The sequence below is a fragment of the Lactobacillus mulieris genome (assembly GCF_007095465.1).
GTDB lineage: Bacteria > Bacillota > Bacilli > Lactobacillales > Lactobacillaceae > Lactobacillus > Lactobacillus mulieris.
The window spans coordinates 57672-115342 of the sequence record NZ_SDGL01000004.1 but is presented as its reverse complement, the minus strand read 5'-3'; the positions used below and the strand labels follow the sequence as shown (position 1 = coordinate 115342).

Below are 57671 nucleotides of genomic sequence, written 5' to 3'. Positions count from 1 at the left end.
AAAGTTGGGGCGGATTATTAGTTCAAGAATATGCAGTTAAATATGGTAAACACTTAAAAGGCGCTATTATTTCATCAATGGTTGATGAAATTGATGAATACGTTGAAGCTGTTAATCGCAGACGCGAAGAAGTATTAACCAAAGAAGAAATTGACTTCATGCATAAGTGTGAAGCTGAAGGTAATTTTGATAATCAACGATACCAGGATGATGTTCAAATCTTGAATATTAACTTTGTTGATCGTAAACAGCCTTCGAAGTTATACCACTTAAAAGATTTAGGAGGAAGCGCAGTTTACAATGCTTTTCAAGGAGATAATGAATTTGTCATCACTGGTAAGCTAAAAGATTGGCACTTTAGAGATCAACTTCCTAACATTAAAGTACCTACTTTATTAACCTTTGGGGAACATGAAACTATGCCTATTGAAACTGCTAGAACAATGGAGAAGCTTATTCCAAATTCTCGCTTAGTTACTACTCCAAACGGAGGACACCACCATATGGTAGATAATCCTGATGTATACTATCGTCATTTAGCGCAATTTATTCAAGAAGTCGAAACTGACACATTTAACAAATAAAGACCATTTAAAAAGCTATTAGAATATTTCTCCTAATAGCTTTTTATATATAAAGATTTTATGCACGTGACTTGTAAGTACCTTCTTGCGTATTAATAACTAATTCGTCACCTTCATTAATAAAATCTGGTACAGTTACAACCAAACCTGTTTCCATAGTAGCTGGCTTACCACCACCTGCTGCGGTAGCACCCTTAATTTCGGGTTGAGTTTCTGCTACTTTCATAGTTACAGTAGCTGGTAACTCAATACCTATCAATTCGCCATCATCAGTAAACTCAAGTTGTACTTCAATATTTGGCATTAAGTAAAGAGCATCATCACCTAATTGGTCTTTAGTGATTTCATATTGTTCATAAGTTGTAGTATCCATAAAGATGTAATTATCACCTTCAGCATAAAGGTATTGTGCACCTTTTTTAGCTACTTCAACTAATTCTACTTTTTCACTTGGTCTCATTGTCTTATGAATCACTGAACCGGCACGAACATCTCTCAAGTCCATTTGCATAACTGTATTTCCCTTGCCAGGTTTGTGGTGATTACTCTTTAATACTCTCATTAGCTTTCCGTCTTGGCTAAAAATCATACCTTTTTTTAGTTCAATTGCATTTACCATAATTAATAACTCCTCTTTAAATCAAATATTTTTATACTAACTTTTCAATTACTAATTGACGGGGGCAAAGCCAGAACTTTCATCAACATATAAATAATCCAATTCATACATCTAGTATACCAAATTTAGTAGCATCTTAAATATACTGAATCAATATGATGCCCTTTTGTTTTATGTAAAACAACATTTGCTCTTGCCTTCGTTGGGGCAATAAATTCTCTTAAGTTAACCAGATTAACAGATTGCCATACTTCTTTAGCAGCATTTATCGCTTTAGTACGATCGCTGTTGGCCCAATGATAGTAATAATTATCAGGATTATCTTTATTTTGTTCCATTAATTCTTTAAAGCGACTCAAAAACCAACTCTCAATTAACTCTTCATCTGCATCAAGATAAATTGACAAATCATAAAAATCTGAACTAACAATTGTTCCATTCGGTGGTAATTGTAATGTATTAATCCCTTCAATAATTAAAATATCTGGGCTTAGAACATGACCGAATTCGTCCGGTACAATATCAGATATACCTTGAGAATATAGAGGATAAACAATATCTTCTTTTCCCCTTACTACATCTGTTAAGAAGTCATTCAAGCGTTGCATATTATAACTTTCTGGGAATCCTTTTCGACTCATCAGATTTTTAGCCTTTAGTTCATTATTTGTATATAAAAAACCATCTGTAGTCATTCTCTGAATCTTTAACTCTGGATATGTCCTTTGTAAAAGCAGACGCAACAAACGAGAGGTAGTTGATTTACCAACAGAAACTGAACCTGAAATTCCTATAATAAATGGTCGTTTAGAAATCGGTCGCTTTAAAAAATCAGCTTTTTTCTTCTCTTTTTCTTTAGATTGTTTAAACACTACCCCTATATAAGCAACTAAAGATTCATATACTTGTCGAACATCTTTAATACTTAAAACGTCACCATGTGAATTGATTTTTTCTAATTCTTCATGACTTACATTGATATTTAAATTAGGATTTAAACTTGCCCATTCTTTTCTGCTAAAGTGTGTAAAAGACTTCATAATTCACCACTCCAAATTAAAGCACTTCAAATATAAAAATAGCATAAAAAGTAAAAGCAGGCGATAATTGCCTACTTTCTTAATTTCAAAATAACCGTTAAAACAACATTTTTTCCATCATAGCTAGCATTTATTTTTCCACCAAAAACCCTTACCAAGTCTTGGGCCATGGAAAGACCTATTCCAAAGCCTCCCTTTTGACTATTATGAGATTCATCTGATCGATAAAACCGCTCAAAAAACTTATTATAATTTATACTTTTACCATCTTTAAAGCTATTTTTCACTTGCAAAATAGCATTTCTTCCTAATGATCCTTTATTCAAGTTAACACTTACTCGACCAGCTTCATCACAATATTTGTTAGCATTATCAATTAAAATATTAACCAGTTCATATAAACTTTGTTTTTCTCCATTTACAAATAAATCAGGTTCAATTTCTATATCATAATTCTTACCATCTTTTTGAATCAGACTTTTAAAACTATTAGCAGCTCTTTTTACAGAGTCAGAAAAATTAACTCGTTCTAAAATTAATTCATCTTTTTCACTCATTCTTGCTAAACTGATTAATTGATTAATTAACATCGTTAACCGCTCTACTTGTTCTTTAGTACTTTCAGTCCATTCATCACTTTTGCCTATCATTTCTTCCATTTCAGTATTTGCGGAGATAATTGCAAGCGGTGTTTTTAATTCATGACCCGCATTAGTAATAAAGCGTCGCTGTTTCTCATATGCTTCCACAATTGGTTTAATTGCTTGATTAGAAAGTAAAAACAAAATTAAAGTAAAAAAGATTAGACCACTAATTCCTAAAAAAATTGCTACTCTAAATAAATGCTTATAACTAGCGGTTATTGGCGTAGTATCAAGAAATATTGCAATCGTTTGATTAGAACTTTTACTTTTTACTAAAATAAAACGATATGGATTCGAATTAATCATAATACTACCTTCACTAGTAGTATTTTTTATAGTTCTTTTAATTAAAGAACTATTGCTAGTAATATCACTAGCTGAAATCGTAGAAATATGGGTATTATCAACTAATTTTAGCTTACCTGTACTAGATAAACTAAGAGTAAAATAGCGATACTTAAATAAAGAATCCTTATTAGAATCCGGTCCCAAGGTCTTTCGAGCAGCTTTTTGATTTAACTGGCCATTGTTTTTAGCTAAAAGTTGTAAAACATTTGTTATTTCCTTATCTGTACGGTATTGAGTCGCTAAAACGACCCCACCAAATGAAGCGAAAAGGATAATTGCCAACGACAATACTGCAACTGCGATAAATTTACGCCGAAATTTTTTAATCATCAGACCTTATCCTTTCTTTACTTGAAGCATAAAACTCCCATCTTTTTCCCCAGATATTTCCACATCAGCCCCAATGGCTTTTAATTTTTCACGTAAATATGAAACATATATCCACACAATATCCTCATCTTCGTCCGAATCTTTCCACACATGTGTAAAAATAGCCTGTGTAGAAAGTTTTTTTTCTTTATTTAATAGTAAATATTGTAGTAGTTCTGTTTCTTTATTTGATAATCTTACCGAATTTCGACTAGAAGCCTCCTGGTTTTCCACATCTAAAAATAAGTTAGCCAACTGAACTTTTTTAGTAGTATAGCTATCTTCTCGCCGCTCTTTTGAACGCAAGCGAGCTAATAATTCTTTTAATGAAAAAGGTTTTGTTAAATAATCATCAGCTCCATCATCTAGTCCTCTAACCTTATCATCTATTTCACTTTTAGCTGTCAGCATTATAATATAAGTTTTATCCCCACTTGCTCTAATTTCTTTAACAGCAGTTAGCCCATCCTTAATAGGCATCATAATGTCAAAAATCATTACATCATATGCTTTTCTTTGGGCCATTTCAACTGCTTCTTGACCATTAAATGTACTATCAACATCATATCCTTGACTTGTCATCGCTACTGTTAGAACTCGGTTTAATTGTTTTTCATCTTCTGCAAGTAATATCCTCATGATTCATCTTCCTTAATTAACTGCCGAATAGTCTGCATACTTAAATCACAGCTTGCCAACTCATCGGCTACTCTTTTCAACTCTTTGCTAATTCTTTCTGGATTTTTGATATTATGTTTGTACTTCATTTCATGTTCCAAACTTGCCCATGTATCCATCGCAATAGTTCTTAATTGAATTTCAATAAAATAATGACCTGGTTTTTGTCCCTTTATATCTTCAAAAGGAACCTCTTTTTCGATAATTAAGTGATAAGAACGATATCCATTAGGTTTAGCATTTTTTATGTAATCTTTTTTCTTAACTATGTGGATATCTTTTTTCAATTCTAATAATTTAATTACTGTATATATATCGTCAACAAAGTTAGTCACAATTCGAACGCCGATTGAATCCCTATTTTTAATCAGAGCTGATTCTGGTGTCAATGGTAGTTGCTTGCGCTGGCACTTTTCAATCATACTTTTGTCTGATTTAACTCTACCTTCAAAATGTTCATATAACTTTTGTCCATGATTTTTTTGATATTCTTCATTCATCGCAGTAATTTCTTGCCGCATATCCTCTAAAATAAGGGGCAAGTAAGCTTGATATTTTCCATAAATACTCATAGCATAACCTTCCTTATTGTTATACTTTGCATTTTAGCAGAGCTTTAAGAAAAAAGTGTGAAGAAAAAGCCATCTAAACGATGGCTTAATAATTACTTATCAATATATAAATCTTTCTTAACTTGTAAAAGAGGACTTAACTTTTCACAATAAATTATATCCAATTTATACATAGCTCGTGAAGCAATTGTATACACTAACTGACTTTCATCAAAGTTATGATAGACTTTATCACTTGCATCCCACATAACAACAGCATCAAATTCAAGCCCTTTAGCAAGATATGATGGAACTACAATTGTCCCTGGAACTAATCGTTGATTAGCTGAGGCAATTAAAGTAGTTTTTACGCTCTTTTCTTTTAATGCGGTAAAAACAGCCTTACTACTTGCTAAATCTTTAGTTATGATAGCTGTTGTCAACTTTTGAGCATCATTTTCTTTAATCACAGACATCAAACTTTCTATTTCTGCCAAAAAGTCTGCTCTCTTATAGAATGTTGGTTTCGGACCCTGTCGATTAAAGGATTCAATTTTTTCTCCCTGAACTAATATTTCTTTTGTAAATTCAGTAATCTGCTTAGTTGAGCGATACGACTTGGTCAGTTGAACAACCTCTGTTTTTTCAGGATCAAATAATGTCGATATTTGATTTAATAGGTCATGACTAGAATCCTTAGTAAAAATAGCTTGGTTTAAATCACCGAGCATTGTAAATTTAGCTCTTGGGAAGTTAAACCGTAAATAAGCAATTTGAAATGGTGTATAATCTTGAATTTCATCAACAAAAGCATATCTCATTTCATAATTGGTTCTTCGCCCTGTAATCAAATCATATAAGTATAAATAAGCACTTACATCCGTCATTTTTATTTTCTTATTCTTAAAACCAGTTATAACTTCTGATATATGCTTATCCCATTCTTCTTGTGAAAATCCATATTTAGTGAAGTCTACACTTTTGCCCACTAATCGTAGAAAATTAATATATTGCCGGCGGATATTCAAAAACTGATTATGATTAATTTTCTTATTAACTTTTTGAAGTTCCTTTATTACTATTTTTCTAGCTAAAAAACGTTCTTCTTTTTCACTTGATTCAAATTCTTGATCTGGTCGATCATATAGTTGATTCAGTTGTTCCTGACTAAGATTTTCTATTATATCTGCAACCCAAGCTTTTTTACTTTCACTAGTAATCATATGGTTCAAACTATTAACCAAGCTTTCGCGGGTCGCATCAATTCTATTAGACAATTTATAATTAGGTGGGAATGAATAATATATATCCTTTATTTTTTCTTTGCTGAAAAATGGTTTGTCTTTATCTCGGAAATAAAGATCTTTGAACACCATTCCCTTCTCTTTTAAGAGCTGTGCATAACGTGTAACAAGTTTAAAGAAATAAATTGAATCTTTAAAGTCCTTTATTTTATTATTTTTTTCTGAATTTTCAAATTGTTCAAATAAGTTTTCTACAGCTATTCCTGGCAAACGACGACTAGCAAATTGCCAGTATGTCATTTGTACCATATTTTGTTCACCCATTTCTGGTAGAACATTTTCAATATAGTCATTAAAAAGCTGATTAGGACTAAACATAATTACATTTGAACTAGTCAAATTTCCTCGATAACGATATAGAAGATACGCTATTCTTTGCAAAATTGCACTAGTTTTACCACTACCAGCAGCTCCTTGAACAAAAAGCAAGTCCGCACTAGTATTACGGATTATTTTATTTTGTTCTTTTTGAATTGTAGTAACGATTGATTTCATTTGTGTTGAAGACTTTTCTCCCAACACTTCTAATAACATTTGATCACCAATTGATTCATTGGTATCAAACATATTTTCAATATGACCATTTTCAATCATAAATTGACGTTTCTTGGTCATATTAACTTCTTGTTCACCACTAGGTGCATGATAAGTAACTTTACCTAGCTTACCATCATAATAAATTGAAGAAATTGGAGCACGCCAATCATAAATTAAAAAGTGATCATCACGATCAGCAAAAGATCCTAAACCGATATAAATAGTTTCTGGCTTTTCACCTACTTCTTCAAAGTCTACTCTTGCAAAATATGGCTTTTTTTCTAATCTTTTAAGAGTAGACAATTGCTTACTTGAATGTTGCCAAGCATTTTGTCTTTCAGCTAACATTTGTTGTTGCTGGTGAATGGATAAAGCCGTATCCATCGAAGTTGAATAGCCATCATAATCCAATTTTAAATCATCGAAAAAATGAGCATTCAAATTACGCGCTTCTTTTTCAGCAGATTTAATCGATCCCGCTAATTTAGCTTCTTTTTTCTTAATTAGACCTAAAACTTCATCTAAGTGGGCTTGTTCATATCTTTTTTCATTCTCAAAATTATTCAAAACTTTCCCACCCTTTCTAAAAATCTTGCATACTATTGTAGCATATCTAATCTTTAAGTTATAATCTGATGCATTTTAGAGTTTCTTTAACAAGCTTTGATAATTTATTCACAGCTTTTTCAAAACTTCTAGATATATTTTTAGTCAAAAATGGATTATTGTATTAATGAGGAAATAAATAAGATGAAAATTATCAATAAATTATTAAAGTTGGGTATTTGGGTTGGATTAATCGCTTTTGCTGTCCACTTATATCAAAATGATACTTCTATACAAACTGCAGCTAAAGACTCAGTAGCTTTTTTACAAACTAAAGTTACACAGTTAGTATATCCAAACAGTAAATCAAGTGCTAATGACGATCATAATTCAACTAACAACTATACTTGGTCAAGCAATAATGCTACTGTATATATCGACTTAGATAATCAAATTTTATACAATGCTGCCGTTAATGCCATTAATAGTTGGAATAGTACTGGAGCTTTTACTTTTAAAATTGTCAATTCTAAAAAGAATGCTAATATCATAATAAAGGCAATGAATGATGATTCAACTAACGCAGCTGGATTAACAAACACTTCCTACAATCCTGTCTCTCATCACTTACTCAAGGCAGTTGTTAAACTTAATGAATATTATTTGCTAAATCAGTGGTTCGGCTATGATAATCAAAGAATTGTTAATACGGCTGAACATGAATTAGGACATGCGATTGGATTAAGTCATACTAAAGAAGTTAGTGTAATGTATCCTGAGGGTTCTTATTACACAATCCAACCTAGAGATATAAGTAATGTAAAGCAACTATATGGAGAAAATAATCAATCTTCATCTAGTTCAATTAATGCAGCATAAAAATGAGGAGTAAATATGAAAAAGGTTTATATTATTCGCCATGGTCGAACTTACATTAATCACTATAATAAAATGCAAGGTTGGTGTGATACACCATTAACTAATGAAGGAATTGATGGGGCGAAAAAGGTTGCCCAAGTTCTTAAAAATATTCCTTTTGATCTAGCTTTGTCTAGTGATACTAAAAGAGCAAGCGATACTTGCGAATTGATTATGAAAGAAAATATAAATCATAATCAATTACAGCATCTGACAAGTAAGTTCTTTAGAGAACAGTTTTATGGTTATTTCGAGGGTATGGACTCTGACATGGCTTGGCGCATGATTGCGGGACCGGTAGGTTTACGTAACTTACAAGACTTACTCGATAATTATTCAATCGATGAAATAAAAGATTTAATGAAAAAATCTGATCCATATCATGATGCAGAAAACGCCCAAGAATACTGGAGCCGATTAGAACAAGGCTTAGATTTAATTCGCCAATTAGATGGGTATGAAAATATTTTACTAGTTACACATGGTTTTACCATTAGATCTCTTGTCGCGAAATATGGCAAAGGAACGTTTGATATCAAAACAGGCCCACGAAATTCATCTATTACTATGATGGAATTAACTGATACTGATACTAAAATCACTAGTTATAATCAACTTACTTTATAAAAAATAGGATTCTCCTAATAATGGAGAGTCCTATTTTTAATTAATAGTTTTCTATTTTAGAAAAATCAAAATCAGAGAACCAAACCTTAGCTTCACGTTCAGCACTTTCTTGGCTATCGGAAGTATGAATCACATTGCGAATATTATCATCTGGCCATTCTCTACCAAAATCACCACGAATAGTGCCCATCTCTGCACTAGATGGATTAGTTGCCCCAGCCATTTTATGCAATACTTCAATCACATGGGTTCCTGAAACAATTATTCCAATCATGGGACCAGAAGTCATATAGTTCAATAAGTGGGGAAAATATGGCTTACCAACACTATCAATATAATGTTCATTGAGCTGATCTTCAGTTGCATTAATCACTTTTAGTGCTTCAATTTTATAGCCACGATTTTCAATTCTAGTAATAATATCACCAACATGACCTGCTTTAACACCGTCTGGTTTAACAAGAACCAAACTATATTCATTTTGAATCATCATTTTACTCCTTCTTACAGTATACCTATCTATTAAATTAGGATACCAAACTAAGAGAACTTTGGCGATTTTCTTTAATTACTTAACCTTTTTTAAAGCAATTGACTGATACAATTTAATAGTTGCAAAGTAATAAATTAAATAAAGAAGCAAGAAAATTGTAAATGGAATCCAAAAATCTTGGTATGGCTTAATAACGATTCTCTCAAAGAGTTTTAGACCAAATAAAACATGACATAGTCCCAAAACCGCTGGCAAGAAGAACAAAATCCCTACTTCTTGATTAATAGCACTTTTAATTTGCTTATCTCTAAAGCCTAATTTGGAAAGCATTTGATATCTTATCTGATCTTTTTTAGCTCCTGTTAATACTTTAAACATTAAAGTTGATGCAAGCATTGCCAAAAAAGCAACTCCCAAAAAGAATCCCATAAACTCAAAGCCGGATACTAAACCAATTACCATTTGGTAGGCCACTGGTCGCAAAGGAACTAAGCCCTGTGAACTATCAGTTTGCTCTTCATTTAATTCTTTTAAATTGGAATAGTTTGCTCGCATGTCTTTAGTTCTTATCAATTGAAATTGCTTAACTTTTCCAGTTAATTTTTGGTATTCACTGTTTGAAACAAATTGGATTTTTTTACCAGTTTGAAGAAATTCTTGAAGCAATTCTGTCATCTGTGCTATTTCATTCTTTTTAGCGGTTAACTTCACAGTTTTCATATGTTCAATAGCATCTGACTGACTAGAAACTGCTTTTTCATCAAAAACTAGATTTACCAGAGGTGTTTTCTTAAAAGAAGATTGATTAAAATAAATCACTTTGTTAGTTTCTTTGAAATTATACCTTGCTGTTGTCTTGCCTTTAATTTCTTTTAAAAGCCGAGTAGTTTTCGCTGTTTCTTTTTGTACAACTGCATCGTAATAAGTGGTTGAGGCATATTGATTCTTATAACTCTCAAATCTCATCCCTACAGTAATTGCTCCTAAAGCAAGAGCAAAGAAGATTGAAATCGCCGCTAAAATTTGAGTATATTCTTCTATTCTGAATTTTAATTGTCCTAAAGTAAAAGAATGTAATTTTTTATAAAGTATCTGATGTCGCAATCTTAAAAAGTCAATGGCCATTCCCAAACTAGCTTTAAAGAAGAAATAAGAGCCAAAAGTAATTGTAAAGAATGAAGCGACTATGATCTTTAAATCAATATCTTTTTTTAGTAATAAAGAATATCCTGTAGCAAGTAAGCCAATCCCCAAAATTGCAAAAATAATTCTAAGGAATTTCTTTTTGGTAATCGTTACTGGAGATTGTTCTTCTTTCAGCAATTTAATAACTGGCGTTTTAGTCAACTTAATTCGATTAAAGATTGCTGCTAAAAAGAAAATAGCAATATAAAACAATACAGTATACAAAACTGCATTAAATACAAAAGATGAATATGAACTGATTTTTATTTGAATCAAGTTCAATAACATATCAGTTACAACATGACTTACCAATATTCCTAATAAAATACCTACAATCGTTGATAAAAAACCTGTAATCAACGTTTCACTAAAAATCAAATTACCTATTTTTCTCGATTTAGCTCCTAACATTAAATAGGTACCATAATCTTTCTTTCTCATACTTAATAAGAAATTATTAGCAAAATTTACATAGGCAACTGTAATAATTCCTAATAAAATAGCCCCAAAAATAAAAATATATTGAGTAATACTAATGGAGAAAGACATATTTTTTCTTAAAAAAGCTGGATTCAAAGCAAGTGACAAAAACATATAAAATATCGTACTTGAAATTACTAATCCAGAAAAAAGAACTAAATAATCTTTAAAGCGCGACTTTATGCCCGTTAATGATAATTTCCAAATCATCTTTTTTCTCCTCATTAATTTTCTAATGTACCTAACTTATCAATTAATTCTTGATAAAAATCTTTTCTTTCCTTATTCCCCTTAGCTAACTCCGAATCGATTTTTCCATCTTTGATAAAAATAATTCTTTTACCAAAACTGGCAGAGAAGGGATCATGAGTAACCATTAAAGTAGTTACCCCTTGTTCATTAAGTTCTTCCATAGTAGTCAATAATTCTCTTGCACTTTTTGAATCAAGTGCTCCTGTTGGTTCATCAGCAAGTAATATTGCCGGTTCATGAACTAATGCTCTACTTGCTGCTACTCTTTGTTTTTGTCCTCCAGATAGCTGAGCAGGATACTTATCTAATAAATCAGCTATTTCTAAACGATTGGCTACTTTCTCAACTAACGGATTTATCTTTTTAACGGGATAGTTTTGCAATGAAAGTGGCAATGCAATATTTTCGCGAACACTTAAATTCTCTAGTAAATTAAAATCTTGGAAAATAAATCCAATCTCTTTTCCTCTAAAGTCAGCCATAGCATTCTTATTCAAATTGCTAATGTCTTTTCCATTAATTTCTACTCGACCTGTAGTTGGCTTATCTAATGTTGATAATATATTTAGTAAAGTTGTTTTTCCTGAACCTGAAGCCCCCATAATAACAATAAAATCACCCTTTTTAGCTTCAAATGATATTCCTTTGAGAGCTGTAAATTGTTTTTGACCTTTCTTTCCATAAGTTTTTGTAATTTCTTTTACATTGACTAAGTTTGACATATTCTTTCCTCCTTTTTGAAATACTGTTCTATTCAAATATTACACTACAATAATAAAACGACATTGTCAATCATTTCAACTTCATTTTCACCACAAATAATCTATTAATTTGCTTCCAGTTATGAATACCCCTTAAAATAAAAATGAACACAAAGAAAGAAAGGTATCTATAATGATTGATAATCAGCCTCAAAAAACTAAAGTAGTTGTTGCTGGTGTTAACTTAAGTGATCCTAATTTTGATTATTACATGACTGAGCTTGTAAATTTATCTGAAGCTAATAATATGCTAGTAGTAGGACAAGTTAGACAAAATCTTGAGCAAATATACGGTGGTACATATTTTGGATTGGGTAAGCTTAATGAGATAAAAAACTTAGCTCATGGTTTGCATGCAACTGCAGTTGTTTTAAATGACGAATTAACACCAATGCAAATTAGAAATATCGAAAAAATAACTAAATTAGAAGTAATTGATCGAACTGAATTGATTTTAGAAATTTTTGCAAATCGTGCAAAAACTCGTCAAGCTAAATTGCAGGTTCAACTTGCTAGACTTCAATATGAACTTCCTCGCCTCCATCCTAGTGAAAACACATTAGATCAACAACGTGGTGGTGGAAGTGTTAATCGTGGTTCTGGAGAAAGTAAATTAGAATTAAATCGTCGAACAATTGATAAACAAATTACTACTATCAAAAAAGAGCTACAAAATGTAGCTACACAAGAAGAAATAAAATCAAAGAGAAGAAATAATTCTAAACTACCACAAGTCGCTCTTGTTGGTTATACTAATGCTGGTAAATCGACCACTATGAATGGATTGCTAAAAGTTTTTGGCAGCGATACTGGTAAAGAGGTATTCGTAAAAAACATGCTTTTTGCTACACTCGACACTAGCGTACGCAGAATTAATTTTGATGGAACTAACGATTTCATTATTTCTGATACTGTAGGCTTTATTTCTAAATTGCCACATAATTTAATTGAGTCTTTTAAAGCCACATTAAAAGAAGCAAGTGATGCAGATCTGATTGTAAATGTTGTCGATAGTAGCGATTCAAACATGCTTCAAATGATTAAAACTACCCAAAAAGTTCTTCATGAAATTGGAATTACTAATGTTCCAATTGTAACAGCATATAATAAAGCTGATTTAACAACTAAAAAATTTCCAGAAATTGAGGGAAATGATATTTTATATAGTGCCAAAGATAGTGAGTCAATTAAGGTTTTAGCAAAATTTATCACTAAACGTGTTTTTTCTAATTACAAGTCTTTAAATATTAAGTTGCCACTTAATGCTGGCGCCTTGCTATCCTATTTACATGAAAATGGTGATGTTAAAAAGGAAGAATATACCAATACCGGGATTTTAATTACAGTAAAACTATCTCCAAAAGACTATTCCAAATTTTCCATATACAAACAAAAAAGCGAATGACACATTCGCTTTTTTAATTTGTAATCTTAATGTAATTAATGTAACACTATTGTAACAATTAGAGGTATAATGAATATGAAAAGTTGAGGAGACACATTATGAAAAAGTATACAAAATAACAATGCTAACTAGCGTTGCCCTACTAACGTTAACACTGGCTACTAATAATCATTCTGTATATGCTGCTGACTTTAGTCAGGAAGAAAGCCAACAAGTAGTCGACTATCAGAAGCAATATCAAGCAATCGATAAATCAACCTATTCAAATCAAAATATGTATGATTCTACGCCTACAGACACTGATTCTGGCAAACTAAACTCTCAATATATAAAAACTTCTTTAGATTATATTAACTATTATCGGAAACTAGCTGGATTAAATGCTGAAACTACAACAGATTCTGCAAATAATGATGCACAATTGGCAGCTTGGGCTTTGGCAAAAGTTAACTACCCCGTTTCTAAAGATGCTCATGGAATTTTAAATACCCAAAAGCCAGAAGGAATGACTGACAGCGATTGGGATAAAGCACAATTAGCTAGTTTTGGAAATATTACATTTACCCATAATTATGACGGTTCATCAAACCCTGAAACAGATGTTAACAGCTCGTTTTTAGATAACAATAATATTGATGGTACTGCACTAACTGGACATCGGGATTTACTATTATCTGCTCGTGCGAGCAGAATAGGTTTTGGTGCAGCTATTGGGACTAATAAAATTAAATATACAGTCCAAAATGGGGTTTTTGCTGATGATTTACTAAAAAGCAATATTTGGGCTGATGTTTCATTTCCGAGCAAAGAACTTTATCCTATAGAATTGTTGCAACACGAGAACACACCTTGGTCTATTTATTTAGGAAATACAGAAGTAGTTGGTACACCAGTGATTACTATCACAGATAAAGATACTGGAAAAACTTATACAGCTACTAATGTCAAAAATCTCGGAAGATTTAATTGGGCATATGGCTATAAAACCACTATTGATTATATGCCTACTGGGGTTGAACTAGTATTAGGACATGAGTACCTAGTTAAAGTTGGCAATGTTTATTCATATAGTTTTAAATTATTTAGTCAGCTAGGTAATGGAGTACCTGTGACTAAACTTCCTCAAACAGTTACCAATCAAAAAACGAAGCCTCTCCAAATTCAAAAAAGCACTTTTGAAAATAAATCTAACATTAAATCATCTGTAAAATCACAATTAATAAAAAGCTCTAATGCAATAGCTAGCCAAAAAACATTGCCACAAACTGGTAATAAGTCTTGGCTTCTAGCTTTAATGGGATTCTTATCTATTACATTGGGACTGGCAGTAGGTAAAAAATATAATTAATTTTATACAAAAAAGGCATCTAAAAAGATGCCTTTTTTAATTTCGTTATATTTTATTATAATACACGCTTAGCAACTGATGGGTAGAAGTATTGGCTAATACTTTGCTTAATAACACCTTGACTAGGAGTAGCTGCGTGAATGTATTGCCCATTACCAACATAAATACCTACGTGATAAGGTGCACTTGCTGAACCCCAGAACAATAAGTCTCCTGGTTGTAAGTTGTTCATTGAAACGGTTGTACCGTGATTTACTTGAACATAAGTTGTGCGGCCAAGTGAAATGCCAACTTGTGAATATACATAGTTTACTAAACCAGAGCAATCAAATGCTGATGGACCATTTCCACCCCAAACATAAGCTTTACCAAGTTGTGCTGAAGCTAATGATACAACCTTAGCTGCTGATGAAGTAGTTGCTTGAGTAGTGTTAGATGCTGATGAACTTGAACCATTATTTGATGAAGCACTTACGTTTGAACTTGAGCTAGTATTTGATGAACCACCAAGAGTATACTTAGCCATAATCCATTGTGCACCACCTAAGTTGTACCACAATTCACCATTTGAATCAGTTGCTTCTGCGAAAACTCTCCAGCTTGAACCATGTGGTAAAATTTTACCAGTAAGCTCTGGATTATTATAATTGTTCCATACAGCAATACCATAGCCTGGAACATAATTTACAGTGGCAACTGAAACACGAGGCTGTGATACCTTGCTTGTTGATGAATCTGAAGAACTAGCATCAACAGTGTACTTAGCCATAATCCATTGTGCACCACCTAAGTTGTACCACAATTCACCATTTGAATCAGTTGCTTGTGCAAATACTCTCCAAGCAGTACCATGTGCTAACTTCTTACCAGCAATAAGTTCTGGATTGTTGTAGTTATTCCATACAGCAATACCATAACCAGGAACATAATTAATCTTTACTGCATATGGTAAAGTTGCAGCGTGTACAGAAGTAGGCGCATTTAAAGTGTTTACAGTTGCAACACCAGCTAATGCAAATGCAGTTGCAGCAGAAATCTTAGCTAAATTACGTTTAAAATTCATAAATATAATTTCCTCTCAAAAATCTTCGGTAGCGAGTTTTTAAAGCTACATATTTTGTTTCTCAATTAATTCAGTATTTATAATACAAGAGCAATGTTACACGAGTGTTACAAAATTAAATCTTTAGTGTTAAAAAACATTACAAAGGCAGGCTTGTATGTAACAATATCTAATTTTTTCGTAACTTAGTTATGATTTTATCGATTTTTCTTTGCGTTTCTTCTAAATTATCATTAATCAAAATATGGGAATATTTTTTTAAGCCTTCACTTAATTGGAGATCTCGCTTAAATTCGCGGCTATTAATTCTTTTTAGAATTTCAGTTGGCTCATCACCACGCTCCACAAGTCTTTCTTCTAAAGTATCTAAATTTGAAACTTTTAAGTAGATAAAATAAAACTGATTTGGTTGCAACTTTTCAACATAAGATTTCACACCAGCTGTATCTACAATTATTGAAACAATATCACTAGTTTCCCATGCTTTTTCTAAGCCTTCTCTACTTGAACCATATTGATATGAGCCATATTTAACGCTTTCAAATAAGTGAAGCTTTGAAAAACTTTCTTCAGTTTCAAAATAATAAGCTTCTTTATTTTCACCTGGCCTGATTGCTCTTGTAGTATGCGTTAAAACACGTGGAATTTGATATTTTTCTTCTAAATAGTCAGATATTGTGGTTTTTCCTGCTCCACTTGGTCCTGCAATTATAATTAATTTTTTCAAAAATAACTCTCCCCGCTTGAAATTCATTAACTTATATAATAGTATTTCACTATCGTTGAAATAAAAAGAGAGAAAAGGCGAGAAAATGAAAAAAAATGATGTAAAAATCGGAGCAATTGTTGAAGCAAGATCTCAAGAAGAATTGAAATGTCCATTCCAAGGTAAAGTAGAAAAGATTTATGAAAATTCTGCATTGCTATCAATTACTTCTTTTGATCCTAAAGATGCAGCTTCAGTTAGTGATTTAAATAATAAAATGGTAATTAATTTTAAATATTTAAAAGCAGTAAAATCACCGAAAAAGTCTGCAAAGACACCTTCAAGCAATGATGTTAAGATTTCTAAAATTGATGATGATTCATCAAATAAAAAGTAAATATTTTCTATTTAGCATAATCTGAGGTCTTAAATTAAGGCCTTTTTTTTGTTAACATAAATGTAACTTCTATGGTGAGGAGAATACCTGTGAATAACAAAATAAAAAAGAGTCTGTATTGGTTTATATTATTGCAACCATTTTTAGATTTTTATTGGTTTTATAACCCACCTCTTTCAACTATCCTACCTTTTACTTTTCCAACAATAATTCGAATCTTTGCAGTTGCAACCTTGTTGGGGATGTTTTTTAGTAAAAAATATCATTGGCAAAAAATAGGTAAGCACTGGTGGATAATAGCTTACACAATAGTTTTAATTATATATTCTGCACTTCACATTTGGCATGTCAAATCTTTTGTTAGTGTTAATCCTAATGATTACGGATATACAACTACAGGAGAAATATTTTATCTAATTAGAATGTTTTTACCTATTGTTGTTCTTTACATAACAGCTAACTCTAATACAGAAAAAAAAGACTTCGTTCGCGTTATTCAGAGCTTAGTAGCTTCAATATCAATTACTATTGTATTAAGCAATTTATTCTTAATATCATTAATGTCTTATGGTAATCAATTCATTCAAGGAAATATTTTTTCTTGGTTTAGTGGGAAAAGAATGAGCTATTTTCTTTTAGCTTCTAAGGGTTTTTTTAACTTTGCCAACACAATAAGTGCAATCTTATTTATGTTATTACCACTAATGCTCTATATACTAGTAACCCAATTTAATTTAATAAATGTTATTCTGTATATTTTTCAATCACTCGCAATGCTAGAATTAGGTACAAAAGTAGCAGCATATGGACTAATAATTTCAAGTGCTATATTTGTATTTCTTTATTTAATTCATCATTTTGTTTTTAAAAACATTAAAATCAACAATTATGCTATAAGTATTATTGTTTTAGGTACACTCGCTACCGGCTTAATTTTTCCTTTTTCCCCTGCGATTCAACGTGGTAATTTCGAAGAAAAAATTACTGAACTTCGTTCAAATAAAAAAAATCACATAAAATCACATAAACAAGTTGATGTCAGTCAAACTTTAAAAGAAGGACTTAAAAAGCATTCTGGTAAAAAAAGGGAAAAATTCTTAAAAAATTTCTTTGCTAAATACAGTGATTTTTATTCACTTAACTCACGATTTGTAAAACAAAGTTATTCATATAAATATGATCCTGAATTTTGGCTAGAAATCATAAAATTGCCCGTTCAAGATAGAATGAATAATCGCCTTATTGAGCAAAAAATGCTGAATCAAGTACTAAAAACTAACAATAATAAACTAGATAAATGGTTGGGGATTTCTTATGTTAGAGAAACTAATATCTTTAATCTTGAAAGAGATTTTATCGCCCAAACATATTCATTAGGCTTAATAGGAATGATAATATTTGTAGGTATTTACCTAGTAATATTAATCTATGCTGGATTTAAATGGATTATTAATTCTCAAAATAGATCCTTCTTAAATTCTTGCTTACTAACATCTAGTAGCTTTTTGATTTTTTCTTCATACTATTCTGGAAATGTAATGGACTTTTTAACAGCCACTTTAATTCTAAGTTTTATTATGGGCTATCTATTGAAAAGTTTAAATACTACAAAAAAGGCCGCTTAACGCGGCCTTTTTTAATTCTTAACTTCTCTAACAAAAGTAGAGTCGGGAACTCTTATTAAGTAATATCTAAGTGCGGTTCTCCCCACATGTAAGCCCAATCCATTTTGCCAAGTGTTTTTATATTTGGCCTCATAAATAGCAACGTAAGCCTTTTGATATTTAGTATCATATTTTGCTAACACTTGCTTGGAATATGGTAATTTTTGCGCCACTGTATTTAACGCTACACTACCATCAGAAATAGTTGCCCAATCACTTGTTACTGAATATTGATTTCCCTCAGTAAAGAAACTATATCTTTGATACAATTTCTTTTTTTGTACCGAATTACTAGTCACATAATATGAGCGATCTGATGCTGAAGATAGCACTAATGGCTTGTATTCAATACTTTGTTCAATCTGACTTTTTACAGTTAAACTAGGATTGTCAAAGAAACTATTTTGGATCTGTATAAAAAGACCTATTAATAATATTAATATTTCCAAAAAGTCTAATCCCAAAGTACGCCAAGTAAAATGTTTTTGCTGCATGACTATCATTTTTAAATGTCGTTTTCGGATATGATACGATATAAAAATTAAATAGCCTAAAAGAACTAACCAAACTAATATACCCAGCCAATTCCAATTAAACATAAGCTAATTCCTCCTTGTAACTTTTAGTATAAGTTACTTGGCATTCATAAAAAAGAAAAAATCATGATTAAAATCATGATTTTTTCTTTGTTTTTTCTTTTGTCTTTTTAGCCGATACAGTTTTTTCAGGCTTAACATAATTACGAACATCAACTAACTTTTGATTAATTAAATCAGCAAAATGATCCGCAATTATTTCTTCATTTAAATCATCTACTCCAGCTAGTTCTTCAATCCAAAATTTAGAAGCATTTATATATTCACTAGAAACTTCAAAATAAATTTTAACTGGCAATGGTTCGTCAGCAGAAACAAAATTTCCAATTTTTTTGTAATTGGCATATGGCAAATTAACCACATTAGTTTCTAAAATAAAACTAGCTGGTCTTTGTCCTGTTACATCAAGTTGTACATGAGCTAGAGAATTATGCTTCAATGCTGCTAAAACTTGTTTTACTAAGTTCTGACTGATAGTTTTCACTTTTGATTTAGTTAATGCCGAATATTTCTCTGTTTCAAGATCTTGAATATAATCTTCATTTTCAATTTTTTCTAGTAGGTCTTTTAATAGTATTTTCAAAGCTTAACCTCTTTAATGTATCAAATATATCTTTCAAGATTTAGATTAACTAATTACCCAATATTTATCAACTATGAATTAAATAACTTTTTCTTTATTGACTACACTTGTAAATTAACTTTTCGTTATTTAAATTGTGATTTGTCGTATAATCAGTTTACAAGCGCTTACAACAGGTGTACATTGAAGCTGTAATAGTTATTCTCCTCTAGTGAGGTAGAAAGAAAGGTCAATACTATGACAGAAAAAGTATACACTGACTACTTCTATGATGAAGCAGATTTTGACAAAAACCATTTTAGATATAAAAACTTACACATTCCAGATGGTGTTGAAGCTCAACCTTTAGCTGTACCACCTGTTTTAAAACCTGATAAAGTGGACGGCAATGATGTTTGGTTCACTATTGAATCTCTTGAAGGTGAGACACAATTTTTACCTGGTTCAAAAACTAAAACTTGGGGTTATAATGCTCCATTTTTAGGACAAACAATGGTACTTAAAACTGGTCAACATGTTCATGTCACATTAAAGAATAGTCTTAAAGAATTAACCACTTATCACTGGCATGGTATGGAAGTTCCTGGTCCATACATTGATGGAAGTTGTCATGCTCCTGTTTATCCTGGTGAAGAAAAAGAAATTGAGTTTACTGTTGAACAACCAGCTGCATTAACATGGCTTCACGCTCACCCATGTCCAAGTACAGCAGCTCAAGTTTGGATGGGGTTAGCAATGGGAGTAGTTATTACTGATGACCATGAAGCTGAACTTCCAATTCCAAAAGCATACGGCAAAGACGAATTTCCTATTGTATTACAAGATAGAGTGTTCCACAAAGATAATCAATTTGATTACCGTGCTGATTATGATCCTATGGGAGTATTTGGCGATACACCACTAATTAATGGTATCATTAAACCATATATTGATGTAACGACCCAAAAAGTTCGTTTGCTCTTCTTAGGTGGTACTAACCGTCGTGAATGGAGATTACACTTCGATAATGATTTAGTTATGACTCAAATCGCAGGAGATGATTCTTTCTTAGAACATCCTGTAAAGATGACCAAATTATTAGTTGGTCCTGGTGAACGTCTTCAAGTAATTGTTGATTTCTCAGGTTATAAATCTGGAGATGTCGTAAATCTTTATACTGATGACTTCAAACTTATTGAATTTAGAATTCATGACTTTGAAGAAGATAATTCTGTCTTGCCAGATACCCTATTCACACCGACAGATCCAAAAGTTGATCCAGATGCTCCAATCCGGAAAGTAACAATGGATGACCATGATAAAATTAATGGTAAGCAATATTCTATGCAAAGAATTGATATGAAAGCTGAAGTTAACCATGCAGAATATTGGGATGTAACTAATACTAACAGCAAGAGTCACGGTATGCTTCATCCATTCCACATTCATGGTGCTCATTTCTTAGTTGTATCACGCAATGGCCAAACTCCAAATCCTAATGAAATCGGAGTTTACAAAGACACAATTGAAGTTGCTCCACAAGAAACTGTTCGTCTAAAAGTAATCTTCCCTAAAGAAGGTCTCTTTATGTATCACTGCCACATCATTGAACACGAAGATGCTGGTATGATGGCAAACATCTTAATTGTTGATCCAACCAAGCCAGAACCACATTACGATTTAATGGATATGGAAACCTTAACTAAAGCATTTGCGGAAGAAAAAGGAATTCCAGAAAGCGAAGTATTCATGCCAGGTATGTGTACTGAAGGCTACATGGATCATTGTCATGATGATGCAAATAGCGGAGCTAGTCATCATTAAAGCAAATAAATAGTTATTAAAAAAAAGACCTGCAATGCAGGTCTTTTTTCTACCAATTTCCACCATTATCATATTCACTAACGTTATTATTGTAAGTTGTATTGTAATTACTACCAGAATCAGAATTAACTGCAGAATCACTATTAGCTGGAAATACTTGGTAATTAGTAAAGGCGTTAGGATTTGTCCAATCAATAGCATTATATTTTTCATTTAAACGATTCTGCCTAGTTTCTTCATTGCTAAGTTTTTGCTTTTTCAAACCTAAGTTAGTTCGAGTATAATTTGAAACTCTCTGTAATTCACTCGTTGAAGCAACTTGAATTGAGGCGCCATCAATCCAAGCATCGTGGCCATGAATATAGTCACTCTTAATATTATTTGCTACAGAACGATAATTAATAGCGATAGCCATCATATCACTAAAAGTCATATTAGTTGTCACGTTTTTTGAAAAAGCTTTTAGGATTTTTTTATAGTTTGAAATGCTATTTAAACTTAAAGCATTTTTGACAATTGCCATGATAATTTGTCTTTGGCGCAATTGTCTTCCATAATCACCACGAGGATCTTCTTTTCTCATTCTTGCGTAATCTAATGCTTGTTTACCATTTAAATGCATTTTTCCTTTCTTGAAGGTGGTATTATAAGTGAACGAAAATGGTACTTTAACATCTACTCCACCTACAGCATCCACTAATTCTTGCAATGCCTTCATATTAACTTCCATGTAATAATTAATTGGAGTATTAAGCAAGGCCTTCGTAGTTTTCATTGCAGCTTTATTACCACCTACTTGATAAGCTGAATTAACTCTAAACATAAAGTATTTTCCATTATCGCCCTTTATATCAGCCAACAAATCTCGTGGTATTGATGTCAAAGTGGATTTTTGAGTCTGTGGATTGGCCGTCGCAAGAATCATAGTATCAGAATTTCCTTGATCATGACGATTTTCAATTCCTTGATCTACTCCCAAAATTAATACCGAAATAGGTTGCTTATTAGTAATCTGAGTAGCAGGCGTACCACCTTGATAAGTATTTCCCAACGCTGCTTCTAAATTAAAGTAAAAATGGCTCCCCCATGTTGCCACAAATCCAACAACAAGAAAAACAATTAAGGTCAGAAGCTTTTTAAAATTTTTATTACTAGCGATCTGTTTATTTGCAGTAAAAAATTGATTTCGAGATAGTAAACGCCCACTGCGTTGCTTGAAGCGATATTCTTCCCGACTATCTGGATGATTTTTCGTCATATCCAATTCTCCTCAACAAACTTATATTTAAATTTTGCCACTTTTTGTTTTAAAACTATACTTTTTTGTGTAATTTTAAGGCTTTATTTAAGATAAAAAGACGTTTTTTTGTAAAATCTACAAATAACACGCTAAAATAAACTTATTCAAATCACGGAGGAATTTTATATGGTATTACCTACAAGAAATGAAGTCCCCAAAGAGTTGACTTGGGATTTAACACGAGTTTTTCCTACTGATCAAGCTTGGCAAAAAGAATTTGAGTCAGTAAGCAATGAAATTTCCAATCTAAATAACTTGAGTGCCATCATTACTAAATCTGGTAATGATTTATATTCAGCATTAACCCAAATTTTTTCAATTGATCGCCGTCTAGAAAAAATTTATGTTTATGCCACGATGTCTAGAGATGTTGATACTAGCAATAATCATTATTTAGGTTTTGCCGCAATGGCAGAAGATTTGGCAAATAAATATAGCTCAGCTATTAGCTTCATTAATCCAGCTATTTTATCTTTAAGCAATCAAGTCTTAAAAGAATTTGAGCTACAAGAACCTAAATTATTAAATTACAAACACTATTTAGATCAGATTACTAATAAAAGAAATCATACTCTAGATGCGCAATCTGAACAAATTATTGCTGCAAGTGGTGCTGCTCTTGGTTCATCAAGTAATACTTTTAATGTGCTAACCAATTCAGATCTTGAATTTGGTTATACAACTGACAATGATGGCGAGATGGTTCAATTAACTGAAGGATTATATAGTCAGCTTATCCAATCACCAAAAAGAACCGTCAGAAAAAATGCTTTCGAAACTCTTTATGCAAGCTATGGTCAATTTCAAAATACACTTGCTTCAACTCTTTCAGGCAATGTTAAATCACAAAATTATGTTGCATTAATGCATGGTTACAATAGTGCGCGCGAAGCAGCTTTAGCACAAAGTCACATCCCTGTTTCCGTTTACGATAACTTAATTAAAGGGGTTCATAAACATCTCAATTTACTCCACCGTTATATGAAATTAAGAAAAAAAGTTTTGGGATTAGAAGAACTAGAAATGTATGATCTCTATGTTCCAATTACAGGAACCCCATCTTTATCCTATAGCTATAGTGAATCGAAAAAGCAAGCACGAGAGGCATTAAGTATTTTAGGGAAAGAATACCTTGATCAAGTTGATTATATTTTTAATAATCGAGTAATTGATGTTGTGGAATCTAAGGGAAAAGTAACTGGAGCATATTCAGGTGGTAGTTATGATACAGATCCTTATGAATTGCTTAATTGGACTAATGACTTTGATGCTCTTTATACTTTAGTTCACGAAACGGGCCATTCTGTACATTCTGCTTTCACTAGAAAAAATCAACCTTATATCTATGGCGAATACCCTATCTTCTTAGCAGAAATAGCATCAACTACCAATGAAAACATTCTAACTGAATATTTATTAAGTAAAGCAACTGATCCTAAAATTAGAGCATTTATTCTTAACTACAATTTAGAAGCATTCAGAACTACCCTTTATCGCCAAACTCAATTTGCTGAATTTGAACAATTTATTCATGAGGCAGATCAAAGCGGAGAACCACTAACAGCTGAAAAATTGAATTCTTTTTATGGTGAATTAAATCAAAAATATTATGGAATCGTAGAGCCTGGCAGTGATATCGATAAAGAATGGTCAAGAATTCCTCACTTTTATTACAATTTTTATGTATATCAATATTCTACGGGATTCGCTGCAGCGGTTGCTTTAGCTAAGAATATCGTTCATGGCACAGAAAAACAAAAAGCAGACTATCTAGCATTTTTAAAAGCAGGTTCAAGTGAATATCCTATTGAGATTATGAAAAAAGCTGGTGTCGATATGACAACGTCAACTTATCTTGACAGTGCCTTTTCAGTCTTTGAGCAGCGCTTAAACGAACTAGAAAAATTACTATAAAAACAAAAAACAGACTATTAACCTGTAGTAAATTACCAAAATTAAATTTCATTTTGGATGAACTACAACTTTAGTCTGTTTTTATTTTTATAACCTTATCATGCCAAAAATTAATCCAATCAGATACAAAAAAATGCAAATAACTCCTAAATAAAGCCCTGCCCATTTTAAAGCATCTTTTAAAATAATTCCTTCTTTTCCTTCTAACTTAACTCCAGTAGTTGCAACCGCAATTGATTGTGGTGAAAGCATATTACCTGCTGTTGACCCTGCCATATTTGATGCAACTAACCAGTATTTATTTACCCCTAAATTTTTAGCCGCAGACAATTGTAAATCTCCAAATAAGACATTAGAGGAAGTATTCGATCCTGTTGCAAAACTCCCAATTGCACCAATAATAGGAGCAAAAAGTGGATATATTGGTCCTAACCCCTTTACTAAGCTAGTTGCCAGTGTCGTTGTCATTCCAGAATAATCCATTACTTTAGCTAATGCTACAATTGCGCAAACCGTAATAATGGTTTTCCATATGCTTTTTAAAGTCAAAATCAAAATCTTCAACTGTTCCTGCAATGATACTTTTTGAACTAATCCACCAATAATAGCCGACAATAAAATAATAGTACCTGGTGATACTAGGTAAGAAAAAGTTTGTCCATTATCTTGGCCTGGATAAATCTGAAAACCAATTTGAAAATTATTCAAAAAGTTATTAATCTGTGGAAAAAGCGGTGAAGTAACTAATACTAATGAAAAAATCAATATAAATGGTGCTGTTGCAACTGCAATTTCAGTTAAAGTATGTTTTTCTTGTTTAACAGATGACTTGTTTTTCCTTTGAGCCAACATTATTAAGACAATTAAAGTCGCTAATGATGCCACAATTGTAGGTAATTCTGGTCCTAATAAGTACGAAACCACTAGTTGAACGATTCCATATACTAGCCCAGCTGTTAAAGGATAGTACCATATTTTCTTTAATTCCTTAAAAGATGAATCGACTAATAAAACTAACAAAAATGGCACTAAAATACACAAAAGTAATAATTGTAAACTAACAAATATAGCTAAAGTTTGAGAATTTAACTTTGTTACATCTGCCAAAGTAATTACTGGAAGACCTACTGCTCCAAAAGAAGTGGTAGCAGTATTAGCTAATAAACTAATAACAGATGCTTTAATCGGCTTAATATTAAAAGAAATCAAAATACCAGCAGGAATCGCAACAGCTATTCCAAAACCCGCTACAGATTCTAAAAATGCTCCAAAAGCCCAACATACTAATAAAACTAATATTCTAGGGTCAGTAGATACATGGCTTAGGGCATTTTGAATAACTCGCATATTTCCTGAATAACTTGCGCTATTGTAGGCGAATAAGGCTGCGACAACAACATATGAAATTACTATCAGGCCCATTGTCGCACCATCTAAAGCACCTAAAAAAGTTTTAGTAACAGTTAATTTGCCACCTAATATTGATAATAATACAGTCAATGCTAATCCAATACTTGTTGCTTTAACAGCTGGCATTTTAAAAACGCCTAATGAAATAATTAGCCATATAATTGGTAACAAGTCTAAAAATAACTGTATCAGTGAATTCATCGCATAACCTCCAGTATAAATATATTTTTATATTATCATATAGTATTTATACGGACCAATTATATGCTCAAAAAAAGCTCGCTAATGCGAGCTTACAATCAATACTTTAACATTCCTAATATTATTCCAAGACCAAATAAATATAAGCAAATTATTACCAAATAAAGACTAAACCATTTAAGAGCTTGCTTTAGAAGTTCCCCTTCATGTCCTTCAAGCCCAGTAGAAGCAGTAGCGACAGCTATTGATTGTGGAGATATCATTTTTCCAGCTGTTGCACCTACCATATTAGAAGCAACCACCCAATCAACATTTGCTTCCAGTGATCGAGCTGCTGATAATTGTAAGTTCCCAAATAAAACATTAGCAGAAGTATCTGATCCTGTTATAAAAGTTCCAACTGCACCTATTAAAGGAGCTACTAAAGGATATACAGGCCCCATTAAAGCAACTAAACTAACTGCCAAAATATTAGTCATTCCACTATATCCCATGACTTTAGCTAAAGCGACAATTGTACAAACCGTTAGAGTCGTTTTTCCTAATCCCTTAATAGTAGTAATAAAAATTTTCCCCAATTGTTGTAGCTTAATTTTTTGAATTAAACCACCAATTATAGTTGCAATAATTATCAGTGTCCCAGGTGATGCTATATACGCAAATGAAAAACTCCCCTTACCAATCGAAAACTTAATAATAAAGTGATTTAAGAATTGATTAATGCTAGGAACAAGGGGAGAAGCCATTAATACCAATACAAAGACTAAAATAAATGGTGACATCGCTCTAAGTATTGGATTTAACGAATGGCTTTTCATTTCTAGATCTTTCGCTTGTTCTTTATTTTGATTTTTTAATTTTGCTAAAGAAATTGTCACTACAATACTAAAAATTGCACCGACAATTGCAGGGAGCTCAGGCCCTACAAACTTTGCAACAATAATCTGAGGTAAAGCAAATGCTAACCCTGAGGCTAAACATATCCCTCCAACTCCTTTTATTGCCTTTAAATTATTTTCAACTAAAACAACCAACACAAAAGGTATCAATATAATCAATGGTAATAATTCAAAAGTAACATAAGCTGATAATTCATTGCCGTTTATTTGAGTAAGATTCGACAAAGTAATAACTGGAAGTCCAATGGCGCCAAATGCTGTAGGAGTAGTATTAGCAATTAAACATATTACACTCGCTCTGATTGGATCTATCCCAAAAGCTATTAAAATTCCTGCAGGAATTGCTACTGCAGTTCCAAAGCCTGCTATAGCTTCTAAAAATCCACCAAACCCCCAAGCAATAATTAGTACCAATATACGCCTATCTGTAGAAATCGAGCTCAATAAATCTTGAATTATCTTAATACTTCCTGATTGATTAGTTACATTATATGTAAATAATGCTGCGACAATAACATAAATAATTGGAAATAGTGCCATCAAAACACCTTCTAAGGCTGCATTGAAGATATTAGTAACAGGCATTTTGAAACTGAACTTAGCTAAGATAATTGTTATAATTAGACCAATTGCTGTTGCCTTTGTGGCTGCCATTTTTAAAAAGCCAAGTGACATAATTAGCCATATAATTGGTAGCAAGGCAAAAATAAATTTAATCCACATATTTGCATTCATAATGCTGCCTCCATATTTCAACTCTATAGGCTAATCATACCATGAAAGCGCTTTATTTATAAAGTGAAAAGTATTAAAAAAAACGGCGCTAATTGCGCCATTTCAATGTTTATCTTTTCACAATCTTTGCTAAATATACTGTTAAATATACTAAAACTTCAATTACTGAAATGAAGAAAGTAACTGGCCAATTGGTAATAAACCCTAAATATAATCCAACCCATACGCCAATTAGTGCCAAACCTACAGACCAAGCTATCATAGCTGAAATTGTTTTTCCCAGATACCTTGCAGTTGACGCTGGTAAAGTTAGTAAAATAAATACTAATAGTGAGCCGACAACTTGAGAACCAACACTTACCGCCATAGCCATTACAATTAAAAATATTATTCCTACTAAACTAACATTTACATTGTGAGCTAGGGCACCAATATGATCAAATGAATCAAAGTTTAATTGGCGTTGAATTATAGCAATAATTATTAAAACTAATAAAGATAATACAGTTAACTGAATTACCCCTTCTAAGTCCACTCCAATAATACTTCCGAATAAAATATTAGTTGCATAGCGACTATTAGATCCTGCTAAAGATAGAAATAATACTCCTAAGCCAATAAATAATGCACTAATAGCACTAATGGAAGATTCTTTTTGATTGGAATGGATCGATAATTCACCCACTCCTAAAGAGCCTAATAATGTAAATAAAAGCATCCCCCAAAGCGGATTAATTCCCATAAAAACAGCAAAAGCTGCTCCCGCAAAGCCAATTTCACTCAAAGTATGAGCTAAAAAACTAAAGCTTCTCGCTACAACATAAACACCTACTACACCACAAGTAATTGCAATAAAGGTAGAAGCCCAAAAGGCGTAGCGCATAAATTCATATGCAAACATTATTCATACGCCTCCTTAGTTAACTGGCTAATTTTATTATGTTCTAAATTTTTATCCTTAAACAATAAATAGTCCTTCATGTACTTCTTAGCTAATGGAATATCATGTGTTGTAAACAGGACTGTTAGGCCATGTTTTTCATTTAGATGTTTAATGAGTGTCATCAATTCTTCTTTAGCTACTGGATCTAAACTAGCAGTAGCTTCATCTAAAATAATAAAATTGGGTTCATCAAGCAAAGCTTGTGCTAGATATGCTCTTTGTTTTTGTCCACCACTAGCTTCACCCATCCGTGTATTTTGAATTTCTAATAAATTGGTTTCCTTTAAAATATTATCAACTCTTTTTTTGACAGATGCTGACTTAAATAAAGGAGTATTCAGCTCAATAAAAGCCCTGATGCTTAATGGATAGTCTGAATCAATATTTCGAAATTGAGGTACATAACCAATCTTAGTATTCTGAGAAAATTTAAAAACACCAGCAGTAGCTGTTAACATATTCATCAAAATACGAATCAAGGTAGTTTTACCTGCACCATTAGGTCCCAGTAAGGCCGTCATTGAACCTTTTTTTAGCGCAAAATTTAAATTTTCAAAAACAGTTTGTTCATCAAATTTCATTGTTAAATTTTCAACTGTTAAAACTTTTGCCATTACTACCTTCCTTTCAATTAATTTTTGATTTTTATTTGATAATTAAAAATCTTATCAGTATATTCCTATTTACTCAATAATGCAATTATTTTTCTTTGGACACTACTATCATCACTTGAACCAATTAATTCATCAGCAGCTTCTTTAGCAACTATTTGAGCTGTTGACGTAGCAAAGCTTTTGCCAACATATTTAAGCATTGCAACATCATTTCCACTATCACCAAAAGCTACCATTTCTTTAGATGAAATTCCTAATTTCTTCCCCAAAAGTTTAAGTCCTACAGCCTTATTCATATCAACTTTAGAAACATCAATAGTAAATTCAGACCCCGCAACAAAGCCTAATTTAGGGAATTTTTCTTTCATTTCAGTTACCAGGTCTAAAACATTATCATGTAAAATCACAAAGCTCATCTTAAATAATCGGTCATCTATTTCATCAAAAGAGTTCACTGCTTGCAGTTTATGGTAATATTTTTTCATTTCTTGATAAAGTTCATTACCATCACTCTTTAAAACATAAGCGCTATTCAAGCCCGCCCATACGACGGGATATTTATATTTAATACAAGCTCTTTGAATTTCATTAATTTCTTCAATAGTTAAATCTTCAATTGCTAAAATCTGATTTCCCTTGGCAACTAAAGCACCATTTTCAGCCACAAAATATAAGTCATTAACATTATTGGGAAAACGAGTTTTTAAGTTATCATATTGATTACCGCTTGCAATAACAAAGTTAATATTATTTTTCTTCATTAAGGCAATATCTTTTTCAAAAAGATCTACATCATATTTTTTATCAGAATTTAGCCACGTACCATCCATATCTGTCGCAATTAATTTGATCATAGTTATCCTCCTGCTTACTTTTATTCTATCAAAAAAAGACACTATCTTAATTGATAGCGCCTAATTTATTTAAATTGACATAAATTATTTGTTTACTGGCTTTTTCCAGAATCCCAAAATAACAGCTGCAACAATTGAACCAATAATTACTGCTAAGAAGTAACCAGGGATATTAGTTGCGAGTGGGGATACCCAGAAACCACCGTGAGGTGCAGGAACACCTACATGTAATAAACCAACTAATGCACCAGCAATAGCTGAACCAATAACACTTGAAGGAATTACACGACTAGGATCTGCAGCAGCAAATGGGATAGCACCTTCTGTAATGAATGAGAACCCTAAAATCCAGTTAGTAATACCAGCTTTTCTTTCTTCATCAGTAAACTTGTTCTTAAAGAATGCACTAGCAATCGCTGTAGCAAATGGAGCAACCATACCACCAACCATAACAGCAGCCATTAAAATAGCAGCAGTCTTAGAGTTAGGATCATTAGCAAAAGCACCTGAAGCAAAGACATAAGCAGCTTTGTTAAAAGGACCACCCATATCAATTGACATCATACCTGCCAAAATAGCTGTAAGTAATACTAAATTACCAGTTCCTAAGTGATTTAAGAATGCAGTAATACCTGCATTTAATGCACCGAAAATCGGATTAATGATGAAGAACATCACTAAAGCTGTAAGAAGCAATGATAAAATTGGGTAAATAAGCATTGGTTTCATACCTTCAACTGACTTAGGTAAGCCTTTGAATAACTTCTTAAGACCTACCACAATGTATCCAGCGATGAAACCAGCCGCAATACCACCTAAGAAACCAGCTGCAGAATTAGCGCTGTGATTTACACTAGCAACATATGCTCCGCCAAATGAACCCTTGTAAACAGTTGCCATAAAACCGCCGACGAAACCTGGCATAAGTGCAGGCGCATCACCAATTGCTTCAGCAATATAAGCGGCAAGAACTGGTACCATGAAAGCAAAGGCCATACTACCAGCATTGTTTAAGAATACAAATGCCTCTGTCTTAGCTCCACCCATGTATTGTTCAACTAAGAAGGAGATGGCCATTAAGATACCGCCACCGATAACGAATGGAAGCATATGACTAATACCATTCATCAATTGTTGATATATAGCATGAAGGCCACTTGCTTTTGCTTCACTTGCTTCTTCGCTATTACCACTATCATGGTATACGCTACCCTTACCAGCTAAAATATCTTTAACCAATTCTTCTGGCTTGTTAATACCATCAACAACTGGACCAGCAATCAATTCCTTGCCATCAAAACGGGCCATCTTAACTTTTTTATCAGAAGCAATGATAACACCTTTAGCACGCTTAATTTCATCAGCAGTTAATTCATGCTTAACACCTTCTGAACCATTAGTTTCAATTCTAACTTCAGCGCCTAACTTTTCACCAGCCTTAATCAAAGCTTGTTCAGCCATGTAAGTGTGAGCAATACCATTAATACATGCAGTTACCCCAACAATCAATGGCTTGTCACTTTTATCTTCTTTTGCATCTTCGGCTTTCTTAGCTGCTGCTTTTTCTGCTGCTGCTTTTTCTTCAGCATCCTTAGCATCTTCTGCAGCAGTAAAAATATCAATAATTTCTTCAGGCTTAGTAGCTGCTTTTAATTTAGCAATTAAATCAGGATTTACAAGTAAACCTGAGAGCTTAGCTAATGCTTGCAAGTGAGTATTATCTGCACCATCTGGAGCTGTAATCATGAAGAATAAGTGAACTGGTTGTCCATCTAATGAATCAAAGTCAATGCCTTGATCACTCTTAGCAAATAACACACGAGCTTTATTAATACTCTTATTACGTGCGTGTGGCATCGCAATTCCTTCACCAATACCAGTAGTTGATTGATTTTCACGTGCCCAAATAGATTTTACGAACTCATCTTTATCATTGACTACGCCAGTAGCAACTTCCAAATCAGCCATTTCATTAATAGCTTCTTCTTTATTAGTTGCCTTTAAGCTCATAATCATTGATTCAGGGTTTAAAATATCTTTAATCCGCATGCTTTTCCCCTCTTTTTCTAGATTTTTAGTTTTTATTTTACTTCTTCTACCTTAATTTGTGGTAAAACTGCATCAATTTGGCTCTTAACTGCAATATCCTTAGTGAAGGCAGTAGCAGCACCACAAGCCATCCCAATTCTAAATGCTTCAACTGAATTTTTAGTTTCGAAGTAAGTTCCAACAAATCCAGCAATCATTGAATCACCAGCACCAACTGAATTCACAGCAACTCCCTTGGCACCAGCTGCATGATATACACCATCTTGAGTTACCAAGTAGCCCCCATCTTTAGCCATAGAAATCATGACATTTTGAGCGCCCATATCAAGTAACTTCTTAGCATAAGTAAGCATTTCTTCATTAGAATTGAAAGTTACACCAAATAAATCAGCCAATTCATGGTGGTTAGGCTTAATAACAAGTGGCTTATATTCCAAAGTATCAAGTAAAGCTTGACCAGTTGTATCTACAACAAATTCAGCACCAGCTTCTTTGATAGTTGGAAGTAAATCTTTGTAGAAGTCCGCACCTAAACTTGGTGTTAAACTACCACTCATTACAACGATGTCACCTTCGTTTAAATCTGCTAAACGTGACTTAAATGCGGCAATTTCTTGTTCAGTAATTTGTGGTCCTGCAGCGTTAATTTCAGACTCAACTTCAGCATGAATCTTTACATTAACTCTTGTTGTATCAGAAATTTTTACAAAATCACTGACAATTTGTTTTTGATTAAGTTGACGGACAAGCTCTGTTCCTGTAAAGCCACCAACAAATCCCCAAGCTGTATTATCAATTTTTAACTGATTTAAAATTTGAGAAACATTAATTCCCTTTCCACCTGCTAAAAATTGGCAATCATTAGTCCGGTTAACTTCACCAGTATTTACTTTTTCGAGTTGTAATACGTAGTCAAGTGCTGGATTAACTGTAACTGTATATATCATTTAGTCAGCCTCCTCATAAACTAAATCATCTGGTAATTTATTTTTTTGGTCAGAAGATAATGGATTGGTAATCAAGGTCACTTCAGAAACATGAGCGAATTTAGCAAAATGCTCATCAAATAGCTTTGCCGAATCCATTAAGACAAAGACTTGTTTCGACTGCAATAGCTCTTGGCGTTTAATAGCAGCTTCGGAAGGATCTGGGGTAGTAAAATCCCCCATCTTACTCAAACCATTTGCTCCTATAAAAGCAGCCGTAAAATTTAAATTTGAAAGTTGCTTAATTGCAATCTCCCCTACAATAGCATGAGTTTGCTTTTTTAACTTTCCTCCTAAAACTCTTGTAGGGATATCCTCTTTAAGAAGTTCAACTGCTGTATCTAAACTATTCGTTACTACTGTTAAATCAGCAACTTCTTTTAAAAAAGGAACCATTTCATATACGGTAGTTCCAGCATCTAAAAATATATAAGATCCTGGTTTCACAAAATTTTGAACTGTATATCTTGCTATTTTTCTTTTTTGTTCAACATTAATCGTAAAACGAATATGTTGAGCAATGTCTCTTATTGATCTATTCACTGCTTGTGCTCCACCATGAACCCGTTGCAGCAAACCTAATTGATCCATTTCTGACAAATCACGGCGAATAGTTGATTCTGACGATTGCGTCAATTTGCATAAATCAACAACACGACAGAAATCATGCTGATCGACGTAATTCTTTATCATCGATTGGCGCTCTTGTGTCAGCATCTTTTTCACCTCGACTAATATAGTAACCGCTATCTTAGTCAAAAGCAATCATTTTCACTCATTTTCAGTCATTTTTCGATAAAAATTTTTCAACCACAAAAAAAGAATATATTCTTTAAGAAATATATTCTTCAGATAAATATCAGTCTTGATATAAGTACTTACTTACCGCCTTATTAACATCCATACCATTTCTAATCTTTAAAGCTAATTCAATTGTTACATCAGCTAAAATAGATTGTGGATCAATTACATTATATGGATGATTAGGGGCTTTTTCTTGCGCTAAAGATAATTCAGTACAACCTAGCAAAATTACATTACAGCCATAATCATCATGCATTTTCCGTAAAATTCTATGATATAGCTCACCATCAACGTAACCATTTTCTTTAATGTCACTATAAATCAGTTCATTTACTAATGGCTGAATTTCATTACCACCTAATTCAACTTTTCTTCCATTTTTGACAATGCTATTTTCGTACAACTTATCAAAAATAGAACCTTCTGTAGCTATTAATCCTATTTTTTCTTCTTTAGGAAATTTTTCCATAAAATGATGTACTGCAATATCCATCATATTCAAAAAGGGAATATCAGTTAATGCGGCTAAATCATGATAAAAGTAGTGAGCCGTATTACATGGCATTACAAAAAAATCAGGCTTTAATAAAGATTGTTTTTCTACATCATCTTTCAATGCAAAAAAGAAGTTTTCTTTAGTATGATCTTTAATATAAGCGGTTCTATCAGGAATCTGGGCATCATTTACTAGGATATAGTTTAAATAATCTTGATCCTTGCTAATTTTTACTCGGTGATTAATTAAGCGAACATAGCTTTCTGTCGCAATAGTTCCCATGCCACCAAGAATAGTAAAAAAGTGTTTCATCCTAAGCTACTTTCTATCGATTATTTTTCTAATTCTTTGATTGCATTTCTAGCTACAACAATATCAGATGGATAAGGCGTATTTACACCTCTAATTTTTTGGAACGGATCTGCTCCTTTACCGCAAATTAATACGACATCATTTTTACCAGCCATACTAATGGCTTCACGTATTGCTTTTTCACGATCAAGTTCAATAGTTACATCGACCTTTGCATGATCAATTCCAGCATCAATTTCTTCTGCAATATCCATCGGATCTTCAAAACCGGGATCGTCAGTTGTAAGAAATGCCTTATCAGCAAATACACTCAAACTTTGACTAAAGCCTGGTCGACGGCTTACACCCTTATCGCCAGGAGCTCCTACAACGACTATAATTTTAGGATTGCTAAATTCTTTCTTCATAAATCCCATTAGGGCCATCATACTTGCCTTGTTATGAGCATAATCAACCACAACTAGGCCATGATTCTTAGTCTTTTCAGTTTCCATTCTACCTGAAATAGTAACATGTCGAATACCTTCTGAAGCATTCTCGTGATTTGCTCCACCAAGTCCAGCACCAATAATAGCTGCTGTACCATTGATTTCATTAAAGTCACCAATCATATCTAAAGTATATTCGCCTTCAATAGCTAAATGCTTTGCCTTATCACTAGCACAAAATAGTTGGAATTTAGTTTCAATTAAGTCTGTTTCTTCAGATTTAAATAAAAAGTCAACTGGTACTTTTAAATCTGGATTTTCATAACCTTGTCTACTAAAGAGATAAATGCTATCTGGATTAGTTGTAGTTGTTGCAGCGGCATAAACTTCTGGAAAATGATCAGTTTCTGCATTAATAATACACTTACGTGAATTTACAAGTAATTGCAATTTACAGTGTAAATAATCTGCAAAATTAGGGTGTTCATTAGGTCCAATATGATCTGGTGTAATATTCAAAAAGAAACCTAAATCATAAGTTAAACCAAAAACTCGATTCTTTTTATAAGCTTGTGAAGACACTTCCATAACTAAGTGGGTCATTCCGTTATCTACTGCTCTACGCATATTACGGAATAAGTCCAAAGATTCAGGAGTGGTTAAGCTTGATTTGAAGGTATCTTCTGGCTTAGGTCCAACTACGTCATTAACTGATGAAAATAGCGCTGTTTTTCCGCCATTCATCTTATCAAAAATTCCTTTTAAGAAATAAGCAGATGTAGTTTTACCCTTAGTACCAGTAAATGCAACCAAGAATAAATCATCTTGTGGAAAGCGATAAAATGCAGCTGATAGCAAAGCCATTGCCTTAGTAACATCCCTAACAACCAAAGCATGCATGCCTTTTCCCTCAGGAAATGGTTGTTCTGCTACATAACAAGTAGCTCCATTATCTTTAGCCATAGACAAATAAGTTGGTCTAAAGCCAGCTCCTTTACAAAAGAATAGCGTATTAGTTTGAATATCACGTGAATCATAAGAAATGTAGTCCATCTTCGTAGGTACCGAATCTTGAACTGCACTTGATTTTAATAAGTGATGTTCTTTTAAAATTAAAATACATGTGTTTAAAGAAATACTCATGGTTTAAAACCCCTTAGATTGTTTTCAGACCAAATTATAACACAGTAGCCTTGCTTTCGGGCAAAGCTACCTTAAATGGGAGATGAATAATAAAACTTGTTAACTGATCATTAGATTCACACGTGATTTTTCCGTGATGTAAATCAATAACTTCTTTAACAATTGCTAATCCTAATCCAGTACCACCCGTTTTGGTATTACGAGAAGTTTCTACACGATAAAATCGTTCAAAAATCTTTTGGAGAGCTTCCTTAGGAATAGCCTCCCCATCATTTTCCACCCTTATTTCTACTAAATTGGCCTTAATTTTTTTAGCAGATAAGTTAATAAAACTTGCACCATGACCATACTTCAAAGCATTGGAAATCAAATTATTAAAAACGCGTACTAATTTTTCTGCATCAGCATCAATCACTAAATCATCTGGTTTAGTATTAACATTTAAAGAGATATTTTTTTCTTCAGCTTCTAACTCAAAACCTGCGGCTACTTGCTCCAGCATTGATGTTAAATGTAGTGGTGCCATATTCACTTTTGTTTTTGTGGAATTTAAAGTTGTGTAATCAAACAGGTCATTGGCCAAAGCCTTCATTTGTCCCGCTTTATTATAAGCAATATCAACATATTTTAGTTGATCAGCAGTTAAACTGTTATCAGCTTTCAATAGTCCTAAATAACCAATAATTGAGGTTAAAGGGGTACGAATATCATGAGAGACATTAGTAATTAAATCATCTTTTGATTGCTCTATCTGACGTTCTTCATTCATAGCATTTACAGTACTATCAACCAAGAAATTTATTGAATCAATTACCTTTTGTAAATCTGTTTTCACTACAAACGAAATCCGATGATCAAAATGCCCTTCAGCTATATAGTGCAGTTCTTGAATAACATGTCGTAGTTGCATTTGGTGGTAACGACGTAAAAGTCGCCAATATAGCACCAACATATCACCACAACCCATAAAGAAAACAAAAATTCTTTGCCAAGACCAAATATGTAATCCATTTCCAAAAATTAAAGTGCTTTTTAAGAAATAAATTCCATTTTCTAAACTTTGATTAGTTAAAATAGCCAAGTTTATTAAGATTATAACTGATAAATTTAAAAGAAGAAGCAGTATAATTGTTACTACTGCTTCCGCAAATAATTCACTTTTTTCACGTCCGGTTAACTTGACGCGTTTTTTTTTCATATTAAGCCTCTACCTTGTAACCTACTCCCCAAACAGTTTGAATAACTTCTTCTCCATCAGTAGCCTTTTGGATTTTATCACGCAAGTGAGAAACGTGAACCATAACTGTTTTAGCTGAAACAACAGATTCTTGTTGCCATACCCTTTCAAAAATCTCATCAGCACTAAATACACGATTTGGATGACTTGCAAGTAAATATAAAATACCAAATTCTAGAGCTGTTAATTGAATAACATTGCCAGCAATTGTTTTTACTTCATGTGAATCTTTATTAATTACTAAAGGACCAATTTCTAAAATATCTGGTTTATCACTTGTCACTTTCTTTTGACTACGACGAAGTAATGAACGAACTCTCGCCATAACTTCTAATGGATTGAATGGCTTAACAACGTAATCATCAGCTCCAGTAATTAAGCCTTGAATTTTATCCATATCACCAGTTTTAGCTGAAACAACAATGATAGGAATATCTGAATCTTTTCTAAGTTCTTTAATCACATCAATTCCAGTCATTTGCGGCATCATAATATCCAAAATCATCAATCCAATATCAGGCGTCGTTGCTATTTTGGTTAGAGCTTCTTTTCCGCTATATGCAGCAATTGGTTCATAGCCTTCATTTTTGAGGTAAATACTAAGTAATTCAACAATTTCTTTGTCATCATCAACGACTATAATTTTCATAACTTGGAATCCTCTTTTTACTTTCTAATAATCTCAATTTATATTGTATCGAATATATAAAAAAGAGCATGCAATAAAGCATGCTCTTTTCATATTCTTAAGATTATTCTATTTCTTTTTTGCCAGTGTAGAGTTCATAGTAGTAACCCTTCTTTGCTAGCAACTCTTGATGATTACCAGCTTCAATTATATGGCCATGGTCTAATACACAAATAATATCTGAATTGACAATCGTCGATAATCTATGGGCAATGACAAAACTTGTTCTGCCAGCTAGCAAATTGTCCATCCCTTGTTGGACCATTCGTTCAGTTCGAGTATCAATACTTGATGTAGCTTCATCTAAAATCATTACTGGGCGATCTGCAATCATAGCTCGAGCTATTGATAACAATTGCATTTGTCCTTGAGAAAGATCGCCACCATCTCCATCAATTACAGTATTATAACCATCATCTAATTCATGAATAAATTCATCTGCATGAGCTAATCGTGCTGCTTGATACACATCATCATCACTAGCATCAGGATTACCAAAACGAATATTGTCCATAATCGTTCCTGTAAACATATGCGTATCTTGCAAAACAATTGCCACAGACTGACGCAAATCATCTTTCCTAATATTTTTAATATCTATTCCATCATATAAAATTTGCCCAGAACTAATTTCATAAAAACGATTAATCATACTTGAAATTGTAGTTTTTCCTGCACCGGTTTCACCAACAAGAGCTACTTTCATGCCAGGCTTCGCTTCTAAATTTATATTATAAAGAATCTGTTTATCTGGAACATAACCAAAATTTACATTCTTAAAGCTAATATGTCCCTTTACTGGAACTTCTTTTACTGCATTTTCACTAGGCACTTGCCAATCCCAAGCACCTTTTACTTCGCGATCAGGTGCAATAGTGACTTGCCCTTGGTCAATTTCTTTTTCTTGATCAAGTAAGTTAAAAATTCGATCTGCTCCAGCTAAGGCCATTACAATTGAGTTTAACTGTTGTGAAATTTGAGCAATTGGCATACTAAATGAACGCGATAATTGTAAAAATGAAGCTATCGCTCCTAAAGTAAGTGGCAAATACCCATTAATTGCGCTCACTCCACCAATTAAAGCAATCAAAACATATGATATATTACCAATATTCCCCATAATTGGAAACAGAACTGTTGCATATACATTCGCATTTCCTGAAGCTATTCGTAATTCTTCATTGTATTTTTCAAAATCTTTCTTAGCAAATTCTTCATGACTAAATACTTTGATTACTTTCAATCCTGAAAGCATTTCTTCATTGTAGCCATTTAGTTCTCCTAACTTCTTCTGCTGAATTTTGAAATAATTTCCAGATTTATTAGTTAAGTATTTTACTATTCCAACAGCTAATGCAAAAATCACTAATGCTACGATAGTTAATTGCCAGCTTAAAATAAGCATTGAACCAAGAACAAAAATAATACTTAAAGTAGAATTTACAAATTGCGGGATTGATTGCGATATCATCTGCATTAGGGTGTCGATATCATTAGTATATCGCGACATAATATCGCCATATTCATTTTGATCAAAATAAGAAATTGGCAAGTATTGCATATGCTTAAACATATCATCCCGAATGCTTTTTTGAACTTTTTGAGCCAAAATCATCATGAGTAAAGTGTAAGCGTAAGTAGCTACTACCCCAATTAAATAGATTACCCCTAACATGATAATTGCTCTAAAAAGTGGAGTGAAATTTGGTGTGCTTTCCTTGAGCATTGGTGTTATATAGTCATCAATCAAGCGTTCAATAAAGAGCGAACCATAAACAGTTGAAAAAGCACTAATTACAATACCAAGTAATGATAGCGGAAAAGCGGCAGGGCCTGTTTTCAAAACATACATGAGTAGGCGCTTAAGGGCTTTCCTTTTTTTGACGGGTTGTTGTTGTTTCTCCATCTACTTACACCTACTTTCCTTGTTCTTCTTGGAATTTATTAATAGAACTATACAATTCATTTCTCTTAATTAATTCGTCGTGTGTTCCAATATCTTCAATTTTTCCATGGTTCATAACAATAATTCGATCGGCATCTTTAATCGAAACAATTCTTTGAGAAATAATAATTTTAGTAGTCTTTGGCAAATCTCTCCGAAGTGCTAATCGGATTTCCTTTTCAGTTTTAGTATCAACTGCAGATGTTGAATCATCTAAGATTAAAACTTTTGGCTTTTTAAGTAAAGCTCGAGCAATAGTAATTCTTTGTTTTTGACCTCCAGAAACATTATTACCACCTTGTTCAATCATAGTATCGTAGCCATCTGAAAATTCTTTAATAAAATCATCTGCATGAGCCACTTTACTTGCAGCAATAACTTCTTCATCACTAGCAACCCCATTTAAGGTTATCTTTAATAGTCCCAGAAAATAGCACATTCTTTTGTAACACCATTGCTACGTTATCACGTAAAGTTTTTAAATCATATGACCGTACATTATGTCCTGCTACTCTTACTGCTCCACCTGTTGAATCGTAAAGTCGTGGAATCATAGCTACTAAAGTTGACTTCCCTGAACCAGTTTCACCAATAATTCCAATAGTTTCTCCAGAATGAATGTGCAAGTTAATATCTTTTAAAGCATACACATCAGAGTCTTTTTCGTATTTAAAATTGACATGGTCAAATAATATATCTCCATTTGTAAATTCAGTAACTGGATGTTGCTGGGGTTTAGAAATAGTAGGTACCTCATCAATTACCTCAACAATTCTTTTAGCACTAGCTTGTGAGATAGTTAATTGGGTAAAAATCATTGAGAGCATCATTAAACTGAACAAAACTGAATTAGAATATGAAAACATTGAAACCAGTTGACCAGTTTGCATGGATTTATTAACAATCAAATTAGCTCCAAACCAAGAAAGTAACAGCATAGAACCATTTAACAAAAGCATCATTACTGGAGCATTTAATGCCATGATTTTTTGAGCCGCAGTAAATAACTTATAGATATAATTAGAAGATTTTTGAAATTCTTCAATTTGTTCTTTTTCGTGAACATAAGTCTTTACTTCACGAACTCCACGAACATTTTCACGAACTGTTCGATTTAAGCGATCATATCCTTTGAAAATTTTAGGGAAATAAGGAAAGGCACTTTTAATAATTAACGCTAGTAAAATAGCCATAAATGGAGCTAAAATCACAAATAATACAGCTAACTCTGAATTAACAGCAAACGCCATAATCACAGAAACTACCAACATTAAAGGTGCTCTTACAGCAATTCTTATGACCATCTGATAAGCTAGTTGCACATTATTAATATCTGTAGTTAAACGAGTTACTAAACTAGAGCTAGAAAATTTATCAATATTTTCAAATGAAAAGTCTTGGGTATGAAAAAACATATCCTGACGCAAATTTGCAGCCAAACCCGCTGCTGCTTTTGAAGAGAAATAACTCGCCAAAGCCCCCATAATCAGAGAAAAGAACGCCATAATTAATAAAAAGCTTCCTGTCTTAACAATATAAGGCATGTTTGCTTTCATAATTCCATTATCAATCAACCATCCCATAATATAAGGAATGAACATTTCAATAAAAACTTCAATTGCCACACATAAAGGTGAGAGTAGCGATTGAGTTTTATATTGTCGAACTGACTTCAACAAAGTCTTTATCATAAAAACAACCCCTCTTTTCCTATATACCATACACAAAATTGCCTGTATAAAAGAAAAAAAGACGTTAAACCGTCTTTTTTGCATCTAAACTATTTTAGGCTTTTCTAACAAATTAGTCACGTGATTTGACTTGTGGTACTGGGTTCAACACTGAACCAGTAATGTGATAACGCTTTCTAAATAAATATCTTGCTCCATAAACAAGTGCTACTAAAATCAAGTTACCCCAAGCAGGTAAAACTGGATTAATTATTTGGAATGCTTTGCTTGAGAAAATAGTAATCACTATGAATAAAACAGCAACCATTGCAACTGTCAATAAAGCTATTTTCCCAAATTTTGCCTTACCTTTTCCACCTGCCACCAAAATATCTGTATAGTAAGTCATCAAGGTTCCTAAAATGGCCGCAATTGCAATTAATGTTAGCAAACCGTATTGAGAGTTGTACTGATTTTTAGTTCCAGCTGTTAAGGCCATAATAGCTATCATTGCAGTAAATACTACAAAATATAGCAAACTTGAATCAACTGCTCTCATCCAATACTTAGGCTTTTTAGGTTTAATAACAGGATGCAAAATTTCTTCCGCTTTTAAAATTGGTGATTTTTTGTACAAACTGCTTGCTGGAATGCCCTGCTCTTGAGCAGTTACAATTTCATTTAACAAATCATTTACCATTTTTTCAGCTTCCGCTGAGCTTTTTCCAGCATCGATTAAAGCTTTTTCTAAGCGAAATACATAATCACCATTTTTGTTAGTTAATTGCTTACGCAAACTAGTTGGATTTTGCATTTCACTATTCATTTGTTTTTCTTCCTTAGCTTGAACTTCTTCTTGTTTTTGTATATTAGCTAAGTTTTTCTCTCTTGTATTCATTTATTTCCCCTTAGACATTAAATCTAAATTCAATAATGTCTCCATCTTGAACAACATAATCTTTTCCTTCAAGACGTAAGCGACCTGCTTCTTTTACTTTTTGCATACTTTCATACTTGTCTAAATCATCAAATGACACAACTTCAGCACGAATGAATCCACGTTCAAAGTCAGAGTGAATTACACCAGCAACTTGTGGTGCTTTCATGCCTTCATGGAAAGTCCACGCACGTGTTTCAGGACCACCAGCTGTAAAGAAAGTTCTCAATCCAAGCAAATGATATGCAGCCTTAATTAAACGGTCAAGACCAGATTCAGTAACACCTTCTGCTTCCAAAAATTCTTGCTTTTCATCATCATCTAAACCAGCAATTTCTTCTTCAGTCGCTGCACTAATAGCAATTGCTCCTGCATTTTCACTTTCCGCATGTTTTTTAACAATTTGGAAGTACTTATCACTTTCAGGATCTGCCATTGAATCTTCTGCAATGTTAGCCACGTAGATAACTGGCTTTGAAGTAAGCAAAAATAGCCCCTTAACAATCTTCTTTTCATCGTCCTTGAAATCAATGCTTCTTACAGCTTTTCCTTCTTCAAGAACTGGCTTAATCTTTTGAAGAACGGCAAGTTCAGCCTTAGCATCTTTATCATTGCCTTTAACTAGTTTTTCAACTTTTCCAATTCGCCGATTAACTGCATCTAAATCTGCAATAGCAAGTTCCAAGTTAATTGTATTAATATCTTCTTCTGGATCAACTTTACCAGTTACAGAAGTAATGTTGTCATCATCAAAAGAGCGAACAACATGAATAATAGCATCAGTTTGGCGAATATTTTCTAAGAATTTATTACCAAGACCTTCTCCTTTAGAAGCCCCCTTAACCAAGCCTGCAATATCAGTAAATTCAAAAGTAGTATGTACAATCTTTTTAGCAGGAATTAATTCATCAATTCTCGCTAAGCGTGGATCTGGAACTTCAACCATTCCCACATTAGGTTCAATTGTAGCAAATGGATAATTGGCCATTTCGGCACCAGCTTTGGTAATTGCATTAAATAAAGTGGACTTACCAACATTTGGTAATCCTACGATTCCGGCAGTTAATGACATTCTTTATTCTCTCTTTCTTAATAAAAATTATTTAGGTAAAGCAATATTTTCTTTAGGAAGGTAATGTTCCAATTTTTTATTAACTGGATCATTAGCTTTGGTCAAAATTTTCTTAATTCTCTTATTAAAATCTGCTCGTGGCATCATCAAAATATGACCGCATCCCATACATTTAATACGAATATCTGCACCTAAACGTAAAACTTCCCAATTATTAACCTGACAGGCATGTGGCTTTTTCAAAAGTACGGTATCAGCTAATTGATATGTTAATTTTGTATCAGTCATCTAAATCAATTCCTAACATTGTCAAAATTCTATTCAAATCATCAGTTGAACTGAAATCAATTGATAAATGGCCTTTTCCTTTTTTACTTTCAGAAATTGAAACTGGGCTACCAAACTTAGTAGACAATCTACTTTCGCTCGCACGAATAAAGGCAGACTTTCTTATCTTATCATTTTTTGAAGTCTTATTAGCCTTTTCATTCATTGCACTAACTAAGGCTTCTAATTTTCTGACAGGAATTCCCTCTTTAACAACCTTTTTAGCTAAATCATCAATCTTATCTTTATCTTTTAAACCCAATAAAGTTCTAGCTTGCCCCATTGATAATTCACCATGTTGCAAAAGTTTCTTAGCTTTTTTAGGCAAAGTCAACAAACGCAAATAATTAGCTATATATGGGCGTGATTTTCCCATTCTTTTAGAAACCTCTTCTTGCGTTAATCCTAAATTCTTTTGAAGCATTTCATATGCTTGAGCTTCTTCTAATGGAGACAAGTCTTCACGTTGAAGATTTTCAAGCACCGCAACTTCCATCATTTGAGCTTCATCAAAGTCTCGAACAATGGCAGGAATCGTTGGCTTTTTAGCTAATTTTGAAGCTCTAAATCTTCTTTCGCCAGCGATAATTTCATATCCATCTAAACTTTTGCGAACGATAATTGGTTGAAAAACACCATTTTCCTTAATTGAATCAGATAACTCTTTTAGGCTTTTATCATCAAAATTCTTTCTTGGCTGATATGGATTGGGACGAATATCTTCTAAATTTAGTTCTTCAACTTCTTCTGTTCCATCCACACTTTGCACTACTTGAGTTGGTGTGTCTTCAAATAAGGCTTCAATTCCTCGCCCAAGGCCACCTTTTTTTCGTGGTTCATTATTTCTTGAGTCTCTTGCCATGAGCTTTTAGCACCTCTCTTGCTAGATCATCATACAACTTTGCGCCACGCGACTTAGGATCATATTCAGTAATCGGTTCACCATAACTTGGAGCTTCAGCCAATTTAGTAATCCGTGGAATAATAGTTTTATAAACTTTTTTACTGAAGTATGATTGTACTTCTTTAACTACTTCTGCTCCTAAATTAGTCCGAGCATCAAGCATTGTTAAAAGTACACCTTCAACATCTAAATCCTTATTAAAGTGTTTTTGAACTAAGCGGATAGTATTAAGAAGTTGGCTTAATCCTTCCATTGCGTAATATTCACTTTGTACTGGAATTAAAATTGAATCACTAGCAGTAAAGGCATTAATTGAAAGCTGGCCAAGTGAAGGTGGACAATCAATAAATGCAAAATCATAATCATTTGCCACCTGATCAAGGGCAGATTTCAAACGAGTTTCTCTGGCCATCATACTAATTAATTCAGTTTCAGCACCAGATAAATTAATTGTTGCTGGAGCAATATCTAAATTTGGAGTACTTGTATGATGAATAGTATCGGTTATTGGAATTTCATCAACTAATACATTATAAATATCTTGATGAATAGTAGACTTTTCTATTCCTAATCCACTTGTTGCATTTCCCTGTGGATCAATATCAATTATTAAGACATGATATCCTCTATTTGCAATACTTGCAGCCAAATTAATCGTTGTAGTTGTTTTACCAACTCCACCTTTTTGGTTTGCAATTGAAATAATATCAACCATCAATTACATACCCTACTTTCTGTGTAATTCAATTGTTATTTTATACCCATCATCTATTTTTTCTTCATGGGATTTTACTTCTATACCAGAATCTTTTGCTAACTTAACAGCTTGCTTAATAGTATTAATCTGAACTTTTAAATCCTTAGCTGTTTTTACAACTCTTTTTTTCTCAGGCTCTTTTTGGGTTGCTTTTTTAACTTCTTCAGCTTTTTTAGCAAAATAGCCATCTACATCTTCACAAATTGCTTCGGTTTCTTTAACACTTAATTTCTTTTGCAATATTTCATGCAAAACATGTGACTGTTCAACTGGTGTTAATCCTAACATTGCCCGACCATGACGAGCTGTAATAGCACCAGATACAAGATATGACTGTACTTCTGGTTCCAGCTTAAGTAAACGTAACTTATTAGCGATGTAAGATTGTGATTTCCCCATATCTTTTGCTAAAGCAGTTTGCGTTAACTCATTTAATTTCATTAAGTCTTCATAAGCTCGAGCTTCATCAATTGGATTAAGATTTTCACGTTGTAAGTTTTCAATTAAAGCTAAGCTAGCAGCTTTTTGATCATCCATATTTTGGACAATTGCTGGGATAGTCGTCCAGTTAAGACTTTTAGCTGCACGAAAGCGCCGTTCACCAGCAATAATCTCATAGTTTTCGCCTTTTTCTCTTACAACAATTGGTTGAAGTAAACCTTCTTGCTCCAAAGTTTGAGCGAGTTGTTCAATTGAGGCTTCAGAAAATTCATGTCTTGGTTGATAGCGATTAGGAATAATTTTACTTAATTCTAAATCTTGAATTTGTTTTTCTTTTGGAATTTCGTTTTTTTTAGAAAAAAAGAATGCCACTGTTCAGTTCCTCCATTAATGAAGTGGCTTGCGGCTTGGTGTACCCGCTTGCCGAGGATATTTTTTCGGAGTTTGTTTCACTTTATTTAATAAAATTAAAGTCCGTTCTTCATCTGATTCAGGCAGGCGCAAATTCTTAGTTGCAGCTACTTGCCCACCCAAAACTGTTATTGCTTTTTGGGCATCAGCTAACTCGGATTCTGCCTTTGGCCCTTTAAGAGCTAAAAATTTACCTCCTTCTTTAACTAAAGGTAAGCAATATTCACTCAAAGTAGCCATATTTGCAACCGCTCTTGCCGTTACTAAGTCAAATTTTTCACGATATTTTACATTTTGACCAATATCTTCTGCACGACCATGAACTAATTCTACTTGTCCCAAATCTAAATCAGCTGTTAAATCGGCTAAAAATTTCAATCGTTTATTAAGTGAATCAACAATTGCCAATTGCATTTCAGGGACTAAAATTTTAATAGGAATAGATGGAAATCCCGCTCCAGCTCCTACATCACAAATACGCGCCTTTTTAAAAAGTTCTGGATATTCTAAAAAAGGGGTTAAACTATCATAAAAATGTTTTAAATAGACTTCCTCTAAGTCTGTAATTCTGGTTAAGTTAACATATTCATTAACTTCAATCAGTTTTTGATAATACTTAGAAAATTGATCAATCTGTTTTTGACTTAAAGCAAAGCCTTTTTCAGCTAATTGCTTAATGAAAAGTTCAGGCTTCATTTACCCTCCATAATTTGTTTCACACTAATCAATTTACTGCTAAATCATACTTTTAGCAAAAAAATATTTTTTGTTACTCATCCAATTATGAATTAAATTTTGCTAATCGTCAAAGCATGAAACAATATCATTTTTAAAAATTTTAATCTATAATAGAGCCTTAAAAGGAGATTTAAAATGATTGTTACTATATTAGTTTTACTTTATTTAGGCTGGCAAACATACAAAGGATTTCAAATTGGTTTTACCCGCAAAATCGTTAATTTAATTTTGTCAGCAGTCTTTTTCTCATTAGCTATTATTTTACAAAATCCATTTGGTAATTTTCTTTACAGCCAATACAGTGGCCAAAATGCAGCAGTAGCTTCAAATCAAATGGAATTAATGGCTGCACGCTTTATTGCCTTTTTCATTATCTTTTACGTAAGTAAACACATAAAGAAAATGTTTAGCAAATGGCTACCTACTAAAAAAAGCGAGAAAAGCTTTAGCTCATTGCTTGATGGTACCTTAGGTGCTTTAGCATCGCTAATTGCAGCTTATTTATTTGTTTATGTTATCCTTTCCATGTGCAATGCCCTCCAAAATCAATGGTTTATTCAACAAACTGTTGATTCCCCATTCCTTCACTTTATTATTTATCAAACTCCAGGTCTATCTAATGGTGTTTTCAACAGTTTATTTAGTATTGGAAAAACAGCTGGATAAAAAAAGAAGTAGCAATGCTACTTCTTTTTATTTACCATCAAAACCTTCATAAGTTACTTCTTCATTTTGATAAACGAAAACCGCACCAATCCGATTATCATTTAACCATCCATCAACTGGTTTTCCAGCAAAAAATAGTCTTTTGCATTCAATTTCTGCATCAACACTATTTTTAGTAAATGTAGTTACACCAGCTAAGTTAGTTTCTACTGGGTAACCTGTTCTAGGATCAATTAAATGATGGTACTTATGGCCATTCACTTCTAAATAACGTTCATAAATCCCACTAGTAACAGCTGAGCATTCAGGAACCATTACACTAGTAATGTTTTTCCCTCTTTTTTCAATTGGATCTTGAACTCCCAAAGACCACTTACCGCTCAAACGTTTAGGACTAGAGCCAACGAATAAGACATTACCACCTAAATTAATAATACCTGCTCGCACGCCAAAACTGCGCCATTGATCTCTAATCCGATCGGCTATCCAACCCTTGGCAATACCTCCTAAATCAAGTTCCATTCCTTTTTCTTCCAAAAAAACAGTTTGTTGTTCATCATCTAATACTACTTTTTTTGGATTAATTAACTTCATTTTTTCATCAATTTCAGATTGGCTTGGAACACGTGCCCCTTTAAAACCAATATGCCATAACTTTACAACGGGACCGATTAAGGCATTAAAGCCAAAATTTTCCAAGCTTTTTTCTACAGCTAGCTTTACTAAGCCATAGGTTGCACTTGATACTTGAACTGGATGTAGCCCGGCAGCATGGTTAATATCCATAACTTCACTTTTATCACGATTTACAGTAAAAAGATCTTCATAATAGTCAATTAATTTAATACTTTGATCTAAAAGCCAAGTTTGATCTGTTCCAAATAACTGTAAAGTTATCGATGTTCCCAATGCATGATGATTTTTAACAACTTGATGAGTTGCAAGATCTTCAATCATGATAAATTACCTCAATTATTCTAAATATAACTTTCTAAGCAAGTCAATTAATTCATCACTAACTGCTAACTGCTTTTTGATATATGAATCAATGCCACCATACTCTTCACACATTGTAATAATAGCATTATCTAAATATTCATCAGCTACTGAACCTAACGAACGTAGATTGGCTCTAAATGCCAAGCTACTTCCTTTTTCTTTTGCTTCTAAGTCACGTCTTGCTCGATAATCATTAAGCATATAATTTGAGAAAAGATAGTCTTGTCTAATAGTTTCTAAATCAACACCTAAAATATATAAAATGAAAAAGGTTGTTAAGCCCGTCCGATCCTTTCCTTCAGAACAATGAAAAATAATTGCACCCTCAGGGGTATTAGCCATTTCTTCTAAAACACGGTGAAAAGCCCGTTGGCTATGAGGACGTGTAATCATCAAGCGATAATTTTCCCTCATATGCTCAAAAGCAGCTGTTGGATTAGCATCAAACTTTTTAAATAAGTCTTCAAAACTAGTACCAGCTTCAGTATTATCTTCTGGTGAAATCGAAATATTAAAATGCTTAGTTCCGGAAATAAGTGTATCTGGATCTTGTTTGCGTTCTTTTTCTGAACGTAAATCTATCACTTTTCTTAATCCATAATTAATTAGATATTGTTGATCATGCCTAGATAAGTTACAAATTCTCCCGGTTCTAAGTAATCTTTGCATTTTTACTTTATGACCGTCTTGGGTTAAATATCCTCCTAAGTCACGAGGATTACGAATGGTTTTTAGTGGTAAAACTTTTGCCTGCACGAATATTCTCCTTCGAAAGTAAAACCGGATAGTTATCTACCCGGTAATTCTACACTTGATTTAGCTTATTATAAAATATTTAGTTTTAACAAAATGTAGCTTACTTAAAAATAATCATTTGATTTGAATTAATTATATCTAGTAATGGCAAATCAAAATCAGCTACTTTGTCAACAATTCCCACACGCTCATCTTCTGGTAAGTCTTTTTTAGTAATCTCTAGTTCTCCTTCATAACGCAAATAGCGTTCATTATCACTAGTAATTGTACCTTTAGGACGCTTTCCAGATTTCAATTCAACTTGTGAAAATAATTGTCTAATTCTTCCTTCTTCTAGTCTAACAACATCTCTTGATAAATCCGCCCGTTGATGCCAAGAATGTTTAACTAATATACTATTTTTTCTAGTTAAATGAAGTAAAATTGCTTTCTTATCTAAGTATTCTGAAAATTGCTCAAAGCTCTCTTCACTTAAATCGCAATCTCCAATATAAACATGATCTAAACCCATATCAAATAAATCTAAGCTAGCAAAAAAGCTACTTACATTACGATGCTCTTCTAAAGTTGGTAAGCTTTCAAAAATTGGAGCTCTCTTAATCCCATCCCCAGGCGCAAATGCCACCACTTTAAAGCCATAATTTTTTAACCATTTATTGCGTTCAATCATCCATCCTTGATCCAGACCAGTATTAGGCCGTGGATAGTAATTGTGCCAAGCTTCTAAATGATCAAAATTCGCTTGATTTTCACGTAGACAAATAACATCTTCTTCACTAATTGTACTAGCATTTAATGCTACTCTTAATTCCTTGGATATTTTAGCGATTTCTTCATTATCAAAACCTGCGTCAATTCTAACGCCAGTTAGTCCCAAGCTTTTTAAACTAGTAATATCTGTTTCTAAACCCAGTTTTTGCATCCCAGTTTTAGAAATATCACCCACTAGCTCTAACCCCAAATCGTGGCACCATTTTTTTAATTCAGTTAATCCCTTCAAGACCTGCTCACTATCTTGCTCAGGTGCCTGTAAAGAAGTAAATATTCCTTTAAAACCAACATTTCGCATTTTTAAAATATAGTTATGAGTTTGAGCAGTTAACGGCTCACCCAAATTTATTGAAAACCCCAGCATTTTTCGCTCCAAATTAGATAATACTTTTTAATAGTTTTAGTCTAGTCCTTTATTGTAATAAAAAAAAGACCTACAAGCTATGAAAATAACTTGTTGTCTCTTTTCATAAAGTATCTTATTTTTGATTTTGGGCAACAAACTTAATAAAATTATCCATCACAGTATCAAGCTGATCAATATAAGTTTGATTTGTTAAATCACCAGTTGCCTTATCAAAATTATCCGCTGCTCTACCAATTAACACTTCATTTCCTGGCAAAACATTTGCACTCATATCAGGAGCTAATAAGATTTCTCTTGCTTCTTCTTGTGCACGAGCTGCTCCCATCATACCATAAGAAGTACCAACAACCATTGCTGGCTTCATATGCATTAAATCAGCCCCAGCATGTGAACCTAGCCACTCCAGTGCACTCTTTAAAGCAGCTGGAATAGCATGATCATATTCCGGCGTTGTCAAAATAATTCCATCAGCTGTTTTTATTTTTTCACGCCATTCAGCAACATTTTTATTTCCTGAACTTTCGCGATTAAAAAGTGGAAGAGTATTAATTTCAGCAACTTCAATTTCTGCCTTGTCTCCATATCTTTTTGCAATATATTTAGCTAAAAAGCGGTTAAATGAAAAGTCAGCATTTGTCCCTACTACAGCTAGTAATTTCATCAAAATTGCCTCCTATTTCGTAATTTGTTCATACCATTCTTCAACTTCGCCAAAGAAATGATCTAGAAATTCAAGTGTTCGTTCATCTTTAATTGAACCATCTTCATCAAAAGCCTGTGAAGCAAGGCCAAGCATAAATTCATCCCCATTAAATACAGGGCATGAAAAACCTGGCGCAGCTAAAATATTCTTCAACCGAGTCTGTGAACGACCAGAACCTTGAGCAAGTGGAGATGTTCCCACAATAAATACAGGCTTTCCTTTAAATGGATGAAGATTTGATGATAACCATTCAAGTGCACTCTTTAAAGCACTCGTAACAGAGTGTTGTTGTTCTGGCGAACCAATTAAAACCAAATCAGCGGTTTCAATTTTTTCCGCTAGGTCACTAACAACTTGAGGTGTATCTTGGCCTTCTTTATATAAAGGCAAACCTTTAATTTCAGCAAGTTCAATATCATGCTTAGTAAATCGTTTCTTTATGACGAGTAACAACTTACGATTATATGAATTTTCTGCATTACTACCAACAATAGCAAGGATTTTCATAAAAAAACCACCTTTCCAGAAATCTATATTATTATTATAGTGTTAATTCGATAATATAAACAATAAAAATAAGGGAACGTTAATATTAACGTTCCCTATTAATCTCTATCATTAGTTGAAAACATACGATTATTTTCAACTTCAGATAAGTTTTCGTTATTAATAGCATCCAAAATTTGTGCTTTTAAGACGTTAATAATCTGTTCTTCACTGAATGTAGCAACTTGGTTAATAATTAATGCCGCAATTCCAGTTGCAGAAATCCAGTTAGCCATTACCACTTGTTTAATTTTCTTTTCGCTTAAATCATATTCACTATATTCTTCATTAAACTTTTCGATTCCTAAATTTAACAAAGTATCAGCAATAATGGCACTACCTAGCTTTCCATCAACAAACATAGCTCTAAACAAATCAATATGTTCTTTCGCAAAGTTAATATATGAAAGATCTAAATCAATTAAAGCTCCACCAGTATAACTCTTTTGCAAAATCTTAGTCTTTAAGTTTACAGAGATGATTTCTAAAATCTGAGTTCGTAAATCCTCCATATTTTTAAATTCAAGATAAATGGGCTGGGTTGAAAAGTCACCGGCTTGAGCAATGTTTCTTGCAGTTAAGCTCTCTATTCCTTCACTTAATGCCAGATTATACGCCACATCTAAAATTTGTTGGCGGCGAATTTCTTTTTTTCTAGCCATAGAATAACCCCAATTAAATAACGTTTATGTAGAAAAAACTACATTACATTAAAAATTATATTGCTATTTAGTTATTTTCGCTAGTAAATTGGTCATATCCATTAGAAATCATTTCAACAATCTCCTCTTTAGATAAGCCTTCACTGATTGCGTATGATAAAAAAGAAGCCGACAAAATGTAGCCACGTTCTCCTTCATCAGTTAAGTTATCAGAGAAGTCTATGTTAATACTACTATTTGCATAATCTGTAGTTAAAGTTATTCTTTTATCTTCCATTTTGAAGTCCTCTCTTTTCATAAATACTAATTAAAACTTATAATAGATTATAATATAACATTCAATGAAAGTGTGACTAATATGATTACAAAACATGGACGTTCAGCTTGTACTTCCATTTTGATTGGAAAAAAAGCTTCAATTAGTGGTAGTGTTATTATCGGTCGTAACGAAGATTGCAAAACTGCTTGGCCAAAACATTTAAAATTTAATCCAGCAACAATTTGCGCTCATAATCATTTTTCTTCAAATGATAATAAGTTTGAAATGGATTTACCAGATAGAAGTTATGCATACTCAAGTACACCTGAATGGACCGACAAATACGGTGTATTTGAAGAAGATGGTATTAATGAATACCATGTAGCAATGAGTGCTACTGAATCTGCTTATGCAAACGGACGTGTACTAGCTGTAGATCCTTTTGACACAGAAAAAGGAATTTTAGAAGAAGCCATGGTTACTTGCGTTTTGCCTTATGTCAAAACAGCCCGCGAAGGTGTTGAAAGACTAGGTAAAATCGTTACTGAACATGGAGCCGCAGAAGCTGATGGTATTTTATTTGCAGACCCGGACGAAGCCTGGTACTTAGAAATTGGTTCAGGTCATCATTATGTAGCGCAACGTATTCCTGATGATTCTTACGCTGTAGTATCTAATCAACTTGCCATTCAAGAAGTGGATTTCACTGATCATTTAAACTTTATTTTCTCACCTGATTTACCAAACTTTGTTTATCAAAATAAACTTTGGCCTAAAGATAAACCATTTAACTTTAGAGAAATTTTTGGAACACAAGATGATTCAGACTTACATTACAATACTCCACGTGTATGGGCTGGACAAAAGTTATTGACTCCTTCGAAAAAGAAAGAACCACAAGACTTTTATTTGCCATTTTTAGAAAAACCTGATCGTCCAATTACTATTCAAGATGCTCAACGGGTACTAAAAGATCACTATCAAAACACACCATTTGATTTAACGAATAAGAAAAATAGCTCAAATGCTACTTTTAGACCTATCAGTGTAGCCACTACTCAAGAAAGTCACCTTCTTGAACTCAATGGTGAAAGCATGACACAATGGCTCTGCATGGGGATTACTTCTCAAGGAGTTTATGTACCTTTCTATCCACAAGGCACTAAAACTCCTGCTATGTGGGATAAAGGAACTGAAACATATTCAAGTGATTCTGCATATTGGGTATTTAAACTAGCTAGCGTATTAGCAGACCGCGATTGGGGTAAATATGGTAAAGATTTATCAACAACCCAAGACAATACCAGTAAAGAATTGATGCAAATTCGTCATGAATATGATCAAAAGTTACTTACCATTAGTGACCGTGAAAAAGAAATTGAATTAGTCGACGAAGCAAATGAAAAGATGGCAAATTTAGCAATTAAAAATTATCAAACTTTAATTGCTCAATTAGTTACTAAGCAAACAGCAAGCTCACCTCTTAGTTTTACTATGGATCCCAATTTATAATAGTTCAAATCAAAACAGGTCCGGAAAACCGGACCTGTTTTATTTTCTTTTGGTTAACTTTCCATCTAACATATCATAAGTATGATCACTATAAGCTTCCAAACGTTGATCATGTGTAACTAAAATGACTGCTTTTCCTTGCTCTTTAGCTAACTTCTGGAATAAAGCTCCTACTTCTTTAACTCTGTCACTATCAAGCGAAGCTGTCGGTTCATCAGCCAAAACCACTTGTGGATTGGCATATAAAGCTCTAGCAATCGCCACCCTTTGCATTTGCCCACCTGAGAGTTCATTAGGGTATTTGTTAAGTAGCTGATCAATTCCTAACAATTTAACTAAATCTGTTAGCTCATCAGATGATAAGTTTCCTGCTTTTTTTACTCGATCAACTAATTCAAATTGTTCTTTAACCTTTAAAAAAGGTACCAAGTTATAAGCTTGCAAAACAAAACCAATTTTATTTAACCGTAAATTATCTCTTTGCTTATCACTGAACTTAGTAATATTTTCTCCATTAAATAAAATTGTCCCACTACTTGCTTTTTGCAAACTTCCCATAATAGTTAAAAGAGTAGACTTACCTGCACCACTTGGCCCTTCTAATAGTACTACTTCGCCTTTTTCTGCTTCAAAATCAACCCCTTTTAAAGCAATTGTTTGCGCATTACCTGACCCATAAATTTTCTTGATATTTTTTAATTCAATTGTACTCATCATTTAACCCCCAATTGCCATTGTTGGATCAACTTTTAAAATGCTCCGTACTGGAATTAAACTACCAATAATCCCCATAATTAGCATCCCTAGTAAACCTGCGATAGCAATTGATGGCGAAAACTTCATTGGCACTGCTGCTGGTAAAGCAAATACAGTTAACTCCATCAAAATTAGCGCAAGCAAACTAGCGAATAAAACCAAGATGAATGATTGACTAACAGTAAAACCTATCAAAGTCTTGCTTGGAATACCTTGTGCTCTCATCACTGCAAAATTAGGTAATTTTTGCATGGTTAAGATATACAAAAATACTGCAACAATAATTAAAGAAATTATAAATAAAAAGCCAATCATTAGACCGAAAGTCAAATTTTGAGCACTATAACCAGGCAACTTATTTAGAAAAGTTTTCAATTCATATACTTTAAGGTTTTTACTATTAACTTTAAAATTGCTACTTTTAGAAATTATCCCACTAGCAACAACTTCATTATTTACACTACGTAATTTGCGCCAAGTTGCTAGATTTCCATAAATAATTGGAGCAATATTAATCATTGCATCTTTAGCAAAGCCTACAATTTTGTATTGGTCAGTTGAACCATTAAGTGTTAACTTATCTCCTAACTTATAGCCCTTATTTTTTAGTGTTTGACTAACTACAACTTCATTACTATTTTTAGCTTTTCGACCAGCTGTAATTGCTAAATTCTTATAGATATATTGATTAGCTTTTATCCCAATAAATTGAGCTGATACTGTAGATTTCTTTTTATTTTTTATGACTAATGGAGTCTGTCCGACAAGCGCTTCATTAGTTGACAATTTTTTAGGTACATCCTGCTTGGTTATCAATGATTGACTTAAACTAACATTACTATTTTGATTTAAAATAACTTTTTTAGTTTGCCAAGCATAAATAGCTTGTGTATTTTCTGAAGCTAGTCCAAAAGCCAAACCACTTAAAATAAATATCAAATAGCTGATTAAAAAAATCATAAAAACTATCAGACCATATCTGAGTTTTTCTTTTTTTATTTCTTTAAAAGCTAAATACATACTTAACCTTCCTCATTTAACAACTTTAAACTGTGTTTAAAACGTTCAAGATAAATATTCTTATGATCAGGATCAAATAAAACGAGCTTAATAGTTTCATGACTCAACACCATTGCTGACCAAGTTTTAACATCAAGATCTTTTAATCTGACTGCTTTTTGTTTAAAATCATGAGTCAGCATTGCTTCATTTTTACTTAAATGAAGTTTTATCAAAGCTAAATATGGACTTTTTTCTGACTTTCCCACAAAATCAGCAGTTGTTTTATACAAAAGTTCCACATCAAACGCTTTACTTGGTTTTAAGCCAGCATGAATATCTTTCATCGCTAATTGGTAAACATATTCATATGCATCAGTTAAATCATCAAAATACTTGTAAAAAGCCCCCCGTGCTATTCCACTACTTTTAACAATTCTAGCCACCTGGGCATCAGCCAATGAATAAGAACTAAATTCAGTTATCAGCGCATCAGTCACTCGCTTCTTTTTTTCTTGATTCAAATTTTGAAAAGTCGACTTTACCATATCTTTATCTTTTACTCTCTCTATCAAGTGACATAATGTCACTTGCAAATAATATTTTAACCTATTGTGACACCATGTCAATATTTTAACATAAAAAAAGAGCATCTCGCTCTTTCTACTAATATAAAATTTGGTTATAGCGAATAACTTTAGCTAACTTTTCAGTCATCTCGAATTCACTAATTGCACAATTATCAACTTGCTCAAAAACTTCTAAATTTCCATTAGAAAAATAGTGGGCTACTAAGGTTTTAATTAACGTTCCATGGCATACAACTAAAATATTTTTATCTGGATATTTAGAAATCAATTCATCAATAAATTCACTTCCACGTCTTGCGACATCCTCAAAACTTTCACCACTTGGAGCATATCTTAAATATCCATTAGTTACATATCTTGCTTGATTGA

56 protein-coding genes and 1 pseudogene (2 of these 57 cut by a window edge) are annotated in these 57671 nt (G+C 32.9%); 11 read left to right on the top strand and 46 right to left on the bottom strand.

The window, feature by feature from the left end; all coding sequences use genetic code 11:
• Nucleotides 1–584: the 3' portion of a proline-specific peptidase family protein gene (locus ETI37_RS02690; RefSeq protein WP_006586270.1), read on the top strand. 328 nt of this gene lie to the left of the window's left edge; the window shows 584 of its 912 coding nt (coding positions 329–912); its start codon lies beyond the left edge, outside the window; it ends in the stop codon at nucleotides 582–584.
• Between the two features lie 58 nt (nucleotides 585–642).
• On the opposite strand, the gene efp is transcribed toward ETI37_RS02690, so the two are convergent.
• The 6 genes from efp to helD form a co-directional block, all read right to left on the bottom strand.
• Nucleotides 643–1203 carry an elongation factor P gene (gene efp / locus ETI37_RS02685; protein ID WP_006586269.1) on the bottom strand — a complete coding sequence of 187 codons (561 nt, stop codon included), beginning with the start codon at nucleotides 1201–1203 and terminating at the stop codon, nucleotides 643–645.
• A gap of 125 nt (nucleotides 1204–1328) precedes the next feature.
• Complete coding sequence (coaA, locus tag ETI37_RS02680; RefSeq protein ID WP_006586268.1) at nucleotides 1329–2243, bottom strand: type I pantothenate kinase; 915 nt, start codon at nucleotides 2241–2243, stop codon at nucleotides 1329–1331.
• A gap of 71 nt (nucleotides 2244–2314) precedes the next feature.
• On the bottom strand, nucleotides 2315–3565 hold the full coding sequence (locus tag ETI37_RS02675; protein ID WP_006586267.1) for a sensor histidine kinase: 1251 nt from the start codon (nucleotides 3563–3565) through the stop codon (nucleotides 2315–2317).
• Nucleotides 3566–3571: 6 nt separating this feature from the next.
• A complete protein-coding gene (locus tag ETI37_RS02670; protein WP_006586266.1) occupies nucleotides 3572–4243 on the bottom strand; it encodes a response regulator transcription factor in 672 nt (223 codons plus the stop codon).
• Entirely contained in the window at nucleotides 4240–4854 is a 615-nt protein-coding gene (locus ETI37_RS02665) for a GTP pyrophosphokinase (RefSeq protein WP_006586265.1), read from the bottom strand. Before ETI37_RS02665 ends, ETI37_RS02670 begins: the two co-directional genes overlap by 4 nt.
• A gap of 92 nt (nucleotides 4855–4946) precedes the next feature.
• A complete protein-coding gene (gene helD / locus ETI37_RS02660) occupies nucleotides 4947–7241 on the bottom strand; it encodes an RNA polymerase recycling motor HelD (protein ID WP_006586264.1) in 2295 nt (764 codons plus the stop codon).
• 183 nt (nucleotides 7242–7424) lie between these two features.
• On the opposite strand from helD, the gene ETI37_RS02655 reads away from it, so the two are divergent.
• A complete protein-coding gene (locus tag ETI37_RS02655; RefSeq protein ID WP_006587600.1) occupies nucleotides 7425–8099 on the top strand; it encodes a matrixin family metalloprotease in 675 nt (224 codons plus the stop codon).
• Nucleotides 8100–8114: 15 nt separating this feature from the next.
• Nucleotides 8115–8765 (top strand): histidine phosphatase family protein, encoded by a 651-nt coding sequence (locus ETI37_RS02650; RefSeq protein ID WP_006586262.1) that lies wholly within the window; start codon nucleotides 8115–8117, stop codon nucleotides 8763–8765.
• A gap of 40 nt (nucleotides 8766–8805) precedes the next feature.
• Here ETI37_RS02650 and ndk read toward each other — a convergent pair whose 3' ends face one another.
• The 3 genes from ndk to ETI37_RS02635 all read right to left on the bottom strand — a co-directional run bounded on the left by ndk (nucleotide 8806) and on the right by ETI37_RS02635 (nucleotide 11897).
• Complete coding sequence (ndk, locus tag ETI37_RS02645; RefSeq protein ID WP_006587599.1) at nucleotides 8806–9255, bottom strand: nucleoside-diphosphate kinase; 450 nt, start codon at nucleotides 9253–9255, stop codon at nucleotides 8806–8808.
• 78 nt (nucleotides 9256–9333) lie between these two features.
• Nucleotides 9334–11133 (bottom strand): ABC transporter permease, encoded by a 1800-nt coding sequence (locus tag ETI37_RS02640; protein ID WP_022091393.1) that lies wholly within the window; start codon nucleotides 11131–11133, stop codon nucleotides 9334–9336.
• Nucleotides 11134–11147: 14 nt separating this feature from the next.
• Nucleotides 11148–11897 (bottom strand): ABC transporter ATP-binding protein, encoded by a 750-nt coding sequence (locus ETI37_RS02635; protein ID WP_006587598.1) that lies wholly within the window; start codon nucleotides 11895–11897, stop codon nucleotides 11148–11150.
• Between the two features lie 172 nt (nucleotides 11898–12069).
• On the opposite strand from ETI37_RS02635, the gene hflX reads away from it, so the two are divergent.
• Together hflX and ETI37_RS02625 are read left to right on the top strand one after the other, a co-directional pair.
• Nucleotides 12070–13341 carry a GTPase HflX gene (gene hflX, locus ETI37_RS02630; protein WP_006586258.1) on the top strand — a complete coding sequence of 424 codons (1272 nt, stop codon included), beginning with the start codon at nucleotides 12070–12072 and terminating at the stop codon, nucleotides 13339–13341.
• Nucleotides 13342–13462: 121 nt separating this feature from the next.
• Nucleotides 13463–14689, top strand: a complete 1227-nt coding sequence (locus tag ETI37_RS02625) for a CAP domain-containing protein (RefSeq protein ID WP_143458386.1) — start codon at nucleotides 13463–13465, stop codon at nucleotides 14687–14689.
• Nucleotides 14690–14744: 55 nt separating this feature from the next.
• On the opposite strand, the gene ETI37_RS02620 is transcribed toward ETI37_RS02625, so the two are convergent.
• Nucleotides 14745–15458 (bottom strand): C40 family peptidase, encoded by a 714-nt coding sequence (locus tag ETI37_RS02620; RefSeq protein WP_373369256.1) that lies wholly within the window; start codon nucleotides 15456–15458, stop codon nucleotides 14745–14747.
• 463 nt (nucleotides 15459–15921) lie between these two features.
• Nucleotides 15922–16506 (bottom strand): guanylate kinase, encoded by a 585-nt coding sequence (locus ETI37_RS02615; RefSeq protein ID WP_006586255.1) that lies wholly within the window; start codon nucleotides 16504–16506, stop codon nucleotides 15922–15924.
• Between the two features lie 58 nt (nucleotides 16507–16564).
• Here ETI37_RS02615 and ETI37_RS02610 point away from each other — a divergent pair, with 58 nt between their 5' ends.
• Complete coding sequence (locus ETI37_RS02610) at nucleotides 16565–16855, top strand: hypothetical protein (RefSeq protein WP_006586254.1); 291 nt, start codon at nucleotides 16565–16567, stop codon at nucleotides 16853–16855.
• An 89-nt stretch (nucleotides 16856–16944) separates the two neighbouring features.
• Entirely contained in the window at nucleotides 16945–18480 is a 1536-nt protein-coding gene (locus ETI37_RS02605; RefSeq protein ID WP_006587595.1) for an O-antigen ligase family protein, read from the top strand.
• A gap of 11 nt (nucleotides 18481–18491) precedes the next feature.
• Here ETI37_RS02605 and ETI37_RS02600 read toward each other — a convergent pair whose 3' ends face one another.
• Nucleotides 18492–19118 (bottom strand): LVIS_2131 family protein, encoded by a 627-nt coding sequence (locus tag ETI37_RS02600; protein ID WP_006587594.1) that lies wholly within the window; start codon nucleotides 19116–19118, stop codon nucleotides 18492–18494.
• Nucleotides 19119–19191: 73 nt separating this feature from the next.
• Nucleotides 19192–19698 carry a hypothetical protein gene (locus tag ETI37_RS02595; RefSeq protein ID WP_006586251.1) on the bottom strand — a complete coding sequence of 169 codons (507 nt, stop codon included), beginning with the start codon at nucleotides 19696–19698 and terminating at the stop codon, nucleotides 19192–19194.
• 237 nt (nucleotides 19699–19935) lie between these two features.
• Here ETI37_RS02595 and ETI37_RS02590 point away from each other — a divergent pair, with 237 nt between their 5' ends.
• On the top strand, nucleotides 19936–21501 hold the full coding sequence (locus ETI37_RS02590; protein WP_006586250.1) for a multicopper oxidase family protein: 1566 nt from the start codon (nucleotides 19936–19938) through the stop codon (nucleotides 21499–21501).
• 49 nt (nucleotides 21502–21550) lie between these two features.
• Here the strand turns inward: ETI37_RS02590 and ETI37_RS02585 are convergent, their stop codons facing one another.
• Nucleotides 21551–22759 carry an LCP family protein gene (locus tag ETI37_RS02585; RefSeq protein WP_006586249.1) on the bottom strand — a complete coding sequence of 403 codons (1209 nt, stop codon included), beginning with the start codon at nucleotides 22757–22759 and terminating at the stop codon, nucleotides 21551–21553.
• 168 nt (nucleotides 22760–22927) lie between these two features.
• Between ETI37_RS02585 and pepF the strand changes: the two genes are divergently transcribed.
• A complete protein-coding gene (gene pepF / locus ETI37_RS02580; RefSeq protein WP_006586248.1) occupies nucleotides 22928–24715 on the top strand; it encodes an oligoendopeptidase F in 1788 nt (595 codons plus the stop codon).
• Between the two features lie 87 nt (nucleotides 24716–24802).
• Here pepF and ETI37_RS02575 read toward each other — a convergent pair whose 3' ends face one another.
• The 21 genes and pseudogenes from ETI37_RS02575 to rsmG form a co-directional block, all read right to left on the bottom strand.
• On the bottom strand, nucleotides 24803–26326 hold the full coding sequence (locus tag ETI37_RS02575) for an L-lactate permease (RefSeq protein WP_006586247.1): 1524 nt from the start codon (nucleotides 26324–26326) through the stop codon (nucleotides 24803–24805).
• Nucleotides 26327–26424: 98 nt separating this feature from the next.
• The gene (locus ETI37_RS02570; RefSeq protein WP_034535780.1) at nucleotides 26425–27948 is read right to left on the bottom strand and encodes an L-lactate permease; all 1524 of its coding nucleotides are present in this window, start codon (nucleotides 27946–27948) and stop codon (nucleotides 26425–26427) included.
• 121 nt (nucleotides 27949–28069) lie between these two features.
• Entirely contained in the window at nucleotides 28070–28861 is a 792-nt protein-coding gene (locus ETI37_RS02565; protein ID WP_006586245.1) for a metal ABC transporter permease, read from the bottom strand.
• Nucleotides 28861–29517, bottom strand: coding sequence for a metal ABC transporter ATP-binding protein (locus ETI37_RS02560; protein WP_006586244.1), 657 nt, complete (start codon nucleotides 29515–29517; stop codon nucleotides 28861–28863). The genes ETI37_RS02565 and ETI37_RS02560 overlap by 1 nt, the downstream gene beginning before the upstream one ends.
• A gap of 65 nt (nucleotides 29518–29582) precedes the next feature.
• On the bottom strand, nucleotides 29583–30371 hold the full coding sequence (locus tag ETI37_RS02555; RefSeq protein ID WP_006586243.1) for a Cof-type HAD-IIB family hydrolase: 789 nt from the start codon (nucleotides 30369–30371) through the stop codon (nucleotides 29583–29585).
• 84 nt (nucleotides 30372–30455) lie between these two features.
• On the bottom strand, nucleotides 30456–32420 hold the full coding sequence (locus ETI37_RS02550; protein WP_006586242.1) for a PTS fructose transporter subunit IIABC: 1965 nt from the start codon (nucleotides 32418–32420) through the stop codon (nucleotides 30456–30458).
• 32 nt (nucleotides 32421–32452) lie between these two features.
• Nucleotides 32453–33367 carry a 1-phosphofructokinase gene (pfkB, locus tag ETI37_RS02545; protein WP_006586241.1) on the bottom strand — a complete coding sequence of 305 codons (915 nt, stop codon included), beginning with the start codon at nucleotides 33365–33367 and terminating at the stop codon, nucleotides 32453–32455.
• Nucleotides 33368–34123, bottom strand: a complete 756-nt coding sequence (locus ETI37_RS02540) for a DeoR/GlpR family DNA-binding transcription regulator (protein WP_022091390.1) — start codon at nucleotides 34121–34123, stop codon at nucleotides 33368–33370. It lies immediately after the preceding gene.
• Between the two features lie 142 nt (nucleotides 34124–34265).
• A complete protein-coding gene (locus ETI37_RS02535; protein WP_006586239.1) occupies nucleotides 34266–35018 on the bottom strand; it encodes an amino acid racemase in 753 nt (250 codons plus the stop codon).
• A 20-nt stretch (nucleotides 35019–35038) separates the two neighbouring features.
• Nucleotides 35039–36589: a UDP-N-acetylmuramoyl-L-alanyl-D-glutamate--2,6-diaminopimelate ligase gene (locus tag ETI37_RS02530; RefSeq protein WP_143458385.1), complete on the bottom strand. Its 1551-nt coding sequence runs from the start codon at nucleotides 36587–36589 to the stop codon at nucleotides 35039–35041.
• A 34-nt stretch (nucleotides 36590–36623) separates the two neighbouring features.
• The gene (locus ETI37_RS02525; protein ID WP_006587587.1) at nucleotides 36624–37787 is read right to left on the bottom strand and encodes a sensor histidine kinase; all 1164 of its coding nucleotides are present in this window, start codon (nucleotides 37785–37787) and stop codon (nucleotides 36624–36626) included.
• 1 nt (nucleotide 37788) lies between these two features.
• A complete protein-coding gene (gene croR / locus ETI37_RS02520) occupies nucleotides 37789–38475 on the bottom strand; it encodes a response regulator transcription factor CroR (RefSeq protein WP_006586236.1) in 687 nt (228 codons plus the stop codon).
• Between the two features lie 103 nt (nucleotides 38476–38578).
• Nucleotides 38579–40420, bottom strand: a complete 1842-nt coding sequence (locus tag ETI37_RS02515; protein WP_006586235.1) for an ABC transporter ATP-binding protein — start codon at nucleotides 40418–40420, stop codon at nucleotides 38579–38581.
• Between the two features lie 10 nt (nucleotides 40421–40430).
• Nucleotides 40431–42150: pseudogene (locus ETI37_RS02510) on the bottom strand (ABC transporter ATP-binding protein).
• Between the two features lie 112 nt (nucleotides 42151–42262).
• Entirely contained in the window at nucleotides 42263–43027 is a 765-nt protein-coding gene (locus ETI37_RS02505; RefSeq protein WP_006586232.1) for a DUF1129 family protein, read from the bottom strand.
• Between the two features lie 10 nt (nucleotides 43028–43037).
• Nucleotides 43038–44138: a redox-regulated ATPase YchF gene (gene ychF, locus ETI37_RS02500; protein WP_006586231.1), complete on the bottom strand. Its 1101-nt coding sequence runs from the start codon at nucleotides 44136–44138 to the stop codon at nucleotides 43038–43040.
• A gap of 27 nt (nucleotides 44139–44165) precedes the next feature.
• Nucleotides 44166–44426, bottom strand: a complete 261-nt coding sequence (locus ETI37_RS02495) for a DUF951 domain-containing protein (protein WP_006586230.1) — start codon at nucleotides 44424–44426, stop codon at nucleotides 44166–44168.
• Nucleotides 44419–45327, bottom strand: coding sequence for a ParB/RepB/Spo0J family partition protein (locus ETI37_RS02490; protein WP_006586229.1), 909 nt, complete (start codon nucleotides 45325–45327; stop codon nucleotides 44419–44421). Before ETI37_RS02490 ends, ETI37_RS02495 begins: the two co-directional genes overlap by 8 nt.
• Nucleotides 45305–46084 (bottom strand): ParA family protein, encoded by a 780-nt coding sequence (locus ETI37_RS02485; protein WP_006586228.1) that lies wholly within the window; start codon nucleotides 46082–46084, stop codon nucleotides 45305–45307. The genes ETI37_RS02490 and ETI37_RS02485 overlap by 23 nt, the downstream gene beginning before the upstream one ends.
• Before the next feature lie 12 nt (nucleotides 46085–46096).
• The gene (gene noc, locus ETI37_RS02480; RefSeq protein ID WP_006586227.1) at nucleotides 46097–46939 is read right to left on the bottom strand and encodes a nucleoid occlusion protein; all 843 of its coding nucleotides are present in this window, start codon (nucleotides 46937–46939) and stop codon (nucleotides 46097–46099) included.
• Between the two features lie 15 nt (nucleotides 46940–46954).
• Nucleotides 46955–47674 (bottom strand): 16S rRNA (guanine(527)-N(7))-methyltransferase RsmG, encoded by a 720-nt coding sequence (gene rsmG / locus ETI37_RS02475; protein WP_006586226.1) that lies wholly within the window; start codon nucleotides 47672–47674, stop codon nucleotides 46955–46957.
• A gap of 177 nt (nucleotides 47675–47851) precedes the next feature.
• Here rsmG and ETI37_RS02470 point away from each other — a divergent pair, with 177 nt between their 5' ends.
• On the top strand, nucleotides 47852–48382 hold the full coding sequence (locus ETI37_RS02470; protein WP_006586225.1) for a CvpA family protein: 531 nt from the start codon (nucleotides 47852–47854) through the stop codon (nucleotides 48380–48382).
• A 27-nt stretch (nucleotides 48383–48409) separates the two neighbouring features.
• Here the strand turns inward: ETI37_RS02470 and ETI37_RS02465 are convergent, their stop codons facing one another.
• From ETI37_RS02465 to ETI37_RS02435, 7 genes are all read right to left on the bottom strand, one after another.
• Nucleotides 48410–49339 carry an FAD:protein FMN transferase gene (locus ETI37_RS02465; protein ID WP_006586224.1) on the bottom strand — a complete coding sequence of 310 codons (930 nt, stop codon included), beginning with the start codon at nucleotides 49337–49339 and terminating at the stop codon, nucleotides 48410–48412.
• A gap of 15 nt (nucleotides 49340–49354) precedes the next feature.
• Nucleotides 49355–50137, bottom strand: a complete 783-nt coding sequence (locus ETI37_RS02460; protein ID WP_006586223.1) for a tyrosine-protein phosphatase — start codon at nucleotides 50135–50137, stop codon at nucleotides 49355–49357.
• A gap of 100 nt (nucleotides 50138–50237) precedes the next feature.
• Nucleotides 50238–51272 carry a MupG family TIM beta-alpha barrel fold protein gene (locus ETI37_RS02455; RefSeq protein WP_006586222.1) on the bottom strand — a complete coding sequence of 345 codons (1035 nt, stop codon included), beginning with the start codon at nucleotides 51270–51272 and terminating at the stop codon, nucleotides 50238–50240.
• A gap of 115 nt (nucleotides 51273–51387) precedes the next feature.
• A complete protein-coding gene (locus tag ETI37_RS02450; RefSeq protein ID WP_006586221.1) occupies nucleotides 51388–51936 on the bottom strand; it encodes an NADPH-dependent FMN reductase in 549 nt (182 codons plus the stop codon).
• A 12-nt stretch (nucleotides 51937–51948) separates the two neighbouring features.
• Entirely contained in the window at nucleotides 51949–52485 is a 537-nt protein-coding gene (locus ETI37_RS02445; protein WP_006586220.1) for an NADPH-dependent FMN reductase, read from the bottom strand.
• A 98-nt stretch (nucleotides 52486–52583) separates the two neighbouring features.
• Entirely contained in the window at nucleotides 52584–53186 is a 603-nt protein-coding gene (locus tag ETI37_RS02440; RefSeq protein WP_006587581.1) for a TetR/AcrR family transcriptional regulator, read from the bottom strand.
• Between the two features lie 67 nt (nucleotides 53187–53253).
• A complete protein-coding gene (locus tag ETI37_RS02435; protein ID WP_006586218.1) occupies nucleotides 53254–53484 on the bottom strand; it encodes a hypothetical protein in 231 nt (76 codons plus the stop codon).
• A gap of 60 nt (nucleotides 53485–53544) precedes the next feature.
• On the opposite strand from ETI37_RS02435, the gene ETI37_RS02430 reads away from it, so the two are divergent.
• Complete coding sequence (locus ETI37_RS02430) at nucleotides 53545–54957, top strand: C69 family dipeptidase (protein ID WP_006586217.1); 1413 nt, start codon at nucleotides 53545–53547, stop codon at nucleotides 54955–54957.
• Between the two features lie 39 nt (nucleotides 54958–54996).
• Here ETI37_RS02430 and ETI37_RS02425 read toward each other — a convergent pair whose 3' ends face one another.
• From ETI37_RS02425 to ETI37_RS02410, 4 genes are all read right to left on the bottom strand, one after another.
• Complete coding sequence (locus ETI37_RS02425; RefSeq protein WP_022091386.1) at nucleotides 54997–55671, bottom strand: ABC transporter ATP-binding protein; 675 nt, start codon at nucleotides 55669–55671, stop codon at nucleotides 54997–54999.
• A 3-nt stretch (nucleotides 55672–55674) separates the two neighbouring features.
• On the bottom strand, nucleotides 55675–56733 hold the full coding sequence (locus tag ETI37_RS02420; protein ID WP_006586215.1) for an ABC transporter permease: 1059 nt from the start codon (nucleotides 56731–56733) through the stop codon (nucleotides 55675–55677).
• A 2-nt stretch (nucleotides 56734–56735) separates the two neighbouring features.
• On the bottom strand, nucleotides 56736–57260 hold the full coding sequence (locus tag ETI37_RS02415; protein WP_006587580.1) for a TetR/AcrR family transcriptional regulator: 525 nt from the start codon (nucleotides 57258–57260) through the stop codon (nucleotides 56736–56738).
• A gap of 118 nt (nucleotides 57261–57378) precedes the next feature.
• Nucleotides 57379–57671, bottom strand: the 3' portion of a protein-coding gene (locus tag ETI37_RS02410; protein ID WP_006586213.1) for a histidine phosphatase family protein. It continues 307 nt past the right edge of the window; only the last 293 of its 600 coding nucleotides appear in the window; the start codon falls outside the window, past its right edge — the gene reads right to left on this strand; the stop codon is at nucleotides 57379–57381.

Coding starts and splice junctions, on each gene's coding strand:
- ETI37_RS02485 (WP_006586228.1), bottom strand. CDS start 46,084: ATGGTTGATATTATTTCAATTGCAAACCAAAAAGGTGGAGTTGGTAAA.
- ndk (WP_006587599.1), bottom strand. CDS start 9,255: ATGATTCAAAATGAATATAGTTTGGTTCTTGTTAAACCAGACGGTGTT.
- ETI37_RS02620 (WP_373369256.1), bottom strand. CDS start 15,458: ATGGCTAAGTACACTGTTGATGCTAGTTCTTCAGATTCATCAACAAGC.
- ETI37_RS02650 (WP_006586262.1), top strand. CDS start 8,115: ATGAAAAAGGTTTATATTATTCGCCATGGTCGAACTTACATTAATCAC.
- ETI37_RS02655 (WP_006587600.1), top strand. CDS start 7,425: ATGAAAATTATCAATAAATTATTAAAGTTGGGTATTTGGGTTGGATTA.
- ETI37_RS02670 (WP_006586266.1), bottom strand. CDS start 4,243: ATGAGGATATTACTTGCAGAAGATGAAAAACAATTAAACCGAGTTCTA.
- ETI37_RS02435 (WP_006586218.1), bottom strand. CDS start 53,484: ATGAAAAGAGAGGACTTCAAAATGGAAGATAAAAGAATAACTTTAACT.
- ETI37_RS02430 (WP_006586217.1), top strand. CDS start 53,545: ATGATTACAAAACATGGACGTTCAGCTTGTACTTCCATTTTGATTGGA.
- coaA (WP_006586268.1), bottom strand. CDS start 2,243: ATGAAGTCTTTTACACACTTTAGCAGAAAAGAATGGGCAAGTTTAAAT.
- ETI37_RS02505 (WP_006586232.1), bottom strand. CDS start 43,027: ATGAATACAAGAGAGAAAAACTTAGCTAATATACAAAAACAAGAAGAA.
- ETI37_RS02445 (WP_006586220.1), bottom strand. CDS start 52,485: ATGAAAATCCTTGCTATTGTTGGTAGTAATGCAGAAAATTCATATAAT.
- ETI37_RS02540 (WP_022091390.1), bottom strand. CDS start 34,123: ATGCTGACACAAGAGCGCCAATCGATGATAAAGAATTACGTCGATCAG.
- ETI37_RS02440 (WP_006587581.1), bottom strand. CDS start 53,186: ATGGCTAGAAAAAAAGAAATTCGCCGCCAACAAATTTTAGATGTGGCG.
- ETI37_RS02415 (WP_006587580.1), bottom strand. CDS start 57,260: ATGGTAAAGTCGACTTTTCAAAATTTGAATCAAGAAAAAAAGAAGCGA.
- ETI37_RS02585 (WP_006586249.1), bottom strand. CDS start 22,759: ATGACGAAAAATCATCCAGATAGTCGGGAAGAATATCGCTTCAAGCAA.
- ETI37_RS02615 (WP_006586255.1), bottom strand. CDS start 16,506: ATGAATTTCAAGCGGGGAGAGTTATTTTTGAAAAAATTAATTATAATT.
- ETI37_RS02525 (WP_006587587.1), bottom strand. CDS start 37,787: ATGAAAAAAAAACGCGTCAAGTTAACCGGACGTGAAAAAAGTGAATTA.
- ETI37_RS02515 (WP_006586235.1), bottom strand. CDS start 40,420: ATGGAGAAACAACAACAACCCGTCAAAAAAAGGAAAGCCCTTAAGCGC.
- ETI37_RS02625 (WP_143458386.1), top strand. CDS start 13,463: ATGCTAACTAGCGTTGCCCTACTAACGTTAACACTGGCTACTAATAAT.
- hflX (WP_006586258.1), top strand. CDS start 12,070: ATGATTGATAATCAGCCTCAAAAAACTAAAGTAGTTGTTGCTGGTGTT.
- croR (WP_006586236.1), bottom strand. CDS start 38,475: ATGAAAATTATAGTCGTTGATGATGACAAAGAAATTGTTGAATTACTT.
- ETI37_RS02470 (WP_006586225.1), top strand. CDS start 47,852: ATGATTGTTACTATATTAGTTTTACTTTATTTAGGCTGGCAAACATAC.
- ETI37_RS02610 (WP_006586254.1), top strand. CDS start 16,565: ATGAAAAAAAATGATGTAAAAATCGGAGCAATTGTTGAAGCAAGATCT.
- ETI37_RS02530 (WP_143458385.1), bottom strand. CDS start 36,589: ATGAGTATTTCTTTAAACACATGTATTTTAATTTTAAAAGAACATCAC.
- ETI37_RS02635 (WP_006587598.1), bottom strand. CDS start 11,897: ATGTCAAACTTAGTCAATGTAAAAGAAATTACAAAAACTTATGGAAAG.
- ETI37_RS02550 (WP_006586242.1), bottom strand. CDS start 32,420: ATGCGGATTAAAGATATTTTAAACCCTGAATCAATGATTATGAGCTTA.
- ETI37_RS02450 (WP_006586221.1), bottom strand. CDS start 51,936: ATGAAATTACTAGCTGTAGTAGGGACAAATGCTGACTTTTCATTTAAC.
- ETI37_RS02565 (WP_006586245.1), bottom strand. CDS start 28,861: ATGTTTGCATATGAATTTATGCGCTACGCCTTTTGGGCTTCTACCTTT.
- ETI37_RS02465 (WP_006586224.1), bottom strand. CDS start 49,339: ATGATTGAAGATCTTGCAACTCATCAAGTTGTTAAAAATCATCATGCA.
- efp (WP_006586269.1), bottom strand. CDS start 1,203: ATGGTAAATGCAATTGAACTAAAAAAAGGTATGATTTTTAGCCAAGAC.
- ETI37_RS02600 (WP_006587594.1), bottom strand. CDS start 19,118: ATGTTTAATTGGAATTGGCTGGGTATATTAGTTTGGTTAGTTCTTTTA.
- ETI37_RS02560 (WP_006586244.1), bottom strand. CDS start 29,517: ATGGCAAAAGTTTTAACAGTTGAAAATTTAACAATGAAATTTGATGAA.
- pfkB (WP_006586241.1), bottom strand. CDS start 33,367: ATGATATATACAGTTACAGTTAATCCAGCACTTGACTACGTATTACAA.
- ETI37_RS02420 (WP_006586215.1), bottom strand. CDS start 56,733: ATGTATTTAGCTTTTAAAGAAATAAAAAAAGAAAAACTCAGATATGGT.
- ETI37_RS02640 (WP_022091393.1), bottom strand. CDS start 11,133: ATGATTTGGAAATTATCATTAACGGGCATAAAGTCGCGCTTTAAAGAT.
- ETI37_RS02665 (WP_006586265.1), bottom strand. CDS start 4,854: ATGAGTATTTATGGAAAATATCAAGCTTACTTGCCCCTTATTTTAGAG.
- ETI37_RS02555 (WP_006586243.1), bottom strand. CDS start 30,371: ATGATCAAATTAATTGCGACAGATATGGATGGTACGTGGCTAAATTCT.
- ETI37_RS02490 (WP_006586229.1), bottom strand. CDS start 45,327: ATGGCAAGAGACTCAAGAAATAATGAACCACGAAAAAAAGGTGGCCTT.
- ETI37_RS02425 (WP_022091386.1), bottom strand. CDS start 55,671: ATGAGTACAATTGAATTAAAAAATATCAAGAAAATTTATGGGTCAGGT.
- ETI37_RS02495 (WP_006586230.1), bottom strand. CDS start 44,426: ATGACTGATACAAAATTAACATATCAATTAGCTGATACCGTACTTTTG.
- ETI37_RS02675 (WP_006586267.1), bottom strand. CDS start 3,565: ATGATTAAAAAATTTCGGCGTAAATTTATCGCAGTTGCAGTATTGTCG.
- ETI37_RS02535 (WP_006586239.1), bottom strand. CDS start 35,018: ATGAAACACTTTTTTACTATTCTTGGTGGCATGGGAACTATTGCGACA.
- ychF (WP_006586231.1), bottom strand. CDS start 44,138: ATGTCATTAACTGCCGGAATCGTAGGATTACCAAATGTTGGTAAGTCC.
- ETI37_RS02575 (WP_006586247.1), bottom strand. CDS start 26,326: ATGAATTCACTGATACAGTTATTTTTAGACTTGTTACCAATTATATGG.
- ETI37_RS02590 (WP_006586250.1), top strand. CDS start 19,936: ATGACAGAAAAAGTATACACTGACTACTTCTATGATGAAGCAGATTTT.
- rsmG (WP_006586226.1), bottom strand. CDS start 47,674: ATGAAGCCTGAACTTTTCATTAAGCAATTAGCTGAAAAAGGCTTTGCT.
- ETI37_RS02570 (WP_034535780.1), bottom strand. CDS start 27,948: ATGTGGATTAAATTTATTTTTGCCTTGCTACCAATTATATGGCTAATT.
- ETI37_RS02455 (WP_006586222.1), bottom strand. CDS start 51,272: ATGCTGGGGTTTTCAATAAATTTGGGTGAGCCGTTAACTGCTCAAACT.
- pepF (WP_006586248.1), top strand. CDS start 22,928: ATGGTATTACCTACAAGAAATGAAGTCCCCAAAGAGTTGACTTGGGAT.